The organism is Bradyrhizobium oropedii, assembly GCF_020889685.1.
Taxonomy (GTDB): Bacteria; Pseudomonadota; Alphaproteobacteria; order Rhizobiales; family Xanthobacteraceae; genus Bradyrhizobium; species Bradyrhizobium oropedii.
In genome coordinates, this window is record NZ_JACMYO010000044.1 from 1 (window position 1) to 51365 (window position 51365).

At 63.4% G+C, this 51365-nt stretch carries 37 protein-coding genes; 27 read left to right on the forward strand and 10 right to left on the reverse strand.

The window, feature by feature from the left end; all coding sequences use genetic code 11:
- The first annotated feature begins 311 nt into the window (after nt 1-311).
- The 8 genes from H8A95_RS14705 to H8A95_RS14740 are packed head-to-tail and all read left to right on the forward strand — an operon-like array spanning nt 312 to nt 9192.
- A complete protein-coding gene (locus H8A95_RS14705; protein WP_229183780.1) occupies nt 312-2585 on the forward strand; it encodes a polysaccharide biosynthesis tyrosine autokinase in 2274 nt (757 codons plus the stop codon).
- A 13-nt stretch (nt 2586-2598) separates the two neighbouring features.
- Nucleotides 2599-3411, forward strand: a complete 813-nt coding sequence (locus H8A95_RS14710; protein WP_229183781.1) for a hypothetical protein — start codon at nt 2599-2601, stop codon at nt 3409-3411.
- Nucleotides 3408-4160: a class I SAM-dependent methyltransferase gene (locus H8A95_RS14715; RefSeq protein WP_229183782.1), complete on the forward strand. Its 753-nt coding sequence runs from the start codon at nt 3408-3410 to the stop codon at nt 4158-4160. Before H8A95_RS14710 ends, H8A95_RS14715 begins: the two co-directional genes overlap by 4 nt.
- A 3-nt stretch (nt 4161-4163) precedes the next feature.
- Nucleotides 4164-5279, forward strand: coding sequence for a glycosyltransferase family 4 protein (locus tag H8A95_RS14720; protein ID WP_229183783.1), 1116 nt, complete (start codon nt 4164-4166; stop codon nt 5277-5279).
- On the forward strand, nt 5276-6568 hold the full coding sequence (locus H8A95_RS14725) for an O-antigen ligase family protein (RefSeq protein WP_229183784.1): 1293 nt from the start codon (nt 5276-5278) through the stop codon (nt 6566-6568). The genes H8A95_RS14720 and H8A95_RS14725 overlap by 4 nt, the downstream gene beginning before the upstream one ends.
- The gene (locus H8A95_RS14730) at nt 6565-7884 is read left to right on the forward strand and encodes an MATE family efflux transporter (RefSeq protein WP_229183785.1); all 1320 of its coding nucleotides are present in this window, start codon (nt 6565-6567) and stop codon (nt 7882-7884) included. Before H8A95_RS14725 ends, H8A95_RS14730 begins: the two co-directional genes overlap by 4 nt.
- The gene (locus H8A95_RS14735) at nt 7881-8507 is read left to right on the forward strand and encodes a class I SAM-dependent methyltransferase (RefSeq protein ID WP_229183786.1); all 627 of its coding nucleotides are present in this window, start codon (nt 7881-7883) and stop codon (nt 8505-8507) included. Before H8A95_RS14730 ends, H8A95_RS14735 begins: the two co-directional genes overlap by 4 nt.
- Before the next feature lie 13 nt (nt 8508-8520).
- Nucleotides 8521-9192, forward strand: a complete 672-nt coding sequence (locus H8A95_RS14740) for a class I SAM-dependent methyltransferase (RefSeq protein WP_229183787.1) — start codon at nt 8521-8523, stop codon at nt 9190-9192.
- 21 nt (nt 9193-9213) lie between these two features.
- Here the strand turns inward: H8A95_RS14740 and H8A95_RS14745 are convergent, their stop codons facing one another.
- The 3 genes from H8A95_RS14745 to H8A95_RS14755 all read right to left on the reverse strand — a co-directional run bounded on the left by H8A95_RS14745 (nt 9214) and on the right by H8A95_RS14755 (nt 12642).
- Complete coding sequence (locus tag H8A95_RS14745) at nt 9214-9933, reverse strand: class I SAM-dependent methyltransferase (protein WP_229183788.1); 720 nt, start codon at nt 9931-9933, stop codon at nt 9214-9216.
- A gap of 8 nt (nt 9934-9941) precedes the next feature.
- Nucleotides 9942-11252, reverse strand: coding sequence for a nucleotide sugar dehydrogenase (locus H8A95_RS14750; protein ID WP_229183789.1), 1311 nt, complete (start codon nt 11250-11252; stop codon nt 9942-9944).
- A 79-nt stretch (nt 11253-11331) separates the two neighbouring features.
- Entirely contained in the window at nt 11332-12642 is a 1311-nt protein-coding gene (locus tag H8A95_RS14755; RefSeq protein WP_229183790.1) for a glycosyltransferase family 4 protein, read from the reverse strand.
- A 116-nt stretch (nt 12643-12758) separates the two neighbouring features.
- Here H8A95_RS14755 and H8A95_RS14760 point away from each other — a divergent pair, with 116 nt between their 5' ends.
- The 12 genes from H8A95_RS14760 (at nt 12759) to H8A95_RS14825 (ending at nt 33355) form a co-directional block, all read left to right on the forward strand.
- On the forward strand, nt 12759-13997 hold the full coding sequence (locus tag H8A95_RS14760; protein WP_229183791.1) for a glycosyl hydrolase: 1239 nt from the start codon (nt 12759-12761) through the stop codon (nt 13995-13997).
- 109 nt (nt 13998-14106) lie between these two features.
- On the forward strand, nt 14107-16287 hold the full coding sequence (locus H8A95_RS14765; RefSeq protein WP_229183792.1) for a bi-domain-containing oxidoreductase: 2181 nt from the start codon (nt 14107-14109) through the stop codon (nt 16285-16287).
- A gap of 1 nt (nt 16288) precedes the next feature.
- Nucleotides 16289-18280, forward strand: a complete 1992-nt coding sequence (locus H8A95_RS14770) for a heparinase II/III family protein (protein WP_229183793.1) — start codon at nt 16289-16291, stop codon at nt 18278-18280.
- Nucleotides 18277-19431: a glycosyltransferase gene (locus H8A95_RS14775; RefSeq protein ID WP_229183794.1), complete on the forward strand. Its 1155-nt coding sequence runs from the start codon at nt 18277-18279 to the stop codon at nt 19429-19431. Before H8A95_RS14770 ends, H8A95_RS14775 begins: the two co-directional genes overlap by 4 nt.
- 660 nt (nt 19432-20091) lie before the next feature.
- Nucleotides 20092-21363: a calcium-binding protein gene (locus tag H8A95_RS43800; RefSeq protein ID WP_274617416.1), complete on the forward strand. Its 1272-nt coding sequence runs from the start codon at nt 20092-20094 to the stop codon at nt 21361-21363.
- An 80-nt stretch (nt 21364-21443) separates the two neighbouring features.
- Entirely contained in the window at nt 21444-23147 is a 1704-nt protein-coding gene (locus H8A95_RS14795) for a calcium-binding protein (RefSeq protein ID WP_229183795.1), read from the forward strand.
- Nucleotides 23148-23471: 324 nt separating this feature from the next.
- On the forward strand, nt 23472-24086 hold the full coding sequence (locus tag H8A95_RS14800) for a class I SAM-dependent methyltransferase (RefSeq protein ID WP_229183815.1): 615 nt from the start codon (nt 23472-23474) through the stop codon (nt 24084-24086).
- A 193-nt stretch (nt 24087-24279) separates the two neighbouring features.
- Nucleotides 24280-26514 carry a peptidase domain-containing ABC transporter gene (locus tag H8A95_RS14805; protein ID WP_229183796.1) on the forward strand — a complete coding sequence of 745 codons (2235 nt, stop codon included), beginning with the start codon at nt 24280-24282 and terminating at the stop codon, nt 26512-26514.
- Nucleotides 26504-27850: an HlyD family type I secretion periplasmic adaptor subunit gene (locus H8A95_RS14810; RefSeq protein WP_229183797.1), complete on the forward strand. Its 1347-nt coding sequence runs from the start codon at nt 26504-26506 to the stop codon at nt 27848-27850. The genes H8A95_RS14805 and H8A95_RS14810 overlap by 11 nt, the downstream gene beginning before the upstream one ends.
- A complete protein-coding gene (locus tag H8A95_RS14815; protein WP_476727253.1) occupies nt 27847-29883 on the forward strand; it encodes an SEL1-like repeat protein in 2037 nt (678 codons plus the stop codon). The genes H8A95_RS14810 and H8A95_RS14815 overlap by 4 nt, the downstream gene beginning before the upstream one ends.
- A gap of 332 nt (nt 29884-30215) precedes the next feature.
- Nucleotides 30216-32420, forward strand: a complete 2205-nt coding sequence (locus tag H8A95_RS14820; protein WP_229183799.1) for a glycosyltransferase WbsX family protein — start codon at nt 30216-30218, stop codon at nt 32418-32420.
- A gap of 11 nt (nt 32421-32431) precedes the next feature.
- Entirely contained in the window at nt 32432-33355 is a 924-nt protein-coding gene (locus H8A95_RS14825) for a glycosyltransferase family 2 protein (RefSeq protein ID WP_229183800.1), read from the forward strand.
- Nucleotides 33356-33437: 82 nt separating this feature from the next.
- Here the strand turns inward: H8A95_RS14825 and H8A95_RS14830 are convergent, their stop codons facing one another.
- Nucleotides 33438-34628, reverse strand: coding sequence for a glycoside hydrolase family 71/99 protein (locus H8A95_RS14830; protein WP_229183801.1), 1191 nt, complete (start codon nt 34626-34628; stop codon nt 33438-33440).
- Between the two features lie 220 nt (nt 34629-34848).
- Between H8A95_RS14830 and H8A95_RS14835 the strand changes: the two genes are divergently transcribed.
- Nucleotides 34849-36093 (forward strand): glycosyltransferase family 92 protein, encoded by a 1245-nt coding sequence (locus H8A95_RS14835; RefSeq protein ID WP_229183802.1) that lies wholly within the window; start codon nt 34849-34851, stop codon nt 36091-36093.
- A 103-nt stretch (nt 36094-36196) separates the two neighbouring features.
- Here the strand turns inward: H8A95_RS14835 and H8A95_RS14840 are convergent, their stop codons facing one another.
- The 3 genes from H8A95_RS14840 to rfbA form a co-directional block, all read right to left on the reverse strand.
- Nucleotides 36197-36763 carry a hypothetical protein gene (locus H8A95_RS14840; RefSeq protein WP_229183803.1) on the reverse strand — a complete coding sequence of 189 codons (567 nt, stop codon included), beginning with the start codon at nt 36761-36763 and terminating at the stop codon, nt 36197-36199.
- A gap of 166 nt (nt 36764-36929) precedes the next feature.
- A complete protein-coding gene (gene rfbB, locus H8A95_RS14845; protein ID WP_229183804.1) occupies nt 36930-37997 on the reverse strand; it encodes a dTDP-glucose 4,6-dehydratase in 1068 nt (355 codons plus the stop codon).
- Nucleotides 37987-38898 (reverse strand): glucose-1-phosphate thymidylyltransferase RfbA, encoded by a 912-nt coding sequence (gene rfbA / locus H8A95_RS14850; RefSeq protein ID WP_229183805.1) that lies wholly within the window; start codon nt 38896-38898, stop codon nt 37987-37989. The genes rfbB and rfbA overlap by 11 nt, the downstream gene beginning before the upstream one ends.
- Before the next feature lie 109 nt (nt 38899-39007).
- On the opposite strand from rfbA, the gene rfbC reads away from it, so the two are divergent.
- Together rfbC and rfbD are read left to right on the forward strand one after the other, a co-directional pair.
- Nucleotides 39008-39562: a dTDP-4-dehydrorhamnose 3,5-epimerase gene (gene rfbC, locus H8A95_RS14855; RefSeq protein ID WP_229183806.1), complete on the forward strand. Its 555-nt coding sequence runs from the start codon at nt 39008-39010 to the stop codon at nt 39560-39562.
- A complete protein-coding gene (gene rfbD / locus H8A95_RS14860; protein ID WP_229183807.1) occupies nt 39562-40473 on the forward strand; it encodes a dTDP-4-dehydrorhamnose reductase in 912 nt (303 codons plus the stop codon). Before rfbC ends, rfbD begins: the two co-directional genes overlap by 1 nt.
- A 131-nt stretch (nt 40474-40604) precedes the next feature.
- On the opposite strand, the gene H8A95_RS14865 is transcribed toward rfbD, so the two are convergent.
- Nucleotides 40605-41912, reverse strand: a complete 1308-nt coding sequence (locus H8A95_RS14865; RefSeq protein ID WP_229183808.1) for a UDP-glucose dehydrogenase family protein — start codon at nt 41910-41912, stop codon at nt 40605-40607.
- A gap of 395 nt (nt 41913-42307) precedes the next feature.
- Between H8A95_RS14865 and H8A95_RS14870 the strand changes: the two genes are divergently transcribed.
- On the forward strand, nt 42308-44479 hold the full coding sequence (locus H8A95_RS14870) for a glycosyltransferase family 2 protein (RefSeq protein WP_229183809.1): 2172 nt from the start codon (nt 42308-42310) through the stop codon (nt 44477-44479).
- On the opposite strand, the gene H8A95_RS14875 is transcribed toward H8A95_RS14870, so the two are convergent.
- Both H8A95_RS14875 and H8A95_RS14880 read right to left on the reverse strand, forming a co-directional pair.
- Nucleotides 44420-46972, reverse strand: coding sequence for a glycosyltransferase family 2 protein (locus H8A95_RS14875; RefSeq protein WP_229183810.1), 2553 nt, complete (start codon nt 46970-46972; stop codon nt 44420-44422). The genes H8A95_RS14870 and H8A95_RS14875 overlap by 60 nt on opposite strands.
- A 23-nt stretch (nt 46973-46995) precedes the next feature.
- Nucleotides 46996-47982, reverse strand: coding sequence for a hypothetical protein (locus H8A95_RS14880; RefSeq protein ID WP_229183811.1), 987 nt, complete (start codon nt 47980-47982; stop codon nt 46996-46998).
- A 198-nt stretch (nt 47983-48180) separates the two neighbouring features.
- On the opposite strand from H8A95_RS14880, the gene H8A95_RS14885 reads away from it, so the two are divergent.
- The 3 genes from H8A95_RS14885 to H8A95_RS14895 all read left to right on the forward strand — a co-directional run bounded on the left by H8A95_RS14885 (nt 48181) and on the right by H8A95_RS14895 (nt 51047).
- Nucleotides 48181-49407 (forward strand): glycosyltransferase family 4 protein, encoded by a 1227-nt coding sequence (locus H8A95_RS14885; RefSeq protein ID WP_229183812.1) that lies wholly within the window; start codon nt 48181-48183, stop codon nt 49405-49407.
- 25 nt (nt 49408-49432) lie between these two features.
- Nucleotides 49433-50095 carry a ParA family protein gene (locus tag H8A95_RS14890; RefSeq protein ID WP_229183813.1) on the forward strand — a complete coding sequence of 221 codons (663 nt, stop codon included), beginning with the start codon at nt 49433-49435 and terminating at the stop codon, nt 50093-50095.
- Nucleotides 50096-50417: 322 nt separating this feature from the next.
- Nucleotides 50418-51047 (forward strand): transglutaminase-like cysteine peptidase, encoded by a 630-nt coding sequence (locus H8A95_RS14895; RefSeq protein WP_229183814.1) that lies wholly within the window; start codon nt 50418-50420, stop codon nt 51045-51047.
- Nucleotides 51048-51365: the final 318 nt, after the last annotated feature.

A 51365-nucleotide genomic window follows, 5' to 3' on the forward strand; every position in this document is an offset into this window, starting at 1 on the left:
CATCCGGCGGCCAGACCAGCGCGCTCGGCGCGACCGGCGCAGGCGGCGGCGCGCTTGAGGCCATCAACGGCAACAGCGTGGCCACCGGCATTTTCAGCTTCACCTCGTCGGTCTCGTCATCGGGCAACGGGCCGACCGGCGCGACCACGGGTACCACGCTCATCTCAACCGTCACTCCCTGAGCGGGCCTCCGATCGCCAATGGAGAACTCTCTGCAGCAGTGCGCTTCGGTGTCGGCGGCGGGACGCTTCGCAGGATCATTGGAGGCCGCGAGGGCAGGATCCATCCTGCCGGCGCGGCGATAGGACGAGATGCTTCAGCGCAACCAGATCTCACCGTCTGTCGATCTGAGAAATCGTCCGGCCGAATTGCCGTCGCTGGCGGAAACGTTCGATGCCTTCGTCACCTATCTGCTCCGGCAGTACTGGGTCATCCTCGGTACCGCCGGGCTCTGCCTGTTCGGCGGCATCTGCTACCTCGCGACGGCGGCGCCGAGCTATACCGCGCTTGCCACGATGATCATCGACACCCGAAAATTCCAGGCCTTCCAGCAGCAATCGCCGGTGAGCGAACTCCCGGTCGATTCCTCCGCGGTCGAGAGCCAGGTCGAAATTCTCAAGTCGGAGAACGTGGCGCTTGCTGTGATCCGCGACCTCAAGCTCAACGAGAATCCGGAATTCATCGGCTCCAGGGCCGGCGCGGCAGGAGCGGTGCTGGATTTCGTGACCGGCCTGTTTGCCGGCAGCGCGCCGCCCAACGAGTTCGACCGGACCCGGCGCGCGGTCCGCAGCTTCCAGAAGCAGCTCGATGTCCGCCGCCGCGGCATGACCTATGTCATCGAGGTCAGCTTCCGCTCGTTCGATCCGGAGCGCGCGGCGCAGATCGCCAACGCCGTCGCCGACGCCTACATCGTCGACCAGCTCGATTCCAAGTACCAGGCGACGCGCCGCGCCAGCGTCTGGCTGCAGGACCGCATCCAGGAGCTGCGCACGCAGGCATCCAATGCCGAGCGCGCCGTGCTCGACTACAAGAAGACCAACAACATCGTCACGTCCAGCGGCAAGCTGCTCAACGAGCAGCAGCTCGGCGAGCTCAACACGCAGCTGCTCCATGTGAAGTCGCAGGTCACCGACGCCAAAGCCAAGCTCGACCGCATCGAGGCGGTGGTGAAAGGCGGCGTCCCCGACGCGACGGTCGCCGATACGCTGAACAACCAGGTCATCACCAAGCTGCGCACCCAATATCTCGAGCTCGCCAACCGCGAGGCCGACTGGTCGTCGCGCTATGGCTACAATCATCTGGCCGCCGTCAATCTGCGCAACCAGATGCGCGAGATCCAGTCGTCGATCATCGACGAGCTGAAGCGGCTCGCCGAAAGCTACAAGAGCGACTACGCGATCGCCCTGCAGCGCCAGAACGAGATCGAGCGTGCCGTGAACGATTCGGTGTCGCAGTCGCAGTCCACCAACCAGGCGCAGGTCACGCTGCGCGAGCTCGAGAGCTCGGCCCAGACCTACCGCTCGCTCTATAACAACTTCCTGCAGCGCTACATGGAGAATGTGCAGCAGCAGTCGTTCCCGGTCAGCGAGGCGCGGGTGATCACCCGTGCTTCGCGTCCCCTCAGCAAGAGCCATCCGCAGACCTTAGTCGTGCTGGCGCTCTCGGTGCTCGGCGGCCTGGTCGCCGGGCTCGGGCTCGGCGTGTTGCGCGACCTCTATGACCGGGTATTCCGTACCGCTGAAATGGTCGAGACCATCCTCGACGCCGATTGTGTCGCCATCGTTCCCCGCGTCTCGCCGAGCCAGCTCAAGCCGCCGGTGGCCGGTCGCCCCAATCTGCCGGTCGGCCCGCGCACCATCCGGCGCGGCGACGAGCCGGTGCTGTGGGCGGCGATCGATTCGCCGTTCTCGCGGTTCTCGGAGGCGATCCGCTCGATCAAGGTCAATGCCGACCTCAATGTCACCAAGCCGTCGAAGATTCTTGGCCTGACCTCGGCGCTGCCCAACGAGGGCAAGTCGACGCTGGCCTTCGTGTTCGCGCAGCTGGTCGCCCAGAGCGGGGCGCGCGTGCTGCTGGTCGATTGCGACCTGCGCAATCCCTCGCTCAGCCGAAAGGTCGCCGCGAACGCCGAGCGCGGCATTCTCGACGTGCTGTCGAACAATGCGACATTGCATGATGTGCTGTGGCGCGATCCGGAGACCGGCCTTGCTTTCCTGCCGGGCGCCACACGGTCGCGCATCGCGCATTCGCACGAGGTGCTGGCCTCCGACCAGATGAAGGATTTCATCGACGCGGTTCGGGGGCAGTATGACTACGTGATCGTCGATTTTCCGCCGTTGACGCCGGTGGTCGATGTCCGCATCACCGCGCACTTCGTCGATTCCTTCGTGTTCATCGTGGAGTGGGGCAAGACCCAGGTGCAGGTGGTCGAGCGCGCGCTACGCAGCGCGCGGGCGGTCAACGAGAACCTGCTCGGCGTCGTGCTCAACAAGGCCGATATCGCCGCGATGAGCCGCTATAGCGGCTATGGCGGCAAGAACTACTATTACAACTCGCATTATGGACGATATGGCTACACCGAGTGAGATACGCGGTGAAATGCCCCGGCGCGCCGCCATCTGGCTTGCGCGCGGCTTCCTGGCCGCGCTCGCGTGCTCGTCGGTCACCTGGGGCGCGACCACCTTGCCGGCCTTTGTGGAGCAGACCCGGCTGGATGGCGCCGGCGACCTGATCCTGCGTAACGTGCCGGTCAGCGACGCCGAGCTCGGTGACCTCGGTCCACTGCTGTCGCGCGCCGCGGCGCGATCCGATTGCATGCCTGCAAGCGATCGCAGCGCGGCAGTGATCCGGCTGCGGCTTGCCGAGAACGCGCTCGTGTCCGGCGATCAGGTCGACGCCCGGATGGGCGAGCTCGACACGGCTGTCCGCAAGGCACTCGGCTGCGCACCGGCCGATCCCTATCTTTGGCTGGTGCTGTTCTGGCTTCGCAACACCAGGCAGGGTCTGAACGACGCCAATTTCGACCTGCTGCGGATGTCGTACCGGCTTGGCCCGAATGAAGGCTGGATCGTCGTCAAACGCAGCGCCATGGCGCTCGCCATGTTTGATGCGCTGCCGCCCGACCTTTCGGCCGAGGTCGTTGCCGAGTTCGCGCGTCTCGTGAAGACGGAGCTCTACACCGAGGCGATCGATCTCCTGAAGGGACCGGGCTGGGTGCACCGGGACAGGCTGCTGGCCGGCCTTGCGGCAGTTCCGCAGCGGAACGTCGACATCCTGACCAAGACCATGGCCGACATTGGATACGATCTCGATCGACGCTCGCCGGCGGAACGGCGCAATCTGCAGCGTGAATCGAACGACCGCGGCGACGAGCTTGCCCGAATGCCGCCGGAGGCGAGAGCTAGACCATGACGATGGAATTCAGCGTCGGACGACACAACGCGCATTATGAGGGCGTCTATTCGGCGCAGGAGCGCGACTGGCGCCGCGTCTGCGCGGTCGATAAGGCGGATCACATCGCCGGCTTGCTCGGCGCCTGCGCAGCCAAAATCGGCAGCGTGCTCGAGGTCGGTTGCGGCACCGGCGCGGTGCTGGCGCGGCTGTCGGCGATCGGTGTCGGCCGCGATTTCACCGGCATCGACGTCATCGATCCCGCGACCAATCTGGAGACCGACGGCGCTGCCCAGGCACCGTTCCGCTGGTCGAGCTATGACGGTGCGACGATCCCGTTCGCCGATGGAACGTTCGACCTCGTCTATGCCAGCCACGTGCTGGAACACGTGCCCGAACCGCGCGCATTGCTTTACGAGCTCGCCCGCGTCTCGCGGGACTTCATCTATGTCGAGGTGCCCTGCGAATTGCACGCGCGGACCAGTCGCGGGGCGCTGCAATCGACGCTCGGCATCGGCCATATCAATTTCTACACGCCCGATACGTTTCGGCTGCTACTGGAGACCGTGGGGCTTAAGGTCAAGGACTTCGGCACCTGGGACCACAGCCTGCCGGTGCATACGTTCCACACCTCGCATATAAAGGGGCTCGCCAAGAGCATCGTGCGGAAGTCGTTGCTGTCGGTCGGCTCGGGGCTTGCGACCCGGCTTGCGACGTATCATTGCGGGGCGATCTGCCGGCACGACGCGGCGCTGCCACGGGACCGATAAGCCATGGCCCCGCGTGTGGTGGTCTTCAACAACATGATCACACCCTACACGAACCGGCTCTACAACGAGCTGGTTGACCGTGGGCTGGATCTCGCCGTGCTGTCCTGCACCGCGCAGGAGGCCGACCGCTTCTGGGCCGGAACGTTCACGCCGCGCTACACCACGCGCACGGTGCCCGGCATATCGATCCCACTGTCGCGGTCGCGTCACACCCATCTCAACATCGGGATCGGGCGAGCGTTGAACGCGCTCGCGCCGGACCTGCTGTTCGTCAACGGGCTCTATCCCTCGATGCTGGCGGGCGCGGCCTGGGCGCGTGCCAACGGCAAGGCGCTTGCGCTCACCATCGACGGCTGGCGCGAGACGATGCCAGATACGGCCTATCATCGGCTGGCACGGCCATGGCTGCTGCGGCAGTGCGACGCGGTCATCTGCTGCAGCGACAAGGGCAGGGCCTACTTCCGCGATCAGGGCGTTCGCGACGATGATCTGTTCGTGGTGCCGCTGGTGCCGGCATGGGATCCGCCGGCGACCGTGCCTACCTTCCACGACCGTCCATTTCACCTGCTCTGGTGCGCCCGCATCAATGACGACGCCAAGAATGCCATCTTTTTCGAGAACGTTGCCATCGCGCTTGGGCGGATCGTGCCGGGGCTCAAGGTGCGCGTGGTCGGGTCCGGCGCCGCCGAGCAGCGCATGCTGGCGCGATTTGGCGAGGCCGGCATCGACGTCAGCCACGACAGCTATGTGCCGTGGCAGGCGATATCTGAAGTCTATCTGCAATCCCGGCTGCTGCTGTTGCCCTCGCTGCTGGAGCCGTGGGGGCTCGTGTGCAACGAGGCCTTGCAGTGCGGCGTTCCTTGCCTGGTGTCGCCCCATGTCGGGGCGGGTGGCGAATTGGTACGCGACAGCGACAACGGCCATGTTTGCGCGCTCGATAAACAGATGTGGGTCGACGCTGCGCGCGGCCTGCTCGAACATCCCACGCGCTGGGAGACGATGTCGGAGCGGGCCGGGCAAAGCGTGCGACGCGATGCGCTTGCCGACTCCGCTGCGCGCTTCACGGCCGCGATCGATCATCTCCTGAGCGCGCCGGTCCGGCAGGAGGCCGTGCCATGATCGGCCGATGGTGGTGGCGAACCGATGTCTTTCTGCACGCCTATCTGGTGATGGTGCTCGGCTGCATCTATTTCCTGTTCAATTTCGTCGAGGGCATCTCCTTCGCGGAACGGGCCGGCGAATCCACGCTGTTCCGCGTCGCGTGGCTGCTGCTCTATGTCCTGCTGATGCTGCACATCGCGGTCGATCGGAAGCGCTTCGGCCTGCTGATGCTGCAATCGCATCTCTATCTGACATTCACTGCCTTCGCGCTGGTGTCGCTGGCGCTGAGCGCCGACCCCGCGGGCTCGTCGGTCAAGTTTGCGATGTATCTGCTCACCACGATGTTCTCGGCGTGGGTCGTGGTGAACTGCCCGGTCGATCGCCTCGTCGACACCCTGTTCCGGATCGGGATCGTGGTGTTGATCGTTCACGTCGTGCTGTTTCCGGTGATCGGCTCTCAATGGGATTACGACCCGCTGCATCGGCCGACCGTGCTCGGGACCCAGGCCTATGCCGGCGTGTTCGGCCATAAAAATCTCGCGGGCGCCTTCTTCGGCCTCATGGTGCTGATCTGCTTCGTGCGCATGCTGGCGGGGCCACGCCGGCAATTCGGCTGGTCGCTGCTACTGATGGGATGTCATCTCTTTGCGCTCGCCGCGGCCGGCGCCGCAGGACCGTTGATCAGCATGTTGACCGCTCTCGCGGTCACTTTTGGGCTGCTGCTGGTGGTGCTCGGGCACAGAGGGGCTGCGTCGATCTACTGGCTTTGCCTCGCCTTTGTTGCACTCGTCGTGTTTGCCGTGCCGAGCGACGAGTTGTACGGGTTGGTCGGCCGCAGCGGAAACCTGACCGGCCGCTCGTTCCTCTGGTCGGTCTGGCCATATTTCTTCTGGCAACATCCCTGGCTCGGCTACGGCTTTTCGGGCTTCTTCAACGAGCTGCCGAACTCGCCGGCGAACGAACTGACCAGCATGGCGCCGTGGAATACCGAGTTCGGTTCGTTCGAGAATTCCTATCTCGACGCCTTCCTCCAGTTCGGCCTGCTCGGCGGCGCGCTCTATATACTGCTGCTGGCGCGGGCGCTATGGAACAGCATCGTCTTCACGTTCGAACGGAAGGGAACGTACTGGCTGGTGCCGTTCGCGATGCTGCTGTTCGTCGTGATCGCGTCCGCCAACGACTCCAGTCAGCTGCTGCACAATTATTTCGGCTGCGTGCTGGTGTTCTGGTGCTATTTCGGCCCGGAGGCGAGGCTGCAGATGGCGCCGCGGCGGGCGTTCACCAGACTGCGTGTGAGTGAAGCGTGAGTGCGTTGACCGACAGGTTGGATCGCGTCGCGGCCCAGACCCGGGTCGTCGCTGCGGCGAGCGGAGCTCTCCGTCGGCTGCGGCGCGCCGGCGGCAACGTTGCGCTCGGCCTGATCGATCAGGCGCTGCTCAGCGGCTCCGCCTTCGTGCAGACGATCGTGCTTGCCAATGTGCTCGATATCGTTTCGTTCGGCCGGTTCAGCGTCGCCTGGTCGTTCTCGATCCTGATCGAGGCGGTCTTTCTGCGCGGCATGTTCGACGACGGCTTGCCGGCGACTGCGCATCGCATCCCGAGATCGCGATGGCCGCAGCTGCGGCTCGGCCTTTATCTGTCGTCGCTGCTCGTCTCGGCGGGGCTTGGTCTGCTGCTGGTGGTTGCGGGGCTGGTGATGGTGACGATCGGCGGAGATGCAGGTGGGCTCGTGATCGCGACCGGCCTCGCGATCCCGGCGGTTCGGCTGCAGAGCATGTTCCGCCGCATCTGCTATCTCGACGGGCGGCTGCCGCGCGCGCTGGCGTCCTCGCTGACCTATTGCGTTGTGCTGGTCGCTTCGGCCGGGTTGATGATCGTCCTCAAGCTCACCGGCGCAGCGGCGGCGATGGCGTGCATCGCGATCTCCGCAGCTGTCGCCGGCAGCTTGATGCTGTGCTACACGCGCGAGCTGGCCTGGCCGCAAGCCAGGATCTTCCGCGGCTCGCTGCGGCGGCTGTTCCGGAACGGCCGCTGGTTCGTCGCGACCTCGCTCACCTACTGGATCGGCAGTATCGGGCTGATCCCGGTCTGTGGTGCTCTCATCGGACTCGACGCCAGCGCGTCGTTGCGGATCCTGCTCCTAGTCTTCGCACCGCTCAGCCAGTTCTGCGCGACGATGTTCTCGGTCCGCTTGCCGGAGATCGCGGCCGAGCTGCGCGCCGGCCGGCGCAGCACGGTCACTGCGGCCGCGCGCGAAAATGCCCTGCTGCTCGGCTCGATCGCAGCCGCCTATGGCGCGGCGGTGATGCTGCTCGGCCAGCGCATTCTCGCGTTCGTCATCCACGGACAGACCTATGACATCGGCACCGGTAGCCTTGCCCTGATGGGAATTGCGATGGGGCTCGATGCGGTATGGCTCGGCCTCGCGCTGCCGCTGTTTGCGACCGGCAGGCCGCAGCGGTTCATGCTGAGCCGGATCGCCGGGCTCGTCGCGCTGTGCTGCGTGCTGCCGTTTGCGGCGCAAGCCTGGCAGGTGATGGGCGCGGTTGCGGCGATGGTCGCCTCCAGCGGGGCGTCGGTGATCACGGTCGTGCTGACCAATTCGGCGCGGAAGCAGGCATGAGCAACGACGTACCCGGCCGCGCGCTCTCGAAGCTGCATATCGGCGCCTTCAATTGCGGCATCGAGGGCTGGATCAACACCGACATCACGATGCATCTGTGGATCGCGCGCCTGCCGTTCGCGGCGAAGGCGCTGCATCTTGCGGGCCTGCTGAGCGATTCCCGCTATGCCGAGCATCAGCAAGGCAAGTTCGCCGGGCTCCGCTACATGGACCTCACCAGGCCGCTGCCGTTCGCGGATGGCAGCCTCTCGGCGGTGTTCAGCGCGCATGTGTTCGAGCACCTGTTTCCCGATGAGGTCGAGCGGCTGGCGCGGGAGATCGCGCGGGTGCTGGCGCCGGGCGGCGTGTGCCGCATCGTTGTCCCCGACATGGAGAGGATCGTCGCGCTCTACGATCCGGCCGCACCGCAGGCCTTCCTCAAGGGCGTGTTCGAGGTCGAACGCCGCAAGGAGGCCGCCTTCGCGCATCACTGGGGCTATACCCGTGCGTCGCTGGCGGTGCTGTTCCGCGACGCGGGGTGCGCGGAGACCCATACAAGGGCCTATCGCGAGGGCATCTGTCCCGACATCGATCGGCTCGACAATCGCCCGGACGAGTCGATCTTCTTCGAGGCCATCAAGTAGCAGGAGACGGATAGTGCTCGGCGCGATTCAAGCCCGATTTTCCAGTGCAGCGCGCCAGCGGCGCGGCGAGTTCCTCGTCCGCACGGTGAACCTTCCGCTGGATGCGAAAATCCTCGATCTCGGCGGCGGCACCGGCCGGCACATTCGTGCGATCCTGCCTCGCCATACCGACATCACGGTTTGCGACATCTCGGCGGACGATTTGAAGGCTGCGCGTGAGCGTTTCGGCTTCAAGACGGTGCTGCTGCAGGAGACCGAGCGCCTGCCGTTCGACGACCAGGCGTTCGATTTCTGCTTCTGCTCGTCGGTGATCGAACATGTCACCGGGCCGAAGCAGGACGTCGTGACGATCGAGAGCGACGCGGATTTTCTGAATGTCGCGCGCGAGCACCAGAACCGCTTTGCCGGTGAGATCTCGCGGGTTGCGAAATCGTTCTACGTGCAGACGCCGTATCGCTACTTTCCGGTCGAGAGCCATACCTGGCTGCCTGGCCTCATCGTGCTGCTGCCGCGGCGACTGCAAATCGCACTGATCGCAGTGTTCAACCGCTTCTGGTTCAAGCGGACCGCGCCCGATTGGCATCTGTTCGACTGGCGCGAGATGACGGAAACGTTTCCGGATGCGAAGATCTACCGCGAGCGCTATCTCGGCATGACCAAATCGCTGATGGCGATCAAGGCGTGAGGCAGGCATCCGCCTGCCGCATCAATCGTCGCGGCGGGCGAGGATATTGATCAGCGTGCCGACCGCCGCCCGGCGATCGAGGGCCGGCGGCAGCGGGGAGCCGGCAAAGCTTGAGTCCAGCATTGCGAGACCATGCTGGCGCAACATGGCCTGCATCGCGGCCGGCGAGGTGTCGAATTTGGAGAAGGCGAGGTAGCGGAACAGCGGCCGCGCCGACAGGCGCGACGAGGCCGCGTAAGCGAGCTTGTAGCCCCGGCGCAGCAGCGATCCACGATTGGGGATCGAGACCAGCAACAGTCCGCCAGGCCTCAGCACACGATGGATCTGGGCGAGGCACTGCGGCGCGTCCGGGACATATTCGAGCACGCTCGCGCAGAGCACGCCGTCGAAGGATCGATCGGCAAAGGGCAGGCTTGCGATGGTCGGGATTTGCCGGAATGCGAGGCGTTCGGCCGGCGTGCTGTCCGCGGGGCGGCCCCGCGCAACCGCAATCATCTCCGCCGACGCATCGACGCCGGTGACGTCGCAGCCGCGCGCGGCGAGCAGGCGGGACAGTGTTCCGGTGCCGCAACCCGCATCCAGCCAACGCTGCCCGTTGAGGTCGGTATTCCCGAGCAGGCCGAACATCGCGGCGGTACGCGCCTTGAAGGTGCGGCTCCGATGCAGCGTCTCCCACCCCGACGAAATCTCGTCGTGGAAGCGGATCTCGGGTCGGTCGCGGGTCTCGGCCATAGCGGCCATGGTCATTCCTACCAGTGGAAGCCGCTCACTCTGGCGCTGACTTCGTCGGGCAGTCCGATATCCGACAGTTCGAGCACGATTTGGTCGGGGCGGGTTGCCGTCAGTGCCGCAACGAAGCGCGGATCGGCCGTCGTCAGCACGATGATGTCGGCCCATTCGATCGTCGCTGTCACGTCGTCATGCAGCAAGCCGACCAGCTCCGGGTTGCGCATCAGGAAATCCCGGTTGGCGCCGATCAGCTGCGATAGCCGCACATTGGGGTCGTAGATCCGGATCTGGCGCTGCTCGCCGCGCAGGCTTTTGACCAGTTCGACGAAAGGGCTGTCGCGAACATCGTCGGTGCCGGCCTTGAAGCTGATGCCGAGGAAGGCGATGCGGCGGCCCTCATGCGACAGGATCCAGTCGGCGCCGCGCGACATGATCATGTCGTTGCTCGGCAGGATGCTCTCGAGCACCGGCGTCGACAGCCCGCGGCTGTGTGCCAGGTGCTTCAATGCCTTGACGTCCTTGGGCAGGCAGGAGCCACCGAAGGCGAAACCCGGCCGCAGGTAGGCCGGCGAGATGTTGAGCCGCGTGTCCTGCAGGAAGATGTTCATGACGTCGCGGCCGTCGATGCCGAGCGTCTTTGCGATGGCACCGATCTCGTTGGCAAAGCTGACCTTCAGCGCATGCCAGCTGTTGTCGACATATTTGACGAGCTCTGCGGTCTCGACCGGCGGGGTGATCTTGGCGCCGGGCAAGTCCTTGTAGAGCGCCATGACGCGGTCGGCGGTTTCCTGGTTGAAGGCGCCGACCACCGTCTTGGACGGCGCGTTGAAGTCTGCAATGGCGCTGCCTTCGCGCAGGAACTCCGGATTGAAGGCGAGGTCGAAATCGCGACCGATCTTGTTGCCGGAGGCTTCCTCGATCAGCGGTCCGACGGTGTCGCGGGTGGTGCCGGGCAGCACGGTGGAGCGGATCGTCACGGTATGCGGCGCGTTCTTTGCGCGCAGTCCGCGGCCGATTTCGACGGCGACCTGTCTGATAGCGGTGAGGTCGAGATTGCCATTGCCGGACGAGGGCGTGCCGACGCAGACCATCGAGATGTCGCTGTTGACGATCGCCTCGGTGGCGTCAGTGGTCGCCGTCAACTGACCCGTCGCCACCGCGCGCGCCACCTTGTCGGAGATGCCCGGCTCGATCACCGGCGATCGGCCTTCGCGGATCAGGTCGACTTTCGCGACGCTCTTGTCGACGCCGATGATCTGGTGGCCGAGCTCGGTGAAGCAGGCTGCACAGACCGTTCCGACATAGCCAAGGCCGAAAATGCTGACGTTCATGCTTCGACCTTCAACTGTGGAGGGATTTGCGCGTGGCCGCGGCCACGTCGCGTTTGACGTGTGTGAGGGAGCGGAGCGTTCAACGCGATGCCCGCCCGGCGGCTGCATTGGCGTTGACGCCGGACGCCTGTGAGGTCGGCCGCTCCGCGGTTGCGGTCGTGCGTGGCGCACGGCTCTGCGCGGACGCCTTGCCGGCGAACAGCGCCTCATAGGCAGCGAGCAGCTTCGGCTCCTCATGGGTCCAGGACAATTCGCTCTCGACGCGGCTGCGGCCAAACGCGCCCATCGTCTGACGGAGCGACGGGGCATCGATCAACGTAATGATCTTGCTGGCGAAATCCTTCGGGTCGTTCTTCGCCGCATAGAGCGAGGCATCGAGCGCCGAGCGCCGGCCTTCACGAACGTCGAACTGAACGATCGGCCGTCCGAGCGCCATGTACTCCATGATCTTGTTCATCGTGGAGATGTCGTTCATCGGCGTGACGCGATCCGGATTGACGCAGACGTCAGCGGTCGAGAGCATCGTGAACAGCGCATCGTCAGCGATGGCGCCGGTGAAGTTCACGTAGTCGGAGAGCTGCATCTCCTCGCAGAGCTTGACCACCGCATTCCACTCCGGGCCCGTGCCGGCGATGTTGAACTGGATGTCGGTACGTCCGAGATCGTGCACAATGTGGCCGATCGATTGCAGCAGCAGATCAATGCCTTCCGACTGGCCGATGACGCCGACATAGCCGACGCTGTAGCGCCGGCCGCGGCGCCAGGCCGGATCGGCCGGGCGCGAGCGCACCCGGTCGAGATTGGGGCCGGAGCGCACCACGAACACCCGGTTGGCCGGCATATGGCCGCGCGCGATCGCGATCTCGCGATAGGATTCGTTGGTCGCGATCGAGATGCTTGCCGTCTTGAAGGTGAGATATTCGACCAGCCGCAGCAGATGCCAGAAAAAGTCCCGGCGGCCGAATTTTGCCTCATAGAGCTCGGGATTGACGTCGTGATGATCGAACACGAAGCGCTTGCCGCCGAGCTTGAACAGGAGACCGATCAGGAAGATCAGGTCGGGCGGATTGCAGCCCTGGATCACGTCGAAGCCGTGCTTCCACGCGACCTTGATCGCAAGCCACGTCTCCCAGAATAGCGCGACCGGATATTCGATGAGATAGGCGGCGATCCCCCGTGCTTCCACCGGCATCGGGTGGCGGTAGATGTGAATGCCCTCGAGGCATTCGTAAGTTTCGTCATGGCCGCGGCCCTTCGGGCAGATCACCGAAACTTCGTAGCCTGCCTTGCGCAGCGACGTTGCTTCGCACCACACCCTGCGATCGAAAGGAACCGGGAGGTTCTCGACGATGATCAGGATCCGCCGCGGTGATGGTTCAGCTCTCGACATCTGCGATGATCTATACCATTGACCTAACAACATCACAATCTGACTAACATCGGCATTAACATGCGCGGCTTGCATGATGCAATCCCAACACCGATGTGACGGCGGCGAGACACGGAATGGCGGGCAGAGTGAGGGATTGGGGTCAAAGGGCATTGATTGCGCTGGTTTTGAGCGCGCTGGTGCCGCTGGCGCACAAATGGCCGCTGCACTGGGATGGTTTGACCGGTAACGATGCGCTCAATGCGAGCCGCGTGAACGCGGTGATCCCGCCGACACTTTTCGGCATGACGGTCAACGCGATCGGGCAGTCGCAACCATGGCCCGAATTGAAGTTCGACGGCGTGCGGCTGTGGGGCGCGATCTACTGGGCCCAGATCAACCCGGCGCCCGGCATCTACAATTGGGCGCGCTTCGACGCCATCCTTGCGGCGGCGGAGCGGGAGCATGTCGAGATCGTTCTCAATCTCGCCTTCACGCCGCGATGGGCCGCGTCGGTGAAGGACGCGCCGCCTGCGTTCACACCCGGTGCAAGCTCGCCGCCTGCCGATCTGGCGTCATGGGATGACTGGGTGCGCGCGACGGTCACGCGCGCCGCCGGCCGCATCAAATACTGGGAAATCTGGAACGAGCCGGAAGACCCCAAATACTACTCGGGCGATATCGCCACCATGGTCCGGCTGCAAAAGCGGGCCTACGAGATCATCAAGGCCAGCGATCCGACGTTGACCGTGCTGACGCCGCCGTCCAACGGCACGCCCGATGGGTATCGCTGGCAAAAAGACTTCATGGCGCAGGGCGGCGGGCAATATGCCGATGTCTTCGCCTTCCACGGCTATACGAGCGAACCCGAAGCCGTGATCGGAATCATCGCGCGCTTCAGGCAGATCCTCACCGCGCATGGCCTTTCCGCAAGGCCGATCTGGGACACCGAGGCCGGCTGGTCGTCCTATGAGGAAAATCCGGACGGGTGCCTGGCGCGCGCCTACATCCTGAAATGGATCAGCGGCGTCGACCGGTTCTATTGGTACGAGTTTGCCGGTGGGGGCAGCGACTTCGGGAAATTATGGGATCCGGCGCGCGGACTGCTGCCGAGCGGAATTGCCTACCGAACGGTCCAGTCATGGCTGGTCGGCGCAGGCGTGGTGACCGCGGGCAAAACATCGCCGTCGACCTGGCGCGTCGAGCTCCGCATGCCGGATGGTCGCAATGGTTTGATCCTGTGGACCACCAAGGGCCGGTCCGTCTATCGCGTCGACCCGCATTTCAGCCGTTACCAGGGCCTCGACGGTGGCGAAGGACCTATCGCCAATGGCGAGGTCGAGATCTCGCCCAAACCGGTCCTGTTGCTGGAATGATATCGATGTTAATCCGCCGGCGATGAGCTAACTTTGACAATGTTCTTGTCTTCATTATGGGCGACAAGCGCGATACAAGGTGCTGTTAACTTGAGGCGATTGATCGACCGTGAAGCAGATCGCGCAGAACTATAAGAGCGGCGAGCTCAAGCTGATCGATGTGCCGGCGCCGCGCTGCCGCCCCGGCGGGGTTTTAGTGCGCACGGCATTCTCGGCGGTGTCGACCGGCACCGAGATGATGAAGTTCACCGAAGGCCGCCTGTCGCTGCTCGGCAAGGCGCGTGCGCGACCGGACCAGGTTGCCAAGGTGGTGCGCTCGGTTCGCCAGCAGGGATTGCTGGCGACCTATCAGAAGGTGATGAACCGCCTCGATTCCTATACGCCGCTCGGTTACTCGCTGTCGGGCACCATCGTCGAAGTGGGTGAGGGCGTCGGCGGCTTCTCGATCGGGCAGCGCGTCTGCTGCGGCGGCAATCAATATGCAACCCACGCTGAATACAATTGGGTGCCGGTGAACCTCTGCGTGTCGTTACCGGACAGCGCTGCGCTCGACCAGGCCGCGTTCACCACCATCGCCTCGATCGCATTGCAGGCGATGCGCCAGTCGGAGATACGCTTCGGAGAGACCGCCTGCGTGATCGGCCTCGGCCTGATCGGGCAGATCATGGTGCGCCTGCTGCGCAGCGCCGGTGTCGTGGTCACAGGGCTCGACAGGCTGGAGGCGCGCTGTCGTCAGGCGGAGGCTGCGGGCGCCGCGCTCTGCGCCGTCGCATCTGACGATGCCGCGGCCTCTTTTCGCGCGCGGATCGATCAGCTGACGGCGGGCAACGGCGTCGATTGCGTGTTCATCACCGCGGGCAGCGACGATCCCGATCTCGCATCGCGTTCAGCGGCGTTGCTGCGTGACCGCGGCCGCATCGTCGATATCGGCAAATGCACGCTGAACCTGCCGTGGAACGAATTCTACGACAAGGAGCTCGACGTCCGCTTCTCGCGCTCCTACGGCCCCGGCCGCTACGACCCGCTCTACGAGGAGGGCGGCATCGATTATCCGATCGGCCATGTGCGCTGGACCGAGAAGCGCAACATGGAGGCGATCGTCGCGCTGCTTGCCGACGGACGGCTCGATTTTTCGTCGCTGATCTCCGAAACGGTGCCGCTGGAGCAGGCGACGTCGGCGTTCGAGCGCATGAGCCGGGGCGAGGTCGGCCTCGGCATGGTGTTCGCTTATCCCGACGCAGCCCCGCGCGCGATGCAGATGATCTATCGTCCGGCCGTCGCCCTGCGCAGCGGCCGGGTGCGGCTCGCCGTCATCGGCGCCGGAAATTATGCCTCCAGCATGTTGCTGCCGCAGCTTGCAAATAACGCACGGGTCGATCTCGTCGAGGTCGCCACCAACACCGGCCTGAGCGGCGCCACCGCGGTGCGCAAGTTCGGCTTCGCGCGTGCCTCGACGGATGCGGCCTCGGTGCTCGAGGCCGACGATATCGATGCCGTGCTGATCGCGACGCGCCATGCATCCCATGCCGAGCTCGCGGCGCAGGCGCTGCGCGCCGGCAAGGCGGTGTTCGTCGAAAAGCCGCTGGCGATCGACAGAGGTTCACTCGACCAATTGGAGCGAGTGATCCGCGAGACCGGCAACGACCGGCTGATGGTCGGCTTCAATCGCCGCTTCTCGCCGTTGTTGCAGGGCATGCGCGCGGCGTTCGCCCCGGCCGGGCCGCAGACCCTGCAATATCGCGTCATCGCCGGCCCGCTGGAAAAATCATCCTGGTATCTGCAGGCCGAGAGCGAAGGCAGCCGCTTCGCCGGCGAAGGTGGCCATTTCATCGACGTGTTGTCCTGGTGGCTCGGTGCCGATCCGGTACGTGTCTCCACGAGCGTAGCCGGCAAGGATATCGACAATCTCGTTGCCACATTCGAGTTTGCCGACGGCTCGGTCGCGAGCCTCAGCTATCTGACGGGCGGCGATCCACGGGTGCCGAAGGAGGCGCTCGAAATATCGGCGAGCACCGGCTTTGCCGCCTTCGATAATTTCTCGCGCTTCGAAGTTTGGCACGCCGGGCAGCGGACGACGAAAAAAGCGCAGCTCGACAAGGGCCAGCGGCCGATGCTGGATGCCTTCGTCGCCGCGATCGCATCCGGGGCCGCGATGCCGATCGGGCTCGAATCGCTGCTTGCGACTACCCGCGCAACGCTCGCGGTGCAGGAGAGTGCGGCGGCCGGGATGCCGGTCGATCTGACGACCACGGCAGCAGAGCAGGGCGTCGCGCGCGCCTCGACCGCGTGAGATGAATCCGGCCTGGTATCTGCGCAGACTCCAGCGCATGGAGCCGTCCGAGCTTGCCGGACGAGTGAATGACCAGGTGCTGCGCCAGCTTTGGCGCATCACGCCGCCCGATATCGCGCGACGCGCCGGCGCCAAGCTTACTCCCGGCACGCGCCAACTGCGATTGAAACTGCTGCCTTTGCCGGCCAGGGCTCCGCGACAAGCAGCCGACGGGGTGATCCAGTGCGCCGATCGGATTCTCGCCGGACACTGGCGGATATTTGCCAGAGATCAGGCGGCCCTGGGCGAACGGCCCGACTGGTTCGTCGATGTCCGCAGCGGCAAGCGGGCGCCCGCTGACATCTACGCATTTGCGGTTCCCTATCGCGACGAGGCCGCGCTCGGCAACATCAAATATATCTGGGAGCCGTCGCGTCACCATCATCTCACGGTGCTCGCATCAGCGTATTACCTGACCTCGGACGAGCGCTACGCCAGGCGCGTGGCCGAGCATCTGGAAAGCTGGTGGCGCGAAAATCCATTCCCGCGCGGCCCGCACTGGATCAGCGGCATCGAGCTCGGCGTACGGCTGATCTCCTGGGCCTGGATACGCCAGCTGCTGCAAGGCTGGCCCGGCGCTGCCGCGCTGTTCGAGGACAACGAGCTGTTCCTGACGCAGCTTTACGCGCATCAATACTGGCTGTCGCAGTTCCCAAGCCGCGGCTCCTCCGCCAACAACCACATCATCGCCGAGGCCGCCGGACAGTTCGTTGCGGCCTGTGTGTTTCCCTTTTTCCGCGACAGCGCGCGATGGCGCGCGCAATCCGCCGGCACGCTGGCACACGAGGCGGTGGCGCAGACGCTTGCCTGCGGCAGCAATGGCGAGCTCGCGACCGACTATCACGGCTTCGTCCTCGAACTCCTGCTTGCCGCAGCCGTGCAGGGCGAGTCGTCCGGCCATCCGCTCGACAATGCGGTCTGGAGCACGATGTGCCGCATGAGCGACGTCATTGCCGCGATGCTGGATGATCGCGCGCATCCGCCGCGTCAGGGCGATGGCGACGACGGCATCGGCCTGTTGCTCGACGATCACTCAGGCAATCGCTGGCTCGGGCTGCTCGCGACCGGCGCGCGCCTGTTCGGTGCTCTGCCATGGTGGCCGCCACTGCCGGAGCCAGATCTGCGGACGTTTGTCTTGACCGACGGCGTCGCGGCGCGTGCGATTGCAGGGCGGCCGGCGCGCCGTCCGCATTTGCTGGCTGAGGCGGGACAGGCCTTTCTCGTCGATGCCGAGCGCGCGGTGTGGTGCCGTTGCGACCACGGCCCGCACGGCTTCGGCCGCATCGCGGCGCATGCCCATGCCGATGCGTTGTCGCTTGAATGCAGGATCGGCGGGGTCGAGATCCTCGCCGACCCCGGCACCTATTGCTATCACGGCGATCCGCGATGGCGGGCCTACTTCCGTTCAACGCCGGCGCACAACACGCTTTGCCTGTTCGGGCGCGACCAGTCGGTGTCGGGCGGCCCGTTTCTCTGGACCCGGCACGCGCCGAGCCGGCTGGTTGCATCAAGCGGCCTCGATGATCGAGATGCGGATGCGAACTGGGTCGCGGAACACGCGGGATACCAGGATGGAGCAGGTCTCGTGCATCGCCGCGCGGTGCAATTGCGGCGGCAAGCGGCGCGGCTCGTCGTCACCGATATTGTGCTTGGTGATGAAGGGCTTGCGGTGCCCGCGAGCCTCAGCTGGCACCTCGGTCCCGAGGTCGAATGCAGGCTCGACGGGCGCACGGCGCAGCTCGCATGGCCTGGCGGGGGCGCCGAGCTCGATCTGCCCGTTGAGCTGAGCTGGACGCCGTATCGCGGTGACGAGACCGTACCGGCCGGCTGGTATTCGCCGTCGTTCGATCTGAAAGTGCCGGCGACCACGCTGATCGGCTCCGGTACGCTCGCCGCCGGCCAAAGCCTGGTGACGGAGCTGCGCTGGTTTTCCGACCCTGCGCCCCGATCATGAAGATACTTGTCGCTCACAACAGATATCAGGGACGCGGCGGCGAGGACGTCGTGTTCGAGGCCGAAGTCGAGCTGCTGCGCGGCGCGGGACACAGCGTCGAAATGCTTACGGTCAGCAACGAGGCGATCGATTCGTTCGCCGCGCGCATCGCGACGACACTGTCGATCGCCGATAATGCGGACGGAAAACGGATCATGGTCGAATCGATCGACCGCTTTCGCCCCGACGTCGTCCACGTCCATAATTTCTTCCCGCTGCTGTCGCCCGCGGTGTTCGATCTCTGCCGGCAGAAGCGCGTGCCCGCGGTGGTGACGCTGCACAATTATCGCACCATCTGCACCGGCGGCATGCTGCTGCGCGACGGCCGCATCTGCCACAAGTGCCTCGATCACGGCCATCTCTGGGGCGTGGCGCATCGGTGCTATCGCGGATCGCTTCCGGGCTCGATGGCCTCGGCCTACATGATCGCGCGGCACCAGCGCCGCGGCACCTGGAGCCGTCCCGGTTTGCGCCTGATCGCACTGACGCAGTTTGCAAAAACCCTGTTCACGCAGGCCGGATTCGACGCGGGCCGGATCGACGTGAAGCCGAACTTCATGGCCGATCCGGGGGCGCCTGATCCGGCCGCGCCGCGCGCCGGGCTGCTCTATGTCGGACGGCTGAGCCGCGAGAAGGGCGTCGGCGTGCTGCTCGAGGCCGTTGCCGGGACCGGTGTGCCGTTGCGGATCGTGGGCGAGGGGCCGGAGCGCGTTGCGCTCGAGGCTCGGGTGTCCGGCGATGTCACGTTCCTGGGCGCGCTCTCGCGCGCCGAGGTGCTGCGGGAAATGGCGAATGCCCGGGCGTTGGTCGTGCCGTCGTTGTGGTACGAGGGTTTTCCCATGGTCGTGGTCGAAGCCTTCGCGCGGGGAACGCCTGTGATCGCGTCCGAGATCGGCGGACTTGCCGAAGTCGTGACCGCGGGCAAGACCGGCGTGTTGGCGCCGCCGGGCAACGCGGTCGCGCTCCGAAGCCGGATCGTGGACATTCTCGGTGCGCCGGACCTCGCCGCGGCGTGGGGACGGGCCGCACGGGCGGCTTATCTCGAGCTCTACGCGCCGGATGAGAACCTCCAGCTGCTCGAGGCGATCTACGCGCGCGCCGCCGCTGGATAATCGCCGCGGTCGGTCGCTTCGTCGGCGACCGGACGCGGATTTGCCGTTTCCGCGTCCTCGTCACCGGCAAATCGCGGCAAATCTGATGTTAATTTGTTATTTCGGCGTCCCGCACCAGGTTCGGCCTGGCGATCGACGTGCCTCGATTCTGCGGTCGATTCCCTGGATTTCGTCCGGCTGGAGCCCGCAGCCTGCAACTAGAACTCGTCATAACACAGCTCGGGTTGCCGACCGGTTGTGAAGTTTGACGCTTTTTTGGAAGAGCTCTCACGCCGCGCAGAAATATTTTTTCAGATCGGAAAATCGCGTCGAAGCGCGCGCAACAACTGCGAAATTCTGCGCTCCCGCGCAATCTCGGCAGCCAATGAAACCCCGTATAATCACTACCCTTTTTTGCGCCGCGGCTAACATTTGTGAATCGCCTGCGCTGAATGTTATGGCGCATCCGAATTGGCGCTAAGTCTCACAAAAGCCTCATGGAACCAGACGTTAATGGCGCATTGCTGATTGACACTCCGGTATTGCGGACTTAACAATGGACTTAACAAGTTCGTAACGTATGTCCATATTTGAGCTGCGTCGCAACAGACCAGTTGTGAATCAACAGCTTAAGTGCGGACGAGCGGCTTGAATCCTCGTATCCCAAGAGGGGCTACCTCGATGGCGACTTACAATCTCGACCAGACTGACCTCAAACACGCTCTCCACGGCACAATCGACCATGCAACCCAGCAACAGATTCTTGACTATCTGATCAACGCTGGGATCGGGTACACCAGCCCGGACGATGGCACCTCGATCCCGGTGCAGGTGGGCGCTGGCATCACCAACCCGGATCCGAACGCCAATGTTCTGATCGAAACCAACCCGAATAACACCGTTACCACCGACGCCAACCTGAAGGCGATCATCGAAGACACCAACAAGGACGTGACCTTGACGGTGAACGGCAGCACCCCGGTGCTGGTCGCGACCGGCAACGGGAACGATCAGGTCTTCCTCAACAACACCGGTGACACCACGGTTCTCGCCGGCAACGGCAACGACACGATCTTCGGTGGTGCCGGTCACGACTCGCTCTCCGGCGGCAACGGCAACGATGTCCTCATCGACAACGTCTCCGGCCACAGCACGCTCGATGGCGGCAAGGGCAACGATCTGCTGTTCGGCACCGGTGCCGACACGCTGATCGGCGGTTCCGGCAGCGACACGCTGTACGGCGGCAGCTCGTCGACTCTCGAGGGCGGTACCGGCAACGACGTGCTGGTGTCTGGCAGCACTGCCGGTAATTCCAGCACGCTGGAAGGCGGCAAGGGCAATGATGTGCTGTACGGCGGTGCAGGCTCCGATCGCCTGTATGGCGGCGACGGCAACGACACGCTCTACGGCGGTTCTGGCGACCAGGTTCTCTACGGCGGCAAGGGCAACGACGTCCTGGTCGGCGGCGCGGGCAATAACCAGCTCTACGGTGGTGCAGGCAACGACGCGCTCTACTCGAACTCGGATGCGTCGCACGCTTCGATCCTGGACGGCGGTGCCGGCAACGACTCGCTCTACGGCGGTGCCGGCAACGACACGCTGTATGGCGGCTCCGGCCACGACACGATGGTTGCCGGTTCGGGCAACCAGACGCTGATCGGCGGCAACGACGGCTCGTCGTTCGTCGGCTCCGCGACCGGTACGGCTTCGATGGTCGGCGGATCTGGTCAGGACTACTTCTACCTGTCCAACCTGCACAGCAGCGACACCATCGACGGCGGTGCTGGCAGCAAGGACTCCCTGACCTTCCTGGATCACGCCTCGACCGACGTGACCGACATCACCGCGGGCAAGGACGGTTCTCTGGACATCAACTTCAGCAATGGCCAGGTGACCCAGATCAGCAACATCGAATACCTGATCTTCAACGATGGTCACTCGACCAAGCTGTAAGATGCTAGGTCTTCTGCACTGAGCTAAGGCGCCGCCTCAACCCAGGTTGAGGCGGCGCTTTTCTTTCAGGGGCTACATCGATGGCGACCTCCAATCTGGACCAGACGGGCCTCAAGGCAGCGATCCACTCCGCGATCGATCACGCAACCCAGCGAGAGATTCTTGACTACCTGATCAACGTTGGCATCGGCTACACCAGCCCGGATGACGGCGCGACGATCCCGGTGCAGGAGGGGGCTGGTATCAGCAACCCGGATCCGGCCGCCAACGTTCTCATCGAAACCAACGCCAGCAATACCGTTCACGCCGACGCCGGTCTGAAGGCGATCATCGAGGCTACCGACAGCGACGTGACGCTGAAGATGACCGGCAGCACTCCGGTCCTGGTCGCGACCGGCAACGGCAACGATCAGATATTTCTCAACAACACCGGTGACACCACCGTTCTCGCCGGCAACGGCAACGACACCATCTTCGGTGGTGCCGGTCACGACTCGATCCACGGCGGCGCCGGTGACGACACGCTCTATGGCGGGAGCTGGTCGACGCTGTATGGCGGCAGCGGCAACGACGTGCTGCTGTCGGGCAGCCAGGTGGGCACCTTCAACACGCTTTACGGCGGCAGCGGCAACGATCGGCTGTTCGGCGGTTGGGGCAATGATCGCCTGTTTGGCGGCACCGGCGACGACTGGTTGAGCGCGGGTTTGGGCAACGAGAGCCTCTACGGCGGCGCGGGCAATGACACCCTGGTCGCCGGTGTGAATAGCTGTCAGCTCTACGGTGGCGCCGGCAACGACGTGCTCTACGCGAACCTGTTCGCGGAGCAGGGCTCGCTGCTGTCGGGCGGTGCCGGCAACGACACGCTGAATGGCGGTGCCAGTGCCGCGGCCGACACGCTGGATGGCGGCTCCGGCAACGACGTGCTGATCGGCGGCGTCAGGACTGCTGCGGAGTACGGCGGCAGCGGTAACGACGTTCTCTATTCAGGCTCCGGCGCGACGTTCGGGACGTTGCTCGATGGCGGTGCGGGCAACGACACGCTGGTTGCCGGTGCGGGGTATAACCCTGCTGATATCGGTTCCGACACGCTGGACGGCGGTGCCGGCAACGACCTGCTGATCGGCGCTGCCGGAACTGTTGCGGAGTATGGCGGCAGCGGCAATGATGCGATCTACTCGCACTCGGATGCGTCGCATGGCACGATCCTCGACGGCGGTGCGGGCAACGACTCGCTGTATGGCGGTGCGGGGGCCGACACGCTGAATGGCGGCGCCGGCAACGACCTCTTGGTCGGCGGTGCCCGCACCGTCGCGGAGTACGGCGGCAGCGGTAACGACATCCTCTACTCGGGCAGCGACGCGTCGCACGCGACGAAGCTCTATGGCGGTGACGGCGACGATTCGCTCTACGGCGGTGCCGGCAACGACACGCTGCGTGGCGGCTCGGGCCACGATACGCTGATCGCCGGCTCGGGCATGCAGACGCTGATCGGCGGCAACGATGGTTCGTCGTTCGTCGGCTCCGCGACCGGTACGGCTTCGATGGTCGGCGGCGCCGGTCAGGACTATTTCTATCTGTCCAATCCCCGCAGCAGCGACACCGTCGACGGCGGTGGCGGCAGCAAGGATTCCCTGACCTTCCTGGATCACGCCTCGACCGATGTGATCGACATCAGCGCTGGAAAGGGCGGATCTCTGGACATCAACTTCAGCAATGGCCAGGTGACCCAGATCAGCAACATCGAATACCTGATCTTCAACGATGGTCACTCGACCAGGCTGTAGGATCGCGGCTTTGCACCAAGCGAAGACGCCTCAACTCATGTTGAGGCGGTGCTTTTGTTGCATGCCAATTGGACGTGATTGGAACATGCGCTGGTCTCTATCACAAGTTCCGTTTGGGACATGTTCGCCGACGGATGTTAGACGTTAGTTGGTCACATTCGGACCACGTAGCTTTTGTAAAGCCGTGGTGCTCGCTTGATACAACGGGAACCGTGGCTGATCGCTTTCTGCGGCCGGGGCACGTTCGGTCAAGACGAACGATCGCTGCAGAATTCAGCCGCTTGATGCGCGAACCCGCGGAGCTCTCGATTGGCCAAGAAGAAAATGCTGAATGCCGGCGCTGGATTGACGGTGACCAAGCGCATCCAGCCGCTCATGACATCGCACGAGTGGGAGGAGATCCGGCTCGACGTCGACGGCGGCGTGAATCCCGATGTGGTCGGATCGATCACCGATCTCGGTCGATTGTTCCCGCTGGCCACGTTCGATGCGATCTGGTGCTCACACGTCATGGAGCATCTCTACGCCCATGAGATTCATCCCACCTTTGTCCAGTTCCGCGAGGTTCTCAAGCCGGACGGCTTCGCGCTGATCATGTCGCCCGACCTGGAGGCCGTCGCGCAGCACATGCTGATCCACGGCCTCGGTGCCGTGGCCTATGTCTCGCCGGCCGGCCCGATCCGGCCACTTGACATGATCTACGGGCATTCCGGCGCAATCGAACAGGGACGCCACCACATGGCGCACAAGACCGGCTTTTCGTCCGAGCGGATGGGAAATCTGCTGCTCAGCGCTGGCTTTCCGACAGTCTCCGTGCGCAGCGAGAACTTCGAGGTGTGCGCGCTGGCGCTGATGCCGGAGGCCGAGGATGAGCGGATCCGGCCGCAGCTGGAGGCCTGCGGCTTCGACTTCCGGGAGACGGTGACCGCCGCCCCGTAACTGTCGATGTTAATAAATGTTATAAGTTCCGTGGTTAAACCGTCCGCGGCGAATGTTCGAGGCCGGCTTCTTGCCTGTCGCGAAACATATCTTTTTGATGCGACGTGCCGAAAATGCTGCGTTAGCGAACTAACAGTGATAAGTTATAGTTCGCTAAGGCCGGGAACTGCGCAGTCGAAACTTTGAGGCATCCATGACCAAACACCTCTCGCTCGTCGGCGCACCTTCGGTGGAAGGGCTGCCACCCTCGGGTCTCGCCTGCCTCGTCATCGTGGCAAGGCAGCATGGGCTGCATCTGACCCCGTCCCAGCTCATCCACGACAATCTCCTGGGTGACCAGGAAGTCACGCTTCCCGAGCTTCTGAAGTGCGCAAATACATCCGGAATGACGGCAAAGGCCGTCACGCTGGATTGGAAGGGGCTGAGCCATCTCAAGCGGGCATTGCCGGCCATCGTTCGCCTGCGCGACGGCAGCCACATGGTGTTGCTGCGCCTCGAAGGCGATGAAAACAGCTCGCGAGTGGTGTTGCAGGATCCGAACGCGAGCGAGGATGCGCTGCTCGTCATCGATCAACCGCGCTTCGAGGACATCTGGTCGGGCGACGTCGTCATGGCCAAGCGCGACTACGAGATTTCCGACGAAACCCAGCCGTTCAGCTTCGGCTTTGTCACCGCCCTGCTGTTCCGCGAACGGCGCATCCTGCGCGACGTCGCGATCGCGGCGTTGATCCTGGGCTTCATGGGCCTCGGACCGATCATGTTCTGGCGGCTGCTCTCGGACAAGGTCATCTTCTACAAGGCCTACAACACGTTCTACGTGCTGTGTATTGCGATGTTCGTGCTGATCCTGTTCGAGGCGGCCTTCACGTTCCTGCGGCAGTACCTGGTCCAGCGTCTGACGGCGCGGCTTGACGTCAAGCTGTCGACCTACGTGTTCGAGAAGGTGCTCAATCTGCCGATCGATTATTTCGAGCAGAATCCGGTCGGCCTGATTTCGCGGGACATCCGCGAGGTATTTCGAATTCGCGGCTTCCTGACCGGACAGTTGTTCGGGACCATCCTCGATTCGACGACGTTGTTCTTCTTCCTGCCCGTCATGTTCTTCTTCAGCCCGATCATGACGCTGATGGTGCTTGCCTTTGCCGGATTGATCGTAACCTGGCTGGTCCTGATGCTGCCGGCCTACCGCAAGAAATCCTCGGCGACTTTGGCGGCTGAAGGCGCACAGGGCGCGTTTCTGATCCAGAGCCTGAACGGCATGCGGACCATCAAGTCGCTGGCGCTCGATACGCGGCAGCGGCACATGTGGGATGTGCTTGTGGCGCGCGTCGCCAAGGCGCGTCTTGCGGAGGGCATGACCGGAACCGCCATTCAGACGCTGGTGAAGCCGTTGGAACGGCTGGCGGTGAGTGCGCCCTATGCGTTCGGTGTTTACCTCGCCGTGTCGAGCGGCGATCCGGTCTATGTCGGCGCGCTGTTCGCGTTTCTGATGCTGTCGCAACGCGTTGCCGGCCCGCTGATGCAGATGGCCCAGCTCATCAACCAGTATGACGAGGCGCGCACCGCGGTCACGATCGTCGGCAGGCTGGTCAATCAGCCGGCTGAGGAAGGACGCTCCGGCCATGGCGTGAGGGCGCCGCTGAAGGGCCTGGTCGAATTCTCCGGCGTCACGTTCAAGTACAAGGGCGCGGTGTCGCCGGCGCTGAACAATGTCTCCTTCGAGATTCCGCTCGGCACGACGCTGGGCGTGATGGGCAAGAGCGGCTCCGGCAAGACCACGATCACGCGGCTGTTGCAGCGCCTGCATTCCGATTATGGCGGTCTGATCAAGGTCGACGGCATCGATGTCCGCGAATACGACGTCGACCACCTCCGGCGCAACGTGGGTGTTGTGCTGCAGGAGAACTTCCTGTTCAGCGGCACGATCCGCGAGAATATTGCCGCCGCAAAGCCCGACGCGACCTTCGACGACATTGTCAGGGCGGCGCGATTGGCCGGCGCCGAGGAGTTCATCGACAAGCTGCCGCGCGGCTACGAGACCTATATCTACGAGGGATCCACCAATCTCTCCGGCGGCCAGCGTCAGCGCCTCGCGATCGCGCGAGCACTGATCGTCAATCCGCCGATCCTGATCCTGGACGAGGCGACCAGCGCGCTCGATGCCGAGAGCGAGACGATCGTGAACGCCAACATTTCGCGGATCGCGCAGGGGCGCACATTGATCATCATCTCGCACCGCCTGTCGTCGCTGACGAAGGCCGACGCGATTCTCGTGCTCAATCGTGGCGTGGTCAACGATATCGGCCGCCACGACGAGCTTCTGGAACGAAACGACATCTACAGCTCGCTCTGGTACCAGCAGAATACGCATCTGGTGCCGGCGGGCCGCACCGAAAAGAACTTCAGGAGCCCGACCCTTGTCTCCTAATCAAGCGTCGCTCGCGACCGTCCGCCAGTTCCAGTCCGAAACCGATGCGATCCGCGAAGCGCCCGAGCCGTTGCTGGCCCGCGCGACGCTGTTCGCGCTGTCGGCGTTCATGGTATCCATCGTGGCGATCATGTGCTTCACGCGCGTCGACCGGGTGATCACGAGCGTGGGCGGCAGGATCGTTCCCGTGGATCAGATCAATGTGCTGCAGGCTCTGGACGCGTCGATCATCAAGACGATCGATGTTCGGGAAGGCCAGCAGGTCGAGACGGGGCAACTGCTTGCGACCCTGGACTCGACGTTCACCGCGGCCGATGTCACGCAGTACAAGTCGCAGATGGCGAGCCTTGAGGCTCAGGTCGCCCGCGACGAGGCCGAATTGTCCGGAAAGCCGTTGTCATACGGCGAGTCCAGCGATCCGGAAGTCACCAGATACAACGCCTTGCAAAAGGCGCTCTACGACCAGCGTGTTGCGCAGTACCACGCGCAGGTGAACAGCTACGATTCCAAGATCGGCCAGACCGAAGCAACGATCCAGAAGTCGAAGAAGGACGACGAGCGGTACAGCCAACGTGCCGAGATCGCCGGCAAGATCGAGGACATGCGCTCGACCCTCGCCGAAAGCGGCAGCGGATCCAAGCTGAATCTGTACCTGTCGCAGGACAATCGGCTGGAGTTGTTGCGCCAGATCGACAATACGCATAACACCCTGCTGGAAGCGCAACACCAGCTGGAGTCGCTGAAGGCCGATCGCAGCGCCTTCACCGAGCAGTGGAACGCGCAGTTGAGCCAGGATCTGGTCACGACGCGCAACAACCTGGATACGGCCCGCTCACAATACGACAAGGCGATCAAGCACCAGGACCTCGTCCGCTGGACGGCGGCCGAGCCGTCGGTCGTCCTGACCCTCGCCAAGCTCTCGGTCGGGTCCGTGCTGAAGCCGGGCGATCCCTTCATCACGCTGATGCCGCTCAAGACCCGGCTCGAGGCCGAGATCCAGATCCTGTCGCGCGATGTCGGCTTTGTCCGGCCGAACGACCCCTGCACGATGAAGGTCGATGCGTTCAACGCGGCGGAGCACGGTACGGCGCAGGGCAAGATACGCTGGATCAGCGAAGGCGCCTTCACGACCGACGATGACGGAAAACCCGTCGATGCCTTCTACAAGGCGCGATGCTCCGTCGACGAGACCAACTTCAAGGATGTTCCGAAGAATTTCCGCCTCATCCCCGGCATGACGCTGCAGGGCGATGTCAATGTCGGTACCCGCTCGGTGGCGATGTATCTGCTCGGCGGCATGCTGCGCAGTGCCAAAGAAGCAATGCGCGAGCCATGACGGTGTCGACGCGATCCCTTCTCGACCTGTTCCGGCCCGGTTCGTCCCGTTCAGACTCAACGCTGTTTGAACGGGGACTGGAGGCTTACGAGAACCGGCAATATCTCGAGGCGCTGCGCCAGTGGCGGCTTGCGTCGCGATCGGGCAACCCGGAGGCGGACTACCGGATCGGGCTGCTCTATGCGAGGAACGAAGGTGTCATCGGCAACATTCCGGATGCGGTCGCGTGGTATGAGCGCGCCGCCCTGCATGGACATACTGAAGCGCAATTCCAGCTTGGCTTGATCTACCTCCACGGGGTCCAGGCCACGGTCGGTCCGAACAGGCCCGAGATGTGGCGGCAATCCACCGCGGCGCGTCTCGGTGACAAGGCGACCAACATCCACGACCTGGTCTTCCCGAATGGTATCGGTGTGCCGAGGGACCTCGACGCTGCCTTCCTCTGGATGTCGGTGGCGGCGGAGGCGGGCAAGGCGGAGGCGCAGGCGATCCTTGGCGACATGTACGCCAACGGGCAAGGCTGCGCAAAGGATCACGCTGCAGCCTTGCGCTGGTACGAGGCGGCGGCCGAGCAGAAGGCGGCGGCCGGCGAATTCGCGCTCGGTGACGTGCATTACCAGGGCCGCGGCGTCCCCGTCGATTTCCCGCAGGCCGCGATCTGGTATCACAAGGCCGCGGAGAAGGGACATGTACGCGCGCAGGTTGCGCTTGCATTCATGTGCCTCAAGGGCACCGGGCTTCCCGAAGATATCGAACAGGCCGCGCGGCTGTTCCAGAGTGCCGCCTCGCATGACGACACGATCGCGCTCTACAACATCGCGCTGATGCGGCTGAGCGGCAAAGCGGTGGCCAAGGATCTCGACAAGGCCGAGACCGCGTTGCGCAAGGCGGCGCGGAAGGACTATCTGCCGGCGATCCAGGCGCTCGCCGAGTTCTATGCGCTCGGCACCGCCGCCGAGCCCGATCTGCGCGAGGCGGCGTATTGGTACGAGAAGGCGGCCGAGCGCGGCGATGTGCAGGCGCAGTTCTTCACCGGGCGCTTCTATGCGACCGGCACCGGCGTTCCGCCCAGCATCCGCCAGGCGGCGAAATGGTTCGAACGCGCCGCCGCGAGCGGTCACGCCACGGCGGCCCACAACATCGCGGTGTTCTATCTCAACGGCAACGGCGTGACGCGCGATGTCGCGACCGCGATCAAGTGGTTCGAGCGCGCCTCTGAGGGAGGCATCAGCGCTGCAGGCGTGCAACTCGGCCGGCTCTACTCGGCGGGCAACGGCGTGCCGCGCGATCAGGTGCGTGCTGCCGAGTGGCTGAGCAAGGCCGCCAACGGCGGCGACGCCGATGCGAAGACGGCCTATGCCGTGTTTCTCATCCAGGAAGAGCCATCCGAAGCGCGTCTTGCGCAAGCACGCACGCTGCTGACCGACGCCGCCGAGGTTGGCCATTCCGCTGCCGCATTCCAGCTCGGCGGGCTGCATATGGGACGATTAGGCGGCGCCGTCGATTTTCCGGCCGCGGCCCAGTGGTTCAAGCGCGCGGCAAGCGCCGGCCATGTCGAGGCCCAGCATACTCTGGCGCTGCTGTATTCCGATCCCAAGAGCGGCCTCAAGGATCCGCAGGCAGCTGCGAGCTGGATCGTCAAGGCGGCCGACGGCGGCAATGCCGCCGCGCAGTTCAAGCTTGCGGTGATGTATTGCACCGGGCAGGGCGTCGAGCAGGACCTTGCCCAGGGTGTGAAATGGTACGAGGCCGCGGCGCGCCAGGGCCACACGACGGCGCAATACAACCTCGCCGTGATGCTGGGACGAGGACAGGGCCGCGAGGCCGATCCGGCGAAGGCGGCCGAGTGGTTCGAGGCCGCTGCGAAGCAGGGCATGGTCGAAGCCCAGCTCGCAATTGGCGATGCGCTGCGCGCCGGCAACGGTGTCGCGCAGGATCGCGATCAGGCGCTGCACTGGTATCGACAAGCGGCGCAGAAGAACAACGAAGGCGCGCTGCGTCGTCTGCAGGCAATGGGCGAGAGCGTCGGCTGAGATCGTTGAAGCCGGACATCTCGTCGCATGCGGCAATGACCGAGATGGTGAACGGCTTTGTTTTGGGCGCGAAGGCACGGAAGCGGGCACGTCCGCGTGACAATTGAGGCAGAACTAACAATGGCTTTCATATCGACGACAGAGAGATTGCGCTAATGTTGTGTTCGCGGAATAAATGCTCATTGTACCTCTGGTTGTGTGAAGATGACCGATAAGAAGCATGAGGTCACGATCTCGAGCGTGTCAGGCAACGTGATCTCGAGATCGAACTTCCGCGCGACCGGGAAAGAAACTGGAGCCGACGTTAAACGTTGGCAGGAGATTGAGTGGCAATGAACAAGATGGTCGAACGGAGCGTCAGGGATACGAAGGATATGTTGCCCGTTGCCAGTCCGGTTCAGCAGGACGACCATCCGCAGAGCCTGTTCCTGGATCCCGATGTCAGCGATCTGCAGTCGGGCTCGCGGCTGCGCGGCGCGATACTCGAATATTCGGGGCGAGGGATCTCCGGTTGGATCGTCGATGCCCAATCGCCTGCTTCGACCGTTTCGATCGCGCTGTTTATCGCCTCTCATTGTGTCGAAGAGGGACGGACGGGCCGCTCGATGCCGGCTCGCGTTGGTCCGCGGAGTGTGATCGGGCGCCCCGGATTTCGTATCGATCTATCCACCCCGGGAGTGCGCCGTCGGCTGGCGCGCGCGCTGAGAAACGCGCTTGTCGAGCCCAAGCATGCGCAGATCTATCTCCGCATCAGCCTGAGCGACGGCGAATATTATGAGATACCGCTGTTCGAGAACTTTACGTCGGGCGAGGTGATCGTCGCGCTGGGCTTCTCGACCGAAGACTACGACGACCTGCTGTTTCCGAACAACAACAGGATCGTTGCCGAGCCGGCGGACGCCTCCCCCAAAGAGGTGCGCTACATCTGCTTCTATCTGCCGCAATTCCATTCATTCGACGAAAACGACCGGTGGTGGGGACCGGGGTTCACCGAATGGACCAACGTCGCGCGGATGCGCGCCCAGTTTCCGGCGCATGAATCGCCATGGTTGCCGGCCGATCTTGGATTCTACGATGTCCGGCTGCCGGAAACCCGCCGTCAGCAAGGTGACCTCGCACGCCAATACGGCATCGATGGATTCTGCTACTACGTGTACTGGTTCCAGGGGCGCAGGCTGTTGGAAAAGCCGCTTCAGCTGCTGCTCGAGGACGGCGAGCCGAACCTGCCGTTCTGCGTCTGCTGGGCGAACGAGAACTGGTCGCGCCGGTGGGACGGCTCGGATGCCGAGCTCCTGTTGGGACAAAATCACTCGCTGGACGACGACGTCCGCTTCATCGACGACATGGCCGACCTGCTGCTCGATGAGCGCTACATCACCGTCGATGGCCGGAAGGTCATCGTCATCTACAGGCCGTCATTGCTGCCGGACAAGCAGCGCCTGTTCGAGGTCTGGCGCGAGAGGGCCAGGGAGCTCGGAATCGGCGAGCTCCTGATTTGCAATGCGATGACCTTCGGAGAGTTCGATCCGCGCGACGTCAATTGCGATGCTGCGATCGAGTTTCCGCCGCACACCGTCTCGACGAGGGAAGTGCCGCCGACCGAGGTCGATGCACCGCCGACCTTTGCCGGCAAGGTGTACGACTATGTCGACGCCATGCGATCGTCGATCGGCAAGACTTACGACTTTCCGTTCTTTCCTGCGGTGATGCCGCGTTGGGATAATACGCCGCGAAAGGGGCCGCGCGGTCACGTCTTTACCCGGTCCAGTCCGGAAGCGTTCGAGGTCTGGCTCCGCGATGCGACGTTGCGCGCCAAGGGCAACAGCTTTTCCGAATCATTGGTATTTATCAATTCCTGGAACGAGTGGGCGGAGGGAGCTCATCTCGAGCCGGATTCGCGGCACGGGCGCGCGTTCCTCGACGTCGTGCGAAGGGTCGCGTCGGCGGAGCCGATCTCATCCCAGATTCGCAATAGTCCGGATCTGCTGGATTGCCTGAGCAGGCAAGAGCTCGAGTGGGCGGTGAAGGAAGCCTCGACGCATGTCGAGGTGCTCGCAAGCCTGCACCGCTCCGGCCTGACGCATTCCGGGGTACAGCGCGCAAGGAGCGGCATTCCGGTCGAGGCGGAAGGGGCGTCCGTTGATCCGGAAGGTTCGCTGCTGGTCATCGAGAACATCAATTCTCAAACCGGCGAACGCGTGATCGTCGATCCGCGCTATGAGATCCTGGTGCGCGGCTGGATTTGTGCAGGCAATGCCTTCGAAGCCAGCCGACAGAGAACGGGATTCCTGGACTTGTCTGCACTTGCTCCGGGGAGCGCGGCTAACAGCGCCTACTGCCTGATCGTCGATTGGCACGAGCGCGTGGACGTCAAGGAGTACATGAAGGCTGAGAGCAAGGACTGCTATTTCGGCTTCCAGCTGTCCTTCTCGATTCGGGATTTGCCGGATGGTGAATATCAACTCGCGGTCCTTGAGGTCGGCGACGGAGCCAGTGCACTCGTGAGGTCCCGCCACTCGATCATCGTGAGACGTTGAGGTCGCCGCCGATGCTCGCAAGCGTTGTCATCGCGTGCTACAAGCACGAGCAGTATCTCGAGGAATGCCTCGAGACTGTCTATCAGCAGACCTTTGCCGACATTGAGCTCGTCATCGTCGATGACAATTCGCCGGACAAGAGTTTTGAGGTCGCGCAGAAAGTTATCAAGAAAAGGTCGTTCGGAAAGCGCTTTATCTCGTGCAAGCTGCTCAAGAACCCCCAGAATCTTGGCGCCCACTACACCTGGAACAGGGCGCTATCGCTGACGAGCGGCGACATGATTTTTCTTCTGAACTCGGACGATGCCTTTTCAAAGGACCGCGTTCGATTGTTCGCGGACCAGCACGGCAACGAGCGGCTGTTCTTCGGCTTCTCCGCCGTCGAGCCGATCGACGAACTCGGAAGGTCGATCAGCAACTACCAGTTTCCGACCCGCCTGCGCTATGCGATCGATCGGGCGCAGATTGCGGGTGCGCCGCTGTCATGGACCTTCCTGGACTCGCAGATTGCCGCATCGACCGGAAACTTCGTCTTCAGCCGTGAACTGCTGCGGCAGGTGGGCTGGCTCGCCGACCTGAAATATTGCCATGACTGGGACTTCGCCTTGCGCGCAGTCACCAAGGTCGAGCCGACCTATCTCGAGGCCGACCGCTATCTGTATCGGCTTCATTCGACCAACAGTTTCCGAAGCCTGAGCAAGGTGGCAGAGAGCGAGACGAAAGCTTGCATGTTGTCGTATTGCCTGAATGCAATCACGGCGAGGCCTCAGAACAAGACCTGCCTCAGCCCGTCCAATTTCGGCGATTCATTCTACGACTTCGTGAAGCTTCACCCGAACTTCAATTATTGGGTGAAGCAGATCTATGCGCCCTATCACGTCGAACATCGGACGACAGAATCGAACGATCGGACCAGGCCGATCCGTTGGCGCTGATCGAGGATCGTAAGCCGGTTGGCTCCGTTCCGACGATATCGGAACGGAGCCTTGATCGAAGTTTCGTTCTCTCGGAAACGATCTAGCAGAGGTTCTTCGACGCTGCCCGGGCCGTCGCCTTGAGAACCTCACGCAACGCTTCGAGGCGATCGGTTTGACAAGGAAAGGTGGGGACCAGCCAGCCGCCCTCGTCATTCTCGTTCCAGGCGTAGATCAACACCGCAGGGGCCCGGCTCTCCGCTGGACGACTGTTCACCCAACTGATCGATTGCGCGAGATGACCGGCCAATTCCTTCTTCGTCGGCGCCGCATAGAAATTGTTGATCCCATCGCCCGGACGCTGCTTGGTCTCCCAGGGCACCGGACGTTCGATGCGGGGCCGCCGGTCCCATCCTGTCATCACCGTGGGCACGACGGGGAGCTGGCTGGCGGCGAGATCATTCCAGCCTTTCTCGGCATATTTCGCGAGATCGGTAAAGCTGCCTCGGCCGTTGCCCGTCGTAATCGCATACGACCCGACCGCGTCGGCGCCCATATTGGCCGCTTCCTGGCTCAGGAATTTCGTCTCTCCCGCCAGCACGATGTAGGGATCCGCGAGTCCTGCTGCATTCGCATCGGATCTGAACCTGTTCAGTTGGGTTCGCAGACCTTGCACGCCGCCCCAGCTACGGTTCACTTCCGCGCTACTGATGAAGCCCAGGAAGTAAAGCGGCCGATCGCCCTCCACCCTCAGGTAGTTCTTGTCGGCCATGAGGCCGATGTGCTCCTTAGGCAGCGACGAGAGCTTGGCTGCCGATCCCCATCGGCCGAGCTCGGTGAACATGCAGTACTTCATTCCAGCCGCCTTTGGGCTGGCCCTGAACGCGTACAGCGCTTTCGACATCGGGTGGTTTGCCCCGTAGCCGGCAAATGCCCAATAGTCCAGCCCGGCAAAAATGGCCTGATCGATCTCCTTGTCGATCTCGGCCTGGATCGAAGCCGAAAAATCAAGCGCGTTGGGATTGGCCGGCGTCCCGAAGAAGGGAGTCCGCCAACGATATTTGTCGGGACCGAGCGATTGCTTCATCGCTTCCGTCGGCTGCGAGCCCGGCGCGTACCACGCATCCCATCGAATGGCGCCGACGAGAGGTCTGGATGGCGTCGCGGCCACAGCAGGATCGCCGGAACCCAGGAAGCTGAGCGAGCCGGGCAGGAGGCTTGCTGATAACGATGCCAAAAGCATCCTTCTTGTAAGCGCGAACGGCTTACGGACTGCTTCGTTTCCATTGTCCATTGGCGATCTCCGATCGTTCCCATCCTGTGCGACGGCTTCATGCAAATGACATCGAGCGCTGTACTATATTGATTTCCCTCGAAATAACCTTACAACAGTTAAATGTGAGCGCTGCGTGTTATAGCCTTATTCTTGTAGGATAAGTGCGCTAACAGGGAATTCGTGGTGCAAACCAATGGCAATTGCTTGTTGATCTTGTGGGGAGCGGCTCAGGTTGGACATGGAAATTCCGGCACTGTCTAGTTTCAGCTCAGGCGTGAATCTCGATACGCTTCCAGCAAGTGAGATCGAGACACGGCTTCGAGATTTCTTTTCCGGGCGGATCGCAAATCCGAAACCCGACGAGCTCATCCAATCGGTCGAGCAGTTGGAGCAGCAATTCGGTGATTATAAGGAATTCCAGTTTGCCAAGGCGGCGGCGCTTGTGCAGGCCTGTGATTTCGCCGGAGCGCGCGCAATCCTGCTCGACCTCGTCAATGAGCTGCCGTCGGACTCGCGGGTACTGCATCGCCTTGCAATCGCGGATCTCAACATGGGAGCCGCGGATGAAGCGCAGGACGTCTATCTTTCCGCGCTCGTTGCGGCTCCGCAAAGCGAAAATCTGCGCCGGGAGTTCGCCGGCCTCCTCCGCGTGATGGAGGCGAAGAAACTTTATGCCGGGGTCGACCGGAAGAAGCACGGCCTGGCCGTCGTCTGCGCCGTCAAGAACGAGGGCGACGATCTCCTGGAATGGCTGCACTTTCACAGGCTGGTAGGGGTTGATCACTTCTACCTCTACGACAACGGCAGCACCGACGACACGCGTGCCGTGATCGAGTCCTTCCCGTGGCCCGAAATGATCACCTATCATTTCGTGGAGGGGGAATTCGGCCAGATGCGCGCCTTCTCGCATGCGATCGACAGCTATCGCAATTGTACGGAATGGTGCGCCTTCATCGACGCCGATGAGTATCTGTTTCCGACCGAGGCCGGCAGCATCAAGGACGTTCTGGCCGAGGTCGGGCCCGCGCCGGCGGTGGCGGTGCATTGGCTGAACTTCGGGTCGAACGGTCACGATGCGAGGCCGGCCGGCCTGTGCATCGAGTCCTTCACGCGTCGCGCTCCGGACGACTTCCCCGATCATTTCATCATGAAGTCGATCGTGCGGCCGGACACCATCGTGTCCTATCTGCATCCCCACCAATCGCTTGTTCTGGGCTGCTACGTCGCGGAAGACGGCACGCCGGTTTTCCCGATCGGCGGACGCTGCACGGCTCCCAAGCGCAACAAGCTCGTGATCAACCACTACTACACGAAGTCACGGCAGCAATTGCTGAAGAAGCGCGAGCGCGGCCGGCCGCTGGCCGATGGAGATCCTGAAAAGATCCGGGCGATGGAGTTCTTCACGCTGCGCGATCGCAACGATCTGGAAGACGCGACGATTCAGCGGTTTCTTCCCGACCTGAAGAAGCTGGTCCAGGGCTGAATCCGGGAAAAATAACAGGGGCGCGCCAATCGGCGCGCCCTTCTTGTTTCGTGCATTGACGTGATCGTTGACTGTCGCGACCGGCTACAGAGGCTCCGGTCAGCTACAGCGGCTCCAGTCGGTATTTCGCGAGCAGGGCTTGTGCCGCATCGACGTCGATCCTTGCCGGCCTCTGGAAGACCGACATGTTATTGGCGCGCGCGATTTCGCGCGCGACCGTCCGCACCGAATGGTAGTGGGGACGGTTCTCGAAGTCGTGGATCGCGATGAAGGCGCCCGGCGCGCCGTGAAGCACGCACTGCACGAAGCACGCCACGCGAAACCGGCCGTCAACGAAATACAGGTCGGCGGTCTTGGCTTCCGGACGCTCCCAGATGCGCTCGTGATAGTCGGGCCAGGAGCTCTCCTTTTCCTTCTCGATCGGATAGCCCCATTCGCGCAGCTTGCCGATATCGACATGCAGCAGCTGCGGCCTGGTGCTCGCATCACGCGTGGCGTCGCCGACATTGTTGAGCCATTCCAGGGAGGAATCGATCGAGATGACCCAGTCCTTCTTGGTCTGACACGCGAGCCAGGTGCTTCCTCCCGAGCCAAATTCAAGGAAGCGCGTCGAGAGATCCAGGAAGCTCTTGAACAGTGTCAATTCCTGAGCGTCCATTGCGATTTTCATGGCGGGACCCCGTGGTTTCTCGATTTGCTGTCTGGTTGGTGGATGCCAATCCACCGTCGGAAGGCGGTCGCGGCTCGTCAGGTCGCGATGAGATCCGGTTGAATCGTCATCGCGCTTCTCGTTCTCCTGTTGACTAGCCACGCCGGCGATCTGGAGAGATCGGCGGTTATTGGTTCAGCCCGACGCGCTCCACCTTGTAGCCGCGCTCCAGGATCGCGCGCCACCAGGGTTGCTCGTCGACATACCAGCGCACCGTCTTGGCGATGCCGGTCTCGAAATTCTCCTCGGCGCGCCAGCCGAGCTCGGTTTCGAGCTTGGTGGCGTCGATGGCGTAGCGACGGTCGTGGCCGGGACGGTCGGCGACGAAGTTGATCAGCTGGCGCCGCGGGCCTGCCACTGCCGGCACGACCTCGTCGAGCAGGTCGCAGATGCTTTCCACGACGTGCAGGTTGGTGCGTTCGTTGCGGCCGCCGACATTGTAGGTCTCGCCGACCTCGCCGCGCTCCAGCACCAGCGTCAGCGCCTTGGCGTGGTCCTCGACGAATAGCCAGTCACGGACGTTCTGGCCGTCGCCATAAACCGGCAGCGGCTCGCCGGCGAGCCCCTTGATGATCATGTGCGGGATCAGCTTTTCCGGGAAATGATAGGGGCCGTAATTGTTCGAGCAGTTGGTCACCAAGGTCGGCAGCTCGTAGGTCTCGCGCCATGCGCGCACCAGATGATCTGATGATGCCTTGCTGGCCGAATAGGGCGAGTTCGGCGCATAGGCCGTGGTCTCGGTGAACAGCCCCTCGTCGCCGAGCGAACCGAACACCTCGTCGGTCGAGATATGCAGGAAGCGGAACTGGTCGCGCTTCTCGGGCGAGAGCCCGCGCCAGTGACGCAACGTCTCCTGCAGGATCGTGAAGGTGCCGACGATGTTGGTCTGGATGAATTCGCCGGGGCCGTCGATCGAGCGGTCGACATGGCTCTCTGCGGCCAGGTTCATCACCGCATCGGGCTGATACTTCTCGAACAGCCGGCGCAGAACCTGGGCCTCGCAGATGCAGGCCTTTTCGAACGTATAGTTCAGGCTCTCGGTCGAGCCGGGCAGCGACGCCAGGTTCGCCGCGTAGGTCAGCTTGTCGATGTTGACGACGCGGGCGTGGGTGTCTCGCAGCAAATGACGGACCACGGCGGAGCCGATGAAACCCGCCCCGCCGGTGACGAAGATCGTCGATCCCTTAAACCGCATGTTTGAATACCTCCGCCGTGCGGGGCTGGCCCTGGAATGAGCGGTAGACCGACAGCAGATACTCGCCGTAGCTGCTCTTGGCGGTCTTCTGCGCCACCTTCGCGAAGGCTTCGAGCGAGATGTAACCCTGGCGGAGCGCGATCTCCTCGGGACAGGCGATGCGCAGGCCCTGGCGCTGCTCGAGGATCTGGACGAAATGGCTGGCCTCGACCAGCGAGGAGTGGGTGCCGGTGTCGAGCCAGGCAAAGCCGCGGCCGAGCACTTCGACATAGAGGTCGCCGCGCTCGAGATAGGCCTTGTTCACGTCGGTGATCTCGATCTCACCGCGCGGGGACGGCCTGATGCCGGCGGCGATGTCGACCACGTCGTTGTCGTAGAAATAGAGGCCGGTAACGGCGACGTTGGACTTCGGCCGTTTCGGCTTCTCCTCGATCGACAGCGCCCGCCCGGTGCCGTCGAGCTCGATCACGCCGTACTGTTCGGGCGCGTTCACGACGTAGCCGAACACGGTGGCGCCCTTCCTGCGCACCGAGGCGGCCGACAGCATGCTCGGCAGGCCGTGGCCGTAGAAAATGTTATCGCCTAACACAAGGGCAACGGAGTCATCACCGATGAACTCGCGTCCGACGATGAAGGCGTCGGCCAGACCCCGCGGGGTTTCCTGCGTGGCATAGGCGAACCGGACACCCATCTCGCTGCCGTCGCCGAGCAGGCGCTGGAACAGCGGCTTGTCCTGCGGCGTGGAGATGATCAGGATATCGCGGATTCCACCGAGCATCAGCGTCGACAGCGGATAGTAGATCATCGGCTTGTCGAACACAGGCAGCAGCTGCTTGGAGACGACGGTGGTCACCGGATAGAGGCGCGAGCCGGTGCCACCGGCAAGGATAATGCCTTTCATGGTCCCTCACAATTTGACTATCAAAACATAACATATAGCGTGCGCCGCACAAGTTTGTTATGAGGGAGAAATTAACATTTATGGCGCGTCAAACTGGAACAAATGTTAAATGAACGTCATCAAGACCGAGCTTCCTGAAGTTCTGATCGTCGAGCCGAAGCTGTTCGGCGACCAGCGCGGCTTCTTCCTCGAGACCTACCAGTCGCCCCGCTATGTCGAGCACGGCATCGCGCGGCCCTTCGTGCAGGACAACATGTCCCGCTCGGCCTACGGCGTGTTGCGCGGACTGCATCTGCAAAACCCGCTCACCCAGGGCAAGCTCGTGACGGTGCTGCGCGGCAAGGTGCTGGACGTCGCCGTCGACGTGCGTGTCGGCAGCCCGAATTTCGGCAGGCACGTCGCGGTGGAATTGAGCGAGGACAACCGCCGGCAATTATGGGTGCCGCGCGGCTTCGCCCACGGCTTCGTCGTGCTCTCGGAGACGGCCGACTTCTTCTACAAATGCGACGACTTTTACAGCCCCAAGGACGAGCTCTCGATCCGCTGGAATGATCCGGCGATCGGGATCAAATGGGGTGTCGATAAGCCGCAGCTGTCGGCGAAAGACGCCGACGCGCCGCTGCTCGCCGATGCCAGCAACCTTCCGACCTATGGACAAATCTGATGCGGATCTTGTTGACGGGAACGCGCGGCCAGGTTGGCGGCGCACTCAAGCCGCTGCTGGAAAGCCACGGCACTATCGTCGCGCCGCCGACGGCGGAGTTCGATCTGTCGAAGCCGGAGCTGCTGACGGGCCAGCTCGACAGTCTGAAGCCCGACCTCATCATCAATCCGGCCGCCTATACCGCGGTGGATCGCGCCGAGGACGAGCGCGAGCAGGCGTTCCTGGTCAACGCGAAGGGACCGGAAGCGCTCGCCAAATGGGCCGCGACGAACCATGTGCCGCTGGTGCATTTCTCCACGGACTACGTGTTCAATGGTTCAGGCGAGGTGCCGTGGCGCGAGGATAGCGCAACCGAACCGTTGTCGGCCTACGGCGCCAGCAAGCTGGCCGGCGATGTCGCGGTTCAGGCGGCGGGCGGGGCGCATCTGATCGTGCGCACCTCATGGGTCTACGCGGCAAAGGGCACCAATTTCCTGCGCACCATCGCGCGGCTCGCCGGCGAGCGGAAGGAGCTGCGGATCGTGGCCGACCAGATCGGTGCGCCGACGACGGCACAGGCGATCGCCAGCGCTGTCGCCGGCATCGTACTGCCGAACCTCACCGCGTTGCACGATCAGCTCGCGCGCAGGGGCGGTGTCGTCAATCTGGTTTGCGCCGGCGAAACCAGCTGGCACGGTTTTGCCACGGCCATTGTCGGCGGGCTGCGGTCTCGTGGCGTCACGCTGGCGGTCGACGACATCGTTCCGATTGCAACGGCCGATTTCCCCACCAAGGCGGTGCGACCGGGCAACTCGCGGCTTGATCTGTCGCGGTTGAAGGCCCAGTTCGGCGTGGCGATGCCGACCTGGCAGGAAGCGCTCGCGCGCGAGCTCGATGCATTCGTCCAGCTCGGCACGCCCGCCCACGCGTAGGTTATGTTGGAGCGAGCAGGGTATCGGCGCGCCTGAAGACGACGCGTCAGACAAAAATCTAGGCCCCGTTTCGATTGAAACGGGGCCTAGAGATTGAGCTGGAGCGATCGTCGCCGGTCAGTTGCGGCCGCTCAGCGCGGCCGGCCGATGCTGTCGTAGGTGAAGCCGTGCGCGGCCATCTCGTCCGGGCGGTAGATGTTGCGCAGGTCGACGACGACCGGATGCTTCATCTCCTGCTTGATGCGCTTGAGATCGAGCGCGCGGAACTGGCGCCACTCGGTCACGATGACAAGCGCATCGGCCTGGTGCGCGCACTCATACGCATCCTTGCAGTAGTCAATCTCGGGCAATTCCTTGCGGGCCTGCTCCATGCCGATCGGATCGTAGGCGCGAACCTTGGCGCCGAAGTCGATCAGGCCGTTGATCAGCGGGATCGAGGGCGCCTCGCGCATGTCGTCGGTATCGGGCTTGAAGGTCAGGCCAAGCACGCCGATCGTCTTGCCGCGCAGCTCGCCGCCGAGCACGTTGGCGACCTTGCGCGCCATCGCGCGCTTGCGGTTGTCGTTGGCGGTCAGCGTCGCTTCGACGATCTTCAGCTGGACGTCGTGATCGAGCGCCGTCTTGAACAGTGCACGGGTGTCCTTCGGGAAGCACGAGCCGCCATAGCCCGCGCCGGCATGCAGGAACTTGGTCCCGATCCGGTTGTCGAGCCCGATGCCGCGCGCGACTTCCTGCACGTTGGCCCCGACCTTCTCGGAGAGATCGGCGATCTCGTTGATGAAGGTGATCTTGGTGGCGAGGAAGGCATTCGCGGCGTATTTGATCAATTCCGCCGTACGTCGCGCGGTATAGAGGATCGGTGCCTGGTTCAAATAGAGCGGGCGATAGACTTCGCCCATCACCCGCTTGGCCCGCTCGTCTTCGGTGCCGACGACGATCCGGTCGGGATGGCGGAAATCCTGGATCGCGGCGCCTTCGCGCAGGAATTCGGGGTTCGAAGCCACGGCGAAATCGGCGTCCGGATTGGTCTCGCGGATCAGGCGTTCAACCTCGTCGCCGGTGCCCACGGGCACGGTCGACTTCGTCACCACCACGGTGAACTTCTTGAGCGCTGCGCCGATCTCCTTGGCGGCAGCATAGACGTAGCTCAGATCCGCATGGCCGTCGCCGCGCCGCGAGGGTGTTCCGACCGCGATGAACACGGCATCGGCGTCTCCGATGGCTCCTGCGAGCTCGGTGGTGAAGGTCAGCCGCCCGGCGCCGGTATTGGTCTCGACGAGCTTATCGAGGTCAGTTTCGTAGATCGGGATCTTGCCGCGTTTCAGGGCTTCGATCTTGCCGGCGTCCTTGTCGACGCAAACGACCTGATGGCCGAAATCGGCAAAACAAGCTCCTGAGACGAGACCTACATATCCCGTTCCAACCATTGCAATCTTCATGAATCCGCTCGTCGATCAGTGTGGAGAGGAGGAGTTAGCACTAGCACAATTGGCGCCGATAACGCCAAGTTTTATAACGTACAGTTTGTGTTGGAGCTCGGCGGCTTTTTGTGCAAACGGTGATTGCCTCAGTGCAGTTGAGTGCGTGCTGATCACCTTGGGCACGCCGTGGACACATTCTCAACTTGAAATCGACTGACAATCGGGCCGCCGTTTGAGGGGTGGACATGAGTACGATGACGATTGGCAAGCAGAGGCCCTCAGGAGCTGAACACGCGTCGTTACGAACGCAATTCTCCAGATACGATCGCACAACGTTTTCTGGATTTGTCTATGATCGCGCCGATCTCGGCCGACGCTACACCGTCGAGCTGCTCGTCGACGGCGAGCCATACATGTCATCATTATGTGACGAGTTTGTAACAGATCTCGCCGACGCCGGGATCGGCGACGGTCGATTTGGCTTTACCTTCAACGTGCAGGACCAGGTCGCCTCGGATGCTGGGATCATCGAGGCAAGACTGGCAAATATCGGAGATCCCGTCGGCGTTCCGATTCGTTGCGATGTCGCTGCACAGCAAGCGCGGTGGCACCGGATCGGCGATATCGAATGGGTCGGAGGTTTACGCTTCGAGGGCTGGCTTTCTCAGGACATCGACGAAGACATCGAGATCCTGATCGCGGAGCGGCCGGTGATGACCGTGAAGCCGACCGGGTGGACCAACGTTGCGCGGGGAGGCGAGTTCGGCATCGGCCGCCGGATCGATTTTCATCTGCCCGAGCATTTTGCGGATGGTCGCATGCGCGGACTTTCCGCGCGGACGATTTCGGGACGAAGCCTGACCGCAGAGCCGGTTGCATTCGTCGCTTTCGATCGCGGACTGGAGCAAACGCTCGCCGATCTCGGGCGCTGGGAAAGCGAGCGTCTTCGCGGACAGCTGTTCGACCGGGTGCTGCCGGCCTCGATGCCGTTTCACGCCTATCGCAGCTGGAAAGAGCGCTTTTCGCCGACGATCCAGTCCGATGTTCGATCGGAGGCAGCTGTCGTCCTGATCGGCGACGTCAGGGTGGACGAAAGCATTGAAAGCCTCGAAGCCCAGCGGCACCCGGCCTGGTCGGCGGTGTGCCTGCCGACGCAGGGGTTCAGTCAGTTCGATCCCAAGGCGGCGCGCGAGTTCGTCGATGGCGATGCCGCCGACAGCGAATTCTTTGTCTTCTGCCTGAGCGGGACGATCCTCGCGGAAGATGCCCTGCTGCGCTTTGCCGACCTCTTCGCGTCCGAACCGGACTGCGATCTCGTCTATGGCGACGTCGAGGTCCCGGCGGGCGCCGGCGCGGTCTGGCCGCTGGCGTTTTCGGCATTCGATCTCGAACGCGCGCTCGAGCAGGGCTACGGGGCGTATTGCTTTGCGGTGCGCCGCGACCGTGCCCTGGAAGCGCTGCGATCGGCGACGTCGCTCTACGACATCTTCCTGTCCTGCGCGGAGCCTGGTCGAACCTATCATCTTCCGGGATCGGTTGCGGCTTTGCCGCGGATTGATGCGTCGGCTGCAACCGCCGAACTCGTCGCTGCGAGCAAGGCCTATTTTGCCAGAGCCAGTATCGAGGTGAGTGTCGAGCCGCGAAAAGCCGGTCTTCTTCCAGCCGTTCAGGTCAGGCGCGCCGTCGATTGGAACGAGCGCACCACCATCATCATCCCGACCAGAAATCGTGCCGAACTGCTCAAGCGATGCATCGAGACGGTGATGCCGGCCGCGAACGAGACGAACGCCCGGATTCTTGTCGTCGATAACAGCTCGACCGAGCCTGAAGCGCTGGACTATCTGGAAGGCCTTTCCTCGGACGAAATCGACGTCATCTCGGTCGAAGGTCCCTTCAACTTCGCATTGATCAACAACGCCGCGGTCGATTGCGTCGACACCGAGAACATCTGCTTCCTCAACAACGACGTCGAGGCGCTCGACGACGGGTGGCTGGCGGAGCTGCTATGGCGGCTCGCTGCCCCCGATGTCGGAGCCGTCGGCGCAAAGCTGCTCTGGCCGAGCAGCGTCGTGCAGCATGGCGGAGTGGTGCTGGGGGCCAATTTCTCGGCCGCGCACGCCTTCAACGACCGGATGGATGGCGATCCCGGTTACGGCGATCTTCTCCAGGTGGCGCACGAATGTTCGGCGCTGACGGCAGCATGCCTCTTGATGCGCAAGCGCGATTTCGTGGCGGTCGGCGGCATGGACGAGATCCGCTTTCCGATCAGTTTCAACGATATCGATTTGTGCCTGAAGCTGCGCCAGCTCGGAAAGCGCATCGTCTTCACGCCGGACGCGAAGCTGGTTCATCTGGAGTCGGCCAGCCGAGGTCGCGATTCCATGCCGGATCGCAAAGCGCGCTTCAAGCGCGAGCTGTCGATGCTGCGCGCGAAGTGGGGAGAGGTGCTGCTCGACGATCCCTATTACAGCCCGCTGCTGGGATTGGACTCGACGCCGTTCTCTTCGCTTGCGTGGCCGCCGCGATCATGGAAGCCGCGCGCCAACCTGCCGCCGGTGCCGACCGTTCCTCCGATCGGGATGTAGCAGGACGTCCTCGACCACCCAGTCGAGCACGGCCGCAATCGTTGCATCGGCGTCAGACCCTGGTTGCAGTTTCAGGTCGGCTGTTCGGCAGCGCGATGGTGCCGCGATCCACTCTGTCGCAGCGGCCGGCAGCCCGCTTGCCAGCAGTGCGTCCACCAGCGGATGCCCGAATGCCGGTTCGCCGATGTCGAGAACCAGTTTGGTGATGCCGTGCCCCTCGATGAGCGTGGCAATTTCGTCGACGGTGATGTCGCCGGCGACCACGACATTCGTCCGCTGCATCAGCTTGAGATCGTCGAGCGTGGTACCAAGCACGATGATCTCGGCGTCTTCGTCGGCGGCGGCCATGTGATCGCTCAAGGCTCTGATGAAGCGGAATTCCGCGACGCTGGCGTGCAGGGCAAGCAGGCCGAGACGCGCCGGGCCGTTCACTGCCTGATGCCGCGTCGGCGGTGCGGGCGTGTCGCCTAGCCTGGCCACTTGCAGGCCGAGAACCGCTTCGGAGAACGCGGCCCCATCTTCACCGATCGCCGCCATGCGTCGAGCCCCCGCGATCAGATCTGTCCAGTCCGGATCGCTGCCTGATCCAATTGCGGCGCGGGTGGCAAGTGCGGTGTCGGTGATCAGGAGGTCGTAGGCGAAACGCTGCGTGAGCAGCGACAGGCATGCGGCGGGCAGGCGGTTCGGCTCTGTAATCTCGAGCGATCGGACTCGGAGATCGGCGAGAAGCGTCAGAAAAGCCTCGCGGCCCTCATCGGTCGCAACGTCGAGTGCGATCGATTGCGGAACGCCGCCATCCGGATCGAAGATCGCAGCCGGCTGGCGTTGTCCCTCGGAGCGGACGTGCACGACCAGGCCACGTTGATCTTCCTTCGCGAGTTGCCTGCACCGCCTGATGGCGATCTCGCGGCCGACGGAGGAGCCGCAGACGATGACGTGTGGGCCGTCGCCGCGCGGTTCGTTCGAGAGCAGCTTGAGCTCGAGCGCCGCGCGGTAATCGCGGAGCGGATCGGCAAGCAAAAACGCGGCGCACTCGGTCGCATACCGCCGGTAGCGGTGCTCGAGAACGCGGAGATTGCGCAGCACCAGCGAACGCTTCTCGCCGAGGAAGGAGCGCGAGCCCTCGTGTCCGACAAAGACCGAGGGGATGCAAACGTTGCGGAAGCCGGCCTCCGCCGCGCGCAGACAGAAGTCGACGTCTTCGAGATAGCCGCGATAGAAGTCGTCGGACAGCTCACGCACCGCGTCGAGGCATTCGCGGGTAATGTAGAGGCAAAACCCGATGCCGTTGGGGATGTCGATGGCGATCCCTGAATTTGCCGCGCCGGCGAGCTCATCCAGCAATTCTATCTCGCCGGGCGAGGGCAGTGGATTTGAACGGTTCGGGACGGGAAAGCTGGTGTATTCACCGTTGTTCGAGAGCGGGGTCGCCGTGCCCACGCGTGGTGTCGATTGCACGGCGCTGCGCAGGCGTTGCAGCGCATATTTCGGTACGATCGTGTCCGAGTTCAGCAGCACGACGTCGCCGGCGCCCGTCGCACCAAGCGCCCGGTTGACCGCGCCGACAAAGCCGAGATTGTGCTCGTTGGTCAGCAGCCGGATGCGGAGCGCTGCCGCCAACTCGCCGAGCAGGCGCTTGATGTCGGGCTCGGGCGACGCATCGTCCACGACCAGGATGGTCGAGCCGGGCGTGCAGGCGACGGCCGTCAATGCGCTCTCGATGCAGGCGCGCGTTGCGACCAGATCCCGATAGACCGGGATGATGACGGTGAGCGGGGGAGTTTCGCCGTTTCGAGCGCGAGCCGGCCGTTGTGATGCGCTCCGGCGATCCGGAGCACGATTGGCCGGCAGTTGAATGCTCGCGATGATCCGGCCTGCCTGCGTGATCTCGAGGCGTTGCGAGGTCGCGGATGCCGGCCGTATCAGACGGAAGCTCGCGGCGCGTCGTCCATCGAGCGCGAAGCCGTGGCGGGGATCGCCAGGAAGCTGGATCGTGCTGGATTGATCGGCCTGCGCCAGCGAAAGGTGCAGGTCATCGGCCCCCCGCCACGTCGCCCATCCCTTCACCTCTTCATCCAGGAAGTCGACACGGGCGCAGCTGTCCTGACCGCTCTGTTCGAGCAGCAGGAGGGCGCTCCTGACCGAATCCGGATCGTCGTCGCGTCGCGCCACGCTTCGTGCCGCTTCGATCTGCTGAGGGCCGTCACCCCAGGCCATCATTCGCCGCGCCGCGACCAGGTCATCCGGTTCGAGCTCGATCGCCTTGGCCACGCTCGCGAGGGCGGCGTCCCTGAGATCGAGGTGAAACAGCGCTTCCGCGCGCAACAGGTGGGCGCGGGCACCCGGAGGCGGCAGAATCCGGCAGCGGCGGTCGGCGAGCGCGAACGCCCGACGAAAGTCACGCGCCTCGAGCGCGCCGACGGCGGCTCGCTCGAGATCGATGTGATGGAGCGTTTTGGACGTAAAGGCGATCCTGCGCGCGTCGGCGGTCAAATGTCGACCTTATCTGGCCGTAGTCAGCCCGTCGTCTTTACGGCGCTCTGCCGGCTCCGGAACACGCGCACTCGCCCCTCGAGGCGCGCTCCGTCCAGGCGCGGCGCCGGATTGACGGGTTCAGCGCGCCTCGGGTGCTGAGGCGCGAGGGGCGCTGCCTGCACGCGGCGTTCTTCGAGGTTGAGCTTGAGGCCCACCAATGGTTCCCGGCCTGACGGGCCCGACACCACGATCCGGTTCCCGGTGACCCGCAGGGCGGGCGCCCCAAGGAATATCGTCTCGGCCGAAATGACATAGCGATCGACGCTGGGGCCTGTGGCTTCCAGCGAGAACCCTGTGATGGCCAAAGCGCGTCCCCTGGTTCCGGCAAAGGTTCCGAGCGGAACGAACTGGTTGTCGCCCCGCTGCGGCCTGGCGAACTTGACCGCATATTGCAGGTCGAGGTCGTGTGGCTTGTTCGGCCATTCGAGGGAAATCCCCTCGATTCGGGCCGGAGCGGACGGTCCGGCAATCCAGGTATTCGTACCGACCGTCACATCGCCCAGACCCGCGACATGAGCGAGCAGCTTGAGGTCGCTCGACTCGCCAACACCTGCCCCATCGAGGCCCGCGTCAGCCTCGAACGTATCGAATGGCTGGCTGGCCGGCTGCCCCTTGGGCTGCTGCCCCTGGAACTGCTGGCCTTGCGCCTGCTGGCCCTGGGCCTGATGGCCCTGGGTCAGCGGCTCGATCTTGATATTGGCGGCAGTCGATCCGCCGGCGCGCCCCGCCGTGACCTCGACGATCAGGCGGCTTGGCCGCGCGACCGACACGACCAGCGCGCTTTCGGGCGCAAACAGGGTTCCATTGACCACGTCGGGTCCGGTAATGATATTACAATTGTTAAGGCTGGCGCGATCTGCATAAACGCGCACCACCGGAGGTGATGTCTTATCTTCCGCGCCATTGTACCGAACCAGGAAAAGACCCCGTGCCAGGTCAATGGTTTTCTGCTGAATCTGTTCGTTCATCGTCGCCTGCGAGCCTAACGGAATGGATCGATATGTCTCTCACACAGTGTGCCCCAAAAATCTGTGTGATAGAAGGGGGCTTAATGTTAATCCGGTGAGATAGTTTCACACGTGCAGATCGAAGACACCCTGCCGGTCATGATGCAAACCCTGACCCCAATCGAAGACCGCGCGGCCGGGGGGCGCGCCCGCCCGCCAATGAATGTCCTCTTCGTCCACAATAACTTTCCGGCCCAGTACCGCCACATTGCGCGTGCGCTCGCGGAGCAGCCCGGAAACAAGGTCGTTGCGGTTGGTTCGTCGACCGCGAGCACGACGCGGGATATCCGGCTGCTCAAATATTCGACGACCAAGTCGGACTCCGCGCTGGTGCATCCGTTCGCCCGCCGCTTCGATGTCGAAGCGCGCCGTGCTGAAGAGGTGCTGTATGCGCTGTCGTCGCTGTCGGGGCAGGGCTTCGTGCCCGACCTGATCTTCGCGCATCCCGGTTGGGGCGAGACGCTGCCGCTGCGCACGATGTTTCCGCGCGCGCGGATCATCCTCTATTGCGAATTCTATTACGGATCAGAGGGCCGGGACGTCGGCTTCGATCCCGAGTTTCCCATGACGGGCCTCGACGGCAATGTCGCGCTCCATCTGAAGAATGCGACCACGCTGCTGGCGCTCACGGAATGCGATACCGGCGTTTCGCCGACGCCGTGGCAGAGGTCGACCTTTCCGCGTGAATTCCAGAGCAAGATCGAGGTCATCCACGAGGGCGTGGACACCGACGAGGTGAAGCCCAATCCGGTCGCGCGGTTTCAGCTTCCGAACGGCGCGACGTTGTCGGCAGACGACGAAGTGATCACCTACGTCTCGCGCAATCTGGAGCCGGTGCGTGGCTTCCACATCTTCATGCGATCCCTGCCGAGGATCATGGCTGCGCGGCCGAATGCGCAGGTTGTGATCGTCGGCGGCAGCGGGACATCCTACGGAGCGAATCCGCCGGAGGGTTCGAGCTGGCAGTCGATGTTCCTCGACGAGATCAGATCGGACATCGACCTTCGCCGCGTGCATTTCCTCGGCCGGATTCCCCGGGGACAATATCTCGAACTGCTGCAGATTTCCTCGGTGCACGTCTATCTGACCTATCCGTTCGTGCTGTCATGGTCGCTGCTGGAAGCCATGAGCGCGGGATGTGCGGTGGTGGCGTCCGACACGGCGCCGCTTCGCGACATCATCTCGGACGGCAACGGCCTGCTGGCGCCGTTTTTTGATATTGACGCGCTGTCGGATCAGGTAATCTCGGTGCTGACACGGCCCAAGGCCTTCAAGAAGATGCGGATGAAGGCGAGGAGCTTCGTGAGGGACAATTACGACGCAAAGCGGGTCTGTCTGCCCCGGATGCTGACTCTCGTCGATGAAGGTGTCCTCCCGCGCACGTAACGGGGGATAACGCCAGGAGTTTGCGATGCCGCTTGTCATCTCGGTTGCCCAGCGCAAGGGCGGGGTCGGAAAGACGACTCTTGCGGTCCTGCTGGCCGCAGAACTGGACCGGCGCACGGGCGTTGTGGGGCTGGTCGACGCCGACTCGCAGGCGTCCGCCTGTCACTGGGCCGAGCCCGGCAATCTGACGTTCCCCGTCTACCAGCTTGATCCGGAAACCCGCCCCGTGGCCGAATGGGCCAAGCTGATGCGCCAGATTCCGCATCAGATCATCGTCGTGGACTCCGCGCCTAACGATCGGGTGCTGGGCGCCGTGCTGGCGGTCGCCAATATCGTGCTGATGCCGTGCACGCCGTCCGGGCTCGATATCGAGGCCACCGCGCGGACGATCGACATCGTGCGGGAGGTGCGCGCAGCGCGGCGAACGGCGCTCCGTGCGATGATCGTGCCGAACCGCGTCGACCAGCGCACGCTCGAAGGCCAGCAGCTGATCGAGGAGCTGGATACGCTCGACGAAGAGATCGGGCCGATGATCGGAAGCCGCTCGGCCTATGTTCGCGCCGTCGCGCTGGGACAATCGGTGGCCGATTTCGCCGGCGGTACGCCCGCAGATCTCGAGATCAAGATGCTCGCCGATCTCGTCATGAGCTGGTGCGGGATCGCGCCCAGGCAACGCGTATCGATTTAACAGAACGCGCGGGCTGCCTTCACGTCAGGCTAACCATGCCCGCATGGGAACAAGAAATCCCGCACCGCATCCAATCCTGTGTGTGACGGCGACGTCCGCAGAAACCGCGGGAAAAAAGCCCAAAAAGACAATAAAGCCGCGATCTGTTGACCCTCGCGCGCGTTATCATTCGGCACCGAAAAGCTCGCCGGTGCGGGGAACCTTGCTTGGTTAACGGACCGCTCGCGCGCATCCGAGCATTTGAAGTAAATGCCGCCGCGCGCCTGAGCCTTAACTCAAGACATTTCCCGTAGATGCTTCCCGTCACTGTGGGGAGTGAAGAATGTACAGCGTCAATCGAGTGATGGCCTTGTTTCTGGCCATCGTCGCGCTCGGGACAAGCGCGCAGAACACCCAGGCTGGAATGATCGGCTTCCCGCTGCCGCTGCGCGGTGTGGTCGAGAAGATCCGCTTCAGCGAACCGACGCTGGCGCCGATGGCCTACACCATGTTCTGCATGCGCTACGTCGACGAATGCAAGCCGAAGGCCCGCGCCCGCATGGTGTTTCGCGGTGGCGCCACCCGTCTGACCAGGCAGCGCATCGCCGACCTGATCGAGGTCAACGCCTCGGTCAACCGCAGCATCGCGCCACAGCGCAACGAACGCGGCCTCGCCGGCGAGGAATGGCTGATCAACCCGGCGCGCGGCGATTGCAACGACTATGCGGTCAGCAAGCGCCATGAACTCTTGGCGCGCGGCTGGCCGATGCGCAATCTGTTGCTGAGCGAGGTGGTGACGTCCTGGGGCGAGCATCATCTCGTGCTGGTGGTCCGCGTCGAGGGCGGCGATGTCGTGCTCGACAATCTGAACGCGCAGATCCGCACCTGGTCGCAGGCGCATTATCGCTGGGTCAGGATGCAGACCCCGGCGAACCCCGACCACTGGGCCGCCATTGCGCAGGTCGGCGCCTGAACTTCTGAATTGGCCTTATTGATTGAAGATGGCGCGCGGCGAGACATTTCGCCGCGCCACTTTTCGTGTGGGGTGATGGAGATCGCAGCAGCGCTGCACCGGCGCGCCGGAACGATTGCGGGCATGAACGGTTGATCCCGATCTTACCCATCGAGGCATCGACATGAAGCTGGCCGGCCTTGTCACAACAGCGGCGCTGGCCGTCGCCACGGCCGCGCCGGTGCTCGCACAGGGCACCGGGCAGACCACGCAGGGTGGGACCCGCTATTCGATCGATGGACCGGGCGGCGGCGTCCCGACATCGCGGCCGCAGGCGAC

What these genes read in the sequence shown, in the direction of transcription:
- rfbC (WP_229183806.1), top strand. Translation starts at nt 39,008, where the DNA reads ATGAACGTCATCAAGACCGAGCTTCCTGAAGTTCTGATCGTCGAGCCG.
- H8A95_RS14800 (WP_229183815.1), top strand. Translation starts at nt 23,472, where the DNA reads ATGCTGAATGCCGGCGCTGGATTGACGGTGACCAAGCGCATCCAGCCG.
- H8A95_RS14715 (WP_229183782.1), top strand. Translation starts at nt 3,408, where the DNA reads ATGACGATGGAATTCAGCGTCGGACGACACAACGCGCATTATGAGGGC.
- H8A95_RS14710 (WP_229183781.1), top strand. Translation starts at nt 2,599, where the DNA reads ATGCCCCGGCGCGCCGCCATCTGGCTTGCGCGCGGCTTCCTGGCCGCG.
- rfbD (WP_229183807.1), top strand. Translation starts at nt 39,562, where the DNA reads ATGCGGATCTTGTTGACGGGAACGCGCGGCCAGGTTGGCGGCGCACTC.
- H8A95_RS14725 (WP_229183784.1), top strand. Translation starts at nt 5,276, where the DNA reads ATGATCGGCCGATGGTGGTGGCGAACCGATGTCTTTCTGCACGCCTAT.
- H8A95_RS14720 (WP_229183783.1), top strand. Translation starts at nt 4,164, where the DNA reads ATGGCCCCGCGTGTGGTGGTCTTCAACAACATGATCACACCCTACACG.
- H8A95_RS14880 (WP_229183811.1), bottom strand. Translation starts at nt 47,982, where the DNA reads ATGAACGAACAGATTCAGCAGAAAACCATTGACCTGGCACGGGGTCTT.
- H8A95_RS14885 (WP_229183812.1), top strand. Translation starts at nt 48,181, where the DNA reads ATGAATGTCCTCTTCGTCCACAATAACTTTCCGGCCCAGTACCGCCAC.
- H8A95_RS14750 (WP_229183789.1), bottom strand. Translation starts at nt 11,252, where the DNA reads ATGAACGTCAGCATTTTCGGCCTTGGCTATGTCGGAACGGTCTGTGCA.
- H8A95_RS14830 (WP_229183801.1), bottom strand. Translation starts at nt 34,628, where the DNA reads ATGGACAATGGAAACGAAGCAGTCCGTAAGCCGTTCGCGCTTACAAGA.
- H8A95_RS14865 (WP_229183808.1), bottom strand. Translation starts at nt 41,912, where the DNA reads ATGAAGATTGCAATGGTTGGAACGGGATATGTAGGTCTCGTCTCAGGA.
- rfbB (WP_229183804.1), bottom strand. Translation starts at nt 37,997, where the DNA reads ATGCGGTTTAAGGGATCGACGATCTTCGTCACCGGCGGGGCGGGTTTC.
- H8A95_RS14770 (WP_229183793.1), top strand. Translation starts at nt 16,289, where the DNA reads ATGAATCCGGCCTGGTATCTGCGCAGACTCCAGCGCATGGAGCCGTCC.
- H8A95_RS14760 (WP_229183791.1), top strand. Translation starts at nt 12,759, where the DNA reads ATGGCGGGCAGAGTGAGGGATTGGGGTCAAAGGGCATTGATTGCGCTG.
- H8A95_RS14890 (WP_229183813.1), top strand. Translation starts at nt 49,433, where the DNA reads ATGCCGCTTGTCATCTCGGTTGCCCAGCGCAAGGGCGGGGTCGGAAAG.
- H8A95_RS14735 (WP_229183786.1), top strand. Translation starts at nt 7,881, where the DNA reads ATGAGCAACGACGTACCCGGCCGCGCGCTCTCGAAGCTGCATATCGGC.
- H8A95_RS14840 (WP_229183803.1), bottom strand. Translation starts at nt 36,763, where the DNA reads ATGAAAATCGCAATGGACGCTCAGGAATTGACACTGTTCAAGAGCTTC.
- H8A95_RS14705 (WP_229183780.1), top strand. Translation starts at nt 312, where the DNA reads ATGCTTCAGCGCAACCAGATCTCACCGTCTGTCGATCTGAGAAATCGT.
- rfbA (WP_229183805.1), bottom strand. Translation starts at nt 38,898, where the DNA reads ATGAAAGGCATTATCCTTGCCGGTGGCACCGGCTCGCGCCTCTATCCG.
- H8A95_RS14820 (WP_229183799.1), top strand. Translation starts at nt 30,216, where the DNA reads ATGAACAAGATGGTCGAACGGAGCGTCAGGGATACGAAGGATATGTTG.
- H8A95_RS14805 (WP_229183796.1), top strand. Translation starts at nt 24,280, where the DNA reads ATGACCAAACACCTCTCGCTCGTCGGCGCACCTTCGGTGGAAGGGCTG.
- H8A95_RS14745 (WP_229183788.1), bottom strand. Translation starts at nt 9,933, where the DNA reads ATGGCCGCTATGGCCGAGACCCGCGACCGACCCGAGATCCGCTTCCAC.
- H8A95_RS14815 (WP_476727253.1), top strand. Translation starts at nt 27,847, where the DNA reads ATGACGGTGTCGACGCGATCCCTTCTCGACCTGTTCCGGCCCGGTTCG.
- H8A95_RS14795 (WP_229183795.1), top strand. Translation starts at nt 21,444, where the DNA reads ATGGCGACCTCCAATCTGGACCAGACGGGCCTCAAGGCAGCGATCCAC.
- H8A95_RS14835 (WP_229183802.1), top strand. Translation starts at nt 34,849, where the DNA reads ATGGAAATTCCGGCACTGTCTAGTTTCAGCTCAGGCGTGAATCTCGAT.
- H8A95_RS14870 (WP_229183809.1), top strand. Translation starts at nt 42,308, where the DNA reads ATGTCATCATTATGTGACGAGTTTGTAACAGATCTCGCCGACGCCGGG.
- H8A95_RS14775 (WP_229183794.1), top strand. Translation starts at nt 18,277, where the DNA reads ATGAAGATACTTGTCGCTCACAACAGATATCAGGGACGCGGCGGCGAG.
- H8A95_RS14895 (WP_229183814.1), top strand. Translation starts at nt 50,418, where the DNA reads ATGTACAGCGTCAATCGAGTGATGGCCTTGTTTCTGGCCATCGTCGCG.
- H8A95_RS14755 (WP_229183790.1), bottom strand. Translation starts at nt 12,642, where the DNA reads ATGTCGAGAGCTGAACCATCACCGCGGCGGATCCTGATCATCGTCGAG.
- H8A95_RS14825 (WP_229183800.1), top strand. Translation starts at nt 32,432, where the DNA reads ATGCTCGCAAGCGTTGTCATCGCGTGCTACAAGCACGAGCAGTATCTC.
- H8A95_RS43800 (WP_274617416.1), top strand. Translation starts at nt 20,092, where the DNA reads ATGGCGACTTACAATCTCGACCAGACTGACCTCAAACACGCTCTCCAC.